This window comes from Microbacterium commune (assembly GCF_014836945.1).
Taxonomy (GTDB): Bacteria; Actinomycetota; Actinomycetes; order Actinomycetales; family Microbacteriaceae; genus Microbacterium; species Microbacterium commune.
In genome coordinates this window covers 1,907,382-1,962,601 of the sequence record NZ_JACSPX010000001.1, presented here as the reverse complement: position 1 = coordinate 1,962,601, position 55,220 = coordinate 1,907,382, and the positions used below count along the sequence as shown (strand labels likewise).

The 55,220-nt window shown below is 69.9% G+C and carries 57 protein-coding genes and 3 tRNA genes (1 of these 60 only partly in view); 25 read left to right on the top strand and 35 right to left on the bottom strand.

What is annotated here, in order from left to right; genetic code table 11:
* The 4 genes from groL to H9633_RS09170 all read right to left on the bottom strand — a co-directional run.
* Positions 1-932: the 5' portion of a chaperonin GroEL gene (gene groL / locus H9633_RS09185; protein ID WP_071640560.1), read on the bottom strand. 685 nt of this gene lie to the left of the window's left edge; 932 of the gene's 1,617 nt are visible here — the first part of the coding sequence; the start codon lies at positions 930-932; the stop codon falls past the left edge of the window.
* 126 nt (positions 933-1,058) lie between these two features.
* Positions 1,059-1,634: a LytR C-terminal domain-containing protein gene (locus tag H9633_RS09180; RefSeq protein WP_318247242.1), complete on the bottom strand. Its 576-nt coding sequence runs from the start codon at positions 1,632-1,634 to the stop codon at positions 1,059-1,061.
* Positions 1,635-1,710: 76 nt separating this feature from the next.
* Positions 1,711-1,968 (bottom strand): DUF3263 domain-containing protein, encoded by a 258-nt coding sequence (locus tag H9633_RS09175; protein ID WP_071640558.1) that lies wholly within the window; start codon positions 1,966-1,968, stop codon positions 1,711-1,713.
* Positions 1,969-1,977: 9 nt separating this feature from the next.
* Positions 1,978-2,970 (bottom strand): DUF2332 domain-containing protein, encoded by a 993-nt coding sequence (locus H9633_RS09170; RefSeq protein WP_191712856.1) that lies wholly within the window; start codon positions 2,968-2,970, stop codon positions 1,978-1,980.
* An 82-nt stretch (positions 2,971-3,052) separates the two neighbouring features.
* On the opposite strand from H9633_RS09170, the gene msrB reads away from it, so the two are divergent.
* On the top strand, positions 3,053-3,457 hold the full coding sequence (gene msrB / locus H9633_RS09165; protein ID WP_071640554.1) for a peptide-methionine (R)-S-oxide reductase MsrB: 405 nt from the start codon (positions 3,053-3,055) through the stop codon (positions 3,455-3,457).
* Positions 3,454-4,095, top strand: a complete 642-nt coding sequence (locus H9633_RS09160) for a nitroreductase family protein (RefSeq protein ID WP_191712855.1) — start codon at positions 3,454-3,456, stop codon at positions 4,093-4,095. Before msrB ends, H9633_RS09160 begins: the two co-directional genes overlap by 4 nt.
* Before the next feature lies 1 nt (position 4,096).
* On the opposite strand, the gene H9633_RS09155 is transcribed toward H9633_RS09160, so the two are convergent.
* Positions 4,097-5,002, bottom strand: a complete 906-nt coding sequence (locus H9633_RS09155) for a DMT family transporter (RefSeq protein ID WP_071640587.1) — start codon at positions 5,000-5,002, stop codon at positions 4,097-4,099.
* 114 nt (positions 5,003-5,116) lie between these two features.
* Here H9633_RS09155 and H9633_RS09150 point away from each other — a divergent pair, with 114 nt between their 5' ends.
* The gene (locus H9633_RS09150) at positions 5,117-5,770 is read left to right on the top strand and encodes an SOS response-associated peptidase family protein (RefSeq protein ID WP_191712854.1); all 654 of its coding nucleotides are present in this window, start codon (positions 5,117-5,119) and stop codon (positions 5,768-5,770) included.
* Between the two features lie 45 nt (positions 5,771-5,815).
* Here the strand turns inward: H9633_RS09150 and H9633_RS09145 are convergent.
* Both H9633_RS09145 and H9633_RS09140 read right to left on the bottom strand, forming a co-directional pair.
* A tRNA-Thr gene (locus tag H9633_RS09145) sits at positions 5,816-5,891 on the bottom strand.
* A 54-nt stretch (positions 5,892-5,945) separates the two neighbouring features.
* Positions 5,946-6,905, bottom strand: a complete 960-nt coding sequence (locus tag H9633_RS09140) for a DsbA family protein (RefSeq protein WP_071640552.1) — start codon at positions 6,903-6,905, stop codon at positions 5,946-5,948.
* 212 nt (positions 6,906-7,117) lie between these two features.
* Here H9633_RS09140 and H9633_RS09135 point away from each other — a divergent pair, with 212 nt between their 5' ends.
* Positions 7,118-8,221, top strand: a complete 1,104-nt coding sequence (locus H9633_RS09135; protein ID WP_071640550.1) for an ABC transporter ATP-binding protein — start codon at positions 7,118-7,120, stop codon at positions 8,219-8,221.
* 67 nt (positions 8,222-8,288) lie between these two features.
* The gene (locus H9633_RS09130) at positions 8,289-9,593 is read left to right on the top strand and encodes a DUF4032 domain-containing protein (protein ID WP_191712853.1); all 1,305 of its coding nucleotides are present in this window, start codon (positions 8,289-8,291) and stop codon (positions 9,591-9,593) included.
* Between the two features lie 2 nt (positions 9,594-9,595).
* On the opposite strand, the gene H9633_RS09125 is transcribed toward H9633_RS09130, so the two are convergent.
* The 5 genes from H9633_RS09125 to H9633_RS09105 form a co-directional block, all read right to left on the bottom strand.
* A complete protein-coding gene (locus tag H9633_RS09125) occupies positions 9,596-10,234 on the bottom strand; it encodes an NAD(P)-dependent oxidoreductase (protein WP_191712852.1) in 639 nt (212 codons plus the stop codon).
* A gap of 59 nt (positions 10,235-10,293) precedes the next feature.
* On the bottom strand, positions 10,294-11,298 hold the full coding sequence (gene rlmB, locus H9633_RS09120; RefSeq protein ID WP_071640544.1) for a 23S rRNA (guanosine(2251)-2'-O)-methyltransferase RlmB: 1,005 nt from the start codon (positions 11,296-11,298) through the stop codon (positions 10,294-10,296).
* On the bottom strand, positions 11,291-12,727 hold the full coding sequence (gene cysS, locus H9633_RS09115; RefSeq protein ID WP_191712851.1) for a cysteine--tRNA ligase: 1,437 nt from the start codon (positions 12,725-12,727) through the stop codon (positions 11,291-11,293). Before cysS ends, rlmB begins: the two co-directional genes overlap by 8 nt.
* 51 nt (positions 12,728-12,778) lie before the next feature.
* On the bottom strand, positions 12,779-13,966 hold the full coding sequence (ispD, locus tag H9633_RS09110) for a 2-C-methyl-D-erythritol 4-phosphate cytidylyltransferase (RefSeq protein WP_191712850.1): 1,188 nt from the start codon (positions 13,964-13,966) through the stop codon (positions 12,779-12,781).
* A gap of 87 nt (positions 13,967-14,053) precedes the next feature.
* The gene (locus H9633_RS09105) at positions 14,054-14,536 is read right to left on the bottom strand and encodes a CarD family transcriptional regulator (protein ID WP_071640539.1); all 483 of its coding nucleotides are present in this window, start codon (positions 14,534-14,536) and stop codon (positions 14,054-14,056) included.
* A 150-nt stretch (positions 14,537-14,686) separates the two neighbouring features.
* On the opposite strand from H9633_RS09105, the gene H9633_RS09100 reads away from it, so the two are divergent.
* Positions 14,687-15,199 carry a hypothetical protein gene (locus H9633_RS09100; protein ID WP_083428563.1) on the top strand — a complete coding sequence of 171 codons (513 nt, stop codon included), beginning with the start codon at positions 14,687-14,689 and terminating at the stop codon, positions 15,197-15,199.
* Between the two features lie 75 nt (positions 15,200-15,274).
* Here H9633_RS09100 and H9633_RS09095 read toward each other — a convergent pair whose 3' ends face one another.
* Complete coding sequence (locus H9633_RS09095) at positions 15,275-15,958, bottom strand: response regulator transcription factor (RefSeq protein WP_191712849.1); 684 nt, start codon at positions 15,956-15,958, stop codon at positions 15,275-15,277.
* Positions 15,955-17,175, bottom strand: a complete 1,221-nt coding sequence (locus H9633_RS09090) for a sensor histidine kinase (RefSeq protein WP_191712848.1) — start codon at positions 17,173-17,175, stop codon at positions 15,955-15,957. Before H9633_RS09090 ends, H9633_RS09095 begins: the two co-directional genes overlap by 4 nt.
* Positions 17,176-17,358: 183 nt before the next feature.
* Between H9633_RS09090 and phoU the strand changes: the two genes are divergently transcribed.
* Positions 17,359-18,072: a phosphate signaling complex protein PhoU gene (gene phoU, locus H9633_RS09085; protein ID WP_191712847.1), complete on the top strand. Its 714-nt coding sequence runs from the start codon at positions 17,359-17,361 to the stop codon at positions 18,070-18,072.
* A 95-nt stretch (positions 18,073-18,167) separates the two neighbouring features.
* Here phoU and H9633_RS09080 read toward each other — a convergent pair whose 3' ends face one another.
* Positions 18,168-18,911, bottom strand: a complete 744-nt coding sequence (locus H9633_RS09080) for a phosphoglyceromutase (RefSeq protein WP_191712846.1) — start codon at positions 18,909-18,911, stop codon at positions 18,168-18,170.
* A gap of 179 nt (positions 18,912-19,090) precedes the next feature.
* Between H9633_RS09080 and H9633_RS09075 the strand changes: the two genes are divergently transcribed.
* The gene (locus tag H9633_RS09075; protein ID WP_191712845.1) at positions 19,091-19,912 is read left to right on the top strand and encodes a class I SAM-dependent methyltransferase; all 822 of its coding nucleotides are present in this window, start codon (positions 19,091-19,093) and stop codon (positions 19,910-19,912) included.
* A gap of 13 nt (positions 19,913-19,925) precedes the next feature.
* On the opposite strand, the gene ygfZ is transcribed toward H9633_RS09075, so the two are convergent.
* The 3 genes from ygfZ to H9633_RS09060 form a co-directional block, all read right to left on the bottom strand.
* Positions 19,926-21,020 carry a CAF17-like 4Fe-4S cluster assembly/insertion protein YgfZ gene (ygfZ, locus tag H9633_RS09070; RefSeq protein ID WP_191712844.1) on the bottom strand — a complete coding sequence of 365 codons (1,095 nt, stop codon included), beginning with the start codon at positions 21,018-21,020 and terminating at the stop codon, positions 19,926-19,928.
* A 1-nt stretch (position 21,021) separates the two neighbouring features.
* Positions 21,022-21,624, bottom strand: a complete 603-nt coding sequence (locus H9633_RS09065; protein ID WP_191712843.1) for an FABP family protein — start codon at positions 21,622-21,624, stop codon at positions 21,022-21,024.
* Positions 21,625-21,793: 169 nt separating this feature from the next.
* Positions 21,794-22,087, bottom strand: a complete 294-nt coding sequence (locus H9633_RS09060) for a hypothetical protein (RefSeq protein WP_071642668.1) — start codon at positions 22,085-22,087, stop codon at positions 21,794-21,796.
* Positions 22,088-22,179: 92 nt separating this feature from the next.
* On the opposite strand from H9633_RS09060, the gene H9633_RS09055 reads away from it, so the two are divergent.
* From H9633_RS09055 to pstB, 7 genes are all read left to right on the top strand, one after another.
* Positions 22,180-22,857 carry a winged helix-turn-helix transcriptional regulator gene (locus H9633_RS09055; RefSeq protein WP_143187177.1) on the top strand — a complete coding sequence of 226 codons (678 nt, stop codon included), beginning with the start codon at positions 22,180-22,182 and terminating at the stop codon, positions 22,855-22,857.
* A gap of 40 nt (positions 22,858-22,897) precedes the next feature.
* Positions 22,898-25,066, top strand: coding sequence for an RNA degradosome polyphosphate kinase (locus H9633_RS09050; protein WP_071642690.1), 2,169 nt, complete (start codon positions 22,898-22,900; stop codon positions 25,064-25,066).
* A complete protein-coding gene (locus H9633_RS09045) occupies positions 25,063-26,001 on the top strand; it encodes an NUDIX hydrolase (RefSeq protein WP_071642669.1) in 939 nt (312 codons plus the stop codon). Before H9633_RS09050 ends, H9633_RS09045 begins: the two co-directional genes overlap by 4 nt.
* A gap of 148 nt (positions 26,002-26,149) precedes the next feature.
* The gene (locus H9633_RS09040; RefSeq protein ID WP_191712842.1) at positions 26,150-27,250 is read left to right on the top strand and encodes a phosphate ABC transporter substrate-binding protein PstS; all 1,101 of its coding nucleotides are present in this window, start codon (positions 26,150-26,152) and stop codon (positions 27,248-27,250) included.
* A 99-nt stretch (positions 27,251-27,349) separates the two neighbouring features.
* Positions 27,350-28,306: a phosphate ABC transporter permease subunit PstC gene (pstC, locus tag H9633_RS09035; protein WP_191712841.1), complete on the top strand. Its 957-nt coding sequence runs from the start codon at positions 27,350-27,352 to the stop codon at positions 28,304-28,306.
* A gap of 1 nt (position 28,307) precedes the next feature.
* The gene (gene pstA, locus H9633_RS09030; protein ID WP_071642675.1) at positions 28,308-29,417 is read left to right on the top strand and encodes a phosphate ABC transporter permease PstA; all 1,110 of its coding nucleotides are present in this window, start codon (positions 28,308-28,310) and stop codon (positions 29,415-29,417) included.
* A 28-nt stretch (positions 29,418-29,445) separates the two neighbouring features.
* Positions 29,446-30,225 carry a phosphate ABC transporter ATP-binding protein PstB gene (gene pstB / locus H9633_RS09025; RefSeq protein WP_071642677.1) on the top strand — a complete coding sequence of 260 codons (780 nt, stop codon included), beginning with the start codon at positions 29,446-29,448 and terminating at the stop codon, positions 30,223-30,225.
* 45 nt (positions 30,226-30,270) lie between these two features.
* On the opposite strand, the gene H9633_RS09020 is transcribed toward pstB, so the two are convergent.
* From H9633_RS09020 to sigK, 4 genes are all read right to left on the bottom strand, one after another.
* The gene (locus H9633_RS09020; protein ID WP_191712840.1) at positions 30,271-31,152 is read right to left on the bottom strand and encodes an aminodeoxychorismate lyase; all 882 of its coding nucleotides are present in this window, start codon (positions 31,150-31,152) and stop codon (positions 30,271-30,273) included.
* Between the two features lie 146 nt (positions 31,153-31,298).
* Positions 31,299-31,928, bottom strand: coding sequence for a DNA-directed RNA polymerase subunit beta (locus H9633_RS09015; protein WP_071642681.1), 630 nt, complete (start codon positions 31,926-31,928; stop codon positions 31,299-31,301).
* A 61-nt stretch (positions 31,929-31,989) separates the two neighbouring features.
* Positions 31,990-32,766 carry an anti-sigma factor gene (locus tag H9633_RS09010; protein ID WP_191712839.1) on the bottom strand — a complete coding sequence of 259 codons (777 nt, stop codon included), beginning with the start codon at positions 32,764-32,766 and terminating at the stop codon, positions 31,990-31,992.
* A complete protein-coding gene (sigK, locus tag H9633_RS09005; protein ID WP_225211069.1) occupies positions 32,763-33,353 on the bottom strand; it encodes an ECF RNA polymerase sigma factor SigK in 591 nt (196 codons plus the stop codon). Before sigK ends, H9633_RS09010 begins: the two co-directional genes overlap by 4 nt.
* Before the next feature lie 171 nt (positions 33,354-33,524).
* Between sigK and H9633_RS09000 the strand changes: the two genes are divergently transcribed.
* From H9633_RS09000 to H9633_RS08990, 3 genes are all read left to right on the top strand, one after another.
* Positions 33,525-34,187: a fasciclin domain-containing protein gene (locus tag H9633_RS09000; RefSeq protein WP_191712837.1), complete on the top strand. Its 663-nt coding sequence runs from the start codon at positions 33,525-33,527 to the stop codon at positions 34,185-34,187.
* Positions 34,188-34,346: 159 nt separating this feature from the next.
* Positions 34,347-34,422 (top strand) — tRNA-Lys (locus H9633_RS08995).
* A 322-nt stretch (positions 34,423-34,744) separates the two neighbouring features.
* The gene (locus H9633_RS08990) at positions 34,745-35,572 is read left to right on the top strand and encodes a serine hydrolase domain-containing protein (protein WP_191712836.1); all 828 of its coding nucleotides are present in this window, start codon (positions 34,745-34,747) and stop codon (positions 35,570-35,572) included.
* Between the two features lie 15 nt (positions 35,573-35,587).
* Here H9633_RS08990 and H9633_RS08985 read toward each other — a convergent pair whose 3' ends face one another.
* The gene (locus tag H9633_RS08985; protein WP_191712835.1) at positions 35,588-36,247 is read right to left on the bottom strand and encodes an IMPACT family protein; all 660 of its coding nucleotides are present in this window, start codon (positions 36,245-36,247) and stop codon (positions 35,588-35,590) included.
* A 118-nt stretch (positions 36,248-36,365) separates the two neighbouring features.
* Between H9633_RS08985 and H9633_RS08980 the strand changes: the two genes are divergently transcribed.
* Genes H9633_RS08980 through H9633_RS08965 form a run of 4 tightly spaced genes read left to right on the top strand, consistent with a single transcriptional unit; the run spans position 36,366 to position 39,885 of the window.
* Positions 36,366-36,914, top strand: a complete 549-nt coding sequence (locus H9633_RS08980; protein ID WP_071643854.1) for a type 1 glutamine amidotransferase domain-containing protein — start codon at positions 36,366-36,368, stop codon at positions 36,912-36,914.
* Between the two features lie 54 nt (positions 36,915-36,968).
* Positions 36,969-37,652, top strand: coding sequence for a response regulator transcription factor (locus H9633_RS08975; protein WP_071643718.1), 684 nt, complete (start codon positions 36,969-36,971; stop codon positions 37,650-37,652).
* The gene (locus H9633_RS08970) at positions 37,649-38,995 is read left to right on the top strand and encodes a sensor histidine kinase (protein WP_191712834.1); all 1,347 of its coding nucleotides are present in this window, start codon (positions 37,649-37,651) and stop codon (positions 38,993-38,995) included. The genes H9633_RS08975 and H9633_RS08970 overlap by 4 nt, the downstream gene beginning before the upstream one ends.
* Positions 38,996-39,051: 56 nt before the next feature.
* On the top strand, positions 39,052-39,885 hold the full coding sequence (locus H9633_RS08965; RefSeq protein WP_191712833.1) for a hypothetical protein: 834 nt from the start codon (positions 39,052-39,054) through the stop codon (positions 39,883-39,885).
* A 48-nt stretch (positions 39,886-39,933) separates the two neighbouring features.
* On the opposite strand, the gene H9633_RS08960 is transcribed toward H9633_RS08965, so the two are convergent.
* Both H9633_RS08960 and H9633_RS08955 read right to left on the bottom strand, forming a co-directional pair.
* Entirely contained in the window at positions 39,934-40,488 is a 555-nt protein-coding gene (locus H9633_RS08960; protein ID WP_191712832.1) for a DUF1697 domain-containing protein, read from the bottom strand.
* Positions 40,485-41,063, bottom strand: a complete 579-nt coding sequence (locus H9633_RS08955) for an isochorismatase family protein (RefSeq protein WP_191712831.1) — start codon at positions 41,061-41,063, stop codon at positions 40,485-40,487. The genes H9633_RS08960 and H9633_RS08955 overlap by 4 nt, the downstream gene beginning before the upstream one ends.
* Positions 41,064-41,564: 501 nt before the next feature.
* Between H9633_RS08955 and H9633_RS08950 the strand changes: the two genes are divergently transcribed.
* Complete coding sequence (locus H9633_RS08950; RefSeq protein WP_071643856.1) at positions 41,565-43,232, top strand: sodium:solute symporter family protein; 1,668 nt, start codon at positions 41,565-41,567, stop codon at positions 43,230-43,232.
* The gene (locus tag H9633_RS08945) at positions 43,232-43,369 is read left to right on the top strand and encodes a putative transporter small subunit (protein ID WP_177243842.1); all 138 of its coding nucleotides are present in this window, start codon (positions 43,232-43,234) and stop codon (positions 43,367-43,369) included. Before H9633_RS08950 ends, H9633_RS08945 begins: the two co-directional genes overlap by 1 nt.
* A 61-nt stretch (positions 43,370-43,430) precedes the next feature.
* On the opposite strand, the gene H9633_RS08940 is transcribed toward H9633_RS08945, so the two are convergent.
* From H9633_RS08940 to H9633_RS08895, 10 genes are all read right to left on the bottom strand, one after another.
* Positions 43,431-43,502, bottom strand: a tRNA-Thr gene (locus tag H9633_RS08940).
* Positions 43,503-43,584: 82 nt separating this feature from the next.
* Complete coding sequence (locus H9633_RS08935; protein ID WP_191712830.1) at positions 43,585-45,147, bottom strand: alpha/beta hydrolase; 1,563 nt, start codon at positions 45,145-45,147, stop codon at positions 43,585-43,587.
* Positions 45,144-46,301 (bottom strand): DNA polymerase III subunit delta', encoded by a 1,158-nt coding sequence (locus H9633_RS08930; RefSeq protein ID WP_071643730.1) that lies wholly within the window; start codon positions 46,299-46,301, stop codon positions 45,144-45,146. The genes H9633_RS08935 and H9633_RS08930 overlap by 4 nt, the downstream gene beginning before the upstream one ends.
* Before the next feature lie 48 nt (positions 46,302-46,349).
* Positions 46,350-46,979 carry a dTMP kinase gene (gene tmk / locus H9633_RS08925; RefSeq protein WP_191712829.1) on the bottom strand — a complete coding sequence of 210 codons (630 nt, stop codon included), beginning with the start codon at positions 46,977-46,979 and terminating at the stop codon, positions 46,350-46,352.
* Complete coding sequence (gene topA, locus H9633_RS08920) at positions 46,976-49,837, bottom strand: type I DNA topoisomerase (RefSeq protein WP_191712828.1); 2,862 nt, start codon at positions 49,835-49,837, stop codon at positions 46,976-46,978. Before topA ends, tmk begins: the two co-directional genes overlap by 4 nt.
* A 109-nt stretch (positions 49,838-49,946) precedes the next feature.
* Entirely contained in the window at positions 49,947-50,273 is a 327-nt protein-coding gene (locus H9633_RS08915; RefSeq protein ID WP_191712827.1) for an Rv3654c family TadE-like protein, read from the bottom strand.
* A 43-nt stretch (positions 50,274-50,316) separates the two neighbouring features.
* The gene (locus tag H9633_RS08910) at positions 50,317-50,670 is read right to left on the bottom strand and encodes a TadE family type IV pilus minor pilin (protein ID WP_191712826.1); all 354 of its coding nucleotides are present in this window, start codon (positions 50,668-50,670) and stop codon (positions 50,317-50,319) included.
* On the bottom strand, positions 50,670-50,882 hold the full coding sequence (locus tag H9633_RS08905) for a DUF4244 domain-containing protein (RefSeq protein WP_071643739.1): 213 nt from the start codon (positions 50,880-50,882) through the stop codon (positions 50,670-50,672). Before H9633_RS08905 ends, H9633_RS08910 begins: the two co-directional genes overlap by 1 nt.
* A 45-nt stretch (positions 50,883-50,927) precedes the next feature.
* Entirely contained in the window at positions 50,928-51,827 is a 900-nt protein-coding gene (locus tag H9633_RS08900) for a type II secretion system F family protein (RefSeq protein ID WP_318247241.1), read from the bottom strand.
* Complete coding sequence (locus H9633_RS08895) at positions 51,821-52,816, bottom strand: TadA family conjugal transfer-associated ATPase (protein ID WP_191712825.1); 996 nt, start codon at positions 52,814-52,816, stop codon at positions 51,821-51,823. The genes H9633_RS08900 and H9633_RS08895 overlap by 7 nt, the downstream gene beginning before the upstream one ends.
* A gap of 379 nt (positions 52,817-53,195) precedes the next feature.
* On the opposite strand from H9633_RS08895, the gene acs reads away from it, so the two are divergent.
* On the top strand, positions 53,196-55,166 hold the full coding sequence (acs, locus tag H9633_RS08890; protein WP_191712824.1) for an acetate--CoA ligase: 1,971 nt from the start codon (positions 53,196-53,198) through the stop codon (positions 55,164-55,166).
* The last annotated feature ends 54 nt before the right edge of the window (positions 55,167-55,220 follow it).

Below are 55,220 nucleotides of genomic sequence, written 5' to 3'. Positions count from 1 at the left end.
GTGGTGTTCTCGAGCTTGAGGCCGACCTCTTCGGTGATGACCTGGCCGCCGGTCAGGATCGCGATGTCCTGCAGCTGGGCCTTGCGACGGTCACCGAAGCCGGGCGCCTTGACGGCCACCGACTTGAAGATGCCGCGGATCTTGTTGAGCACGAGCGTCGCGAGAGCCTCGCCCTCGACGTCCTCGGCGATGATGACGAGCTCCTTGCCGTCCTGGATCACCTTGTCGACGACCGGCAGCAGGTCCTTGATGTTGCCGATCTTCTGGTTGGCGATGAGGATGTACGGGTCCTCGAAGACAGCCTCCTGGCGCTCCGGGTCCGTCACGAAGTAGGGGTTCAGGTAGCCCTTGTCGAAGCGCATGCCCTCGGTGAGCTCGAGCTCGGTGCCGAAGGTCTGCGACTCCTCGACGGTGACGACGCCCTCCTTGCCGACCTTGTCGATGGCCTCGGCGATGAGCTCGCCGATGGCGGGGTCAGCGGCCGAGATCGACGCGGTGGCGGCGATCTGCTCCTTGGACTCGATCTCCTTGGCGCTCTTCAGCAGGTCCTCGGTGATGGCGGCGACGGCCTTCTCGATGCCGCGCTTGAGCGAGATGGGGTCGGCGCCGGCTGCGACGTTGCGCAGACCCTCGCGGACCAGGGCCTGAGCGAGGACGGTCGCGGTGGTGGTTCCGTCACCGGCGACGTCGTCGGTCTTCTTGGCGACCTCCTTGACGAGCTCCGCACCGATCTTCTCGTACGGGTCGTCGAGCTCGATCTCCTTGGCGATCGACACGCCGTCGTTCGTGATCGTGGGAGCGCCCCACTTCTTCTCGAGCACGACGTTGCGACCACGCGGGCCGAGGGTCACCTTGACGGCGTCGGCCAGGGTGTTCAGGCCGCGCTCGAGGCCACGACGGGCCTCCTCATCGAAAGCGATGATCTTTGCCATGAGTCTTTCGTCCCTCCCGGACGTAGGCGATGGGGTATTAGCACTCCAACTGTTCGAGTGCTAACACCAGTCTGGCACTCGACCCATGAGAGTGCAAGCTGCGCGTCCGGACGGACGGACCGCGCGTCAGGGCGCGGGCGTCTCGGCGGCGGGGTCGGACGTCGCCTCGTCCACGCCGATCACGACCGTAAGCTGCGGTCGCTCGGAGTCGTTCATCGCGGCGTAGAAATCGCTCTGCTGCACATCGACTCCGCCCAGCACGTCGGCGAGTCCGAGGGCGGCCCCCTCGTCGGCATCCTCGACGTAGAACACGGTCGTCTTCGAGAACTCCTGCGACGCGCCGTCGCTGCCGAACACGTCGTCGGTCGACCATCCCTCGGCGAGCAGCTTCTCGCGCACCTCCGCGACCCGCCCCTTCTCCGACGTGGCGTTGAGGATCAGCACGCGATACGACGTGTCGACCTGGGCGACGACACCGGGCTGGGTCGCCACCGGGGCCGCCTCGTCTCCGCCGAACAGCGAGATGCGATCCATCATCACCAGCGACACGAAGATCCCGCAGACGATGAGCACGAGCGCGACGGCGGCCGACCACAGCAGCACGACGAGACCGTTCATCCCCGGCTGCTCGGCGCGGTGCGCGCCGACGCGTCCGGTGGCGCGCGCAACGTCGTCGAATCGATCGCGGGAGAGCTTCTGCACCCCTCGATGCTAGCGGGCGGTCGCCGAGAGTCCACACGGAGCGGAGCGCGCCGCAGGGGCCTGCAGGACGGCGTCGTCAGCCGACGAAACCGCGCATGCGCGCGGTGCGCTGCACGGCTCGCGAGTCACGCAGCCGGCGCAGTCGGCGCACGAGCAGCGGGTCGAACTCCAGCGCCGCCTCTGTCTCGATCAGCCGACCGAGGAGCTGGTAGTAGCGCGCCGGACTCATGCCCAGCTGCGCGCGGATGGTCTCCTCCTTCATGCCGCCGTGGCGCGGCCAGGCCGCCTCCAGCGTCAGAATCGCGCGATCGCGATCGGATAGTCCACCGAGCATGCGCCCAGGCTACGCGGCATCCGGTCCGATCCCCGGATGCCACTCCCACCAGCGCCCGAGCGGGTCGGCGTCAGCGACCACGCGTGCGTCGAGAGCGACCGCGAAGCCACGGAACGCGGCGGGATCGATCGCCGGCCGCCAGGCGTCGTGCAGCGCGGGGGGATCGATCGTGACCCAGTGCGCGTCCAGCGCGCGGATGCGCTCGATCAGCTCCAGACGGCGCGGTCGGGGCAGGTAGACGAGCACGCCGGGTGTGGTGATGACCAGCTTCGCTCCCGCAGGAGCTTGGGCGACCACCGCCTCGAGCTGCTCGACCGCGTCGCCGGAGCGCAGCATCGGCGGGTCGGCCGCGACGATCGCCATGGCCGCGGCGATCCGCTCGCTGCGCTCGTGCTCCCCCGGCCAGATGAGCGACTCGAGCCAGGTGCGATCGGCGGGCGAGCGCACGTCGATCGGGTCGAGGTCGATGCCCGCACGCCAGGTCACCTCCGGCACACGCAGCTCGGGCAGCCCGCCCGACACGGCGCTGCGCAGGCGCACGGCCGACGGCCCGTCCGACGGGTCGAGGAGACGTCGGGCGCGGCCGTCCGCGCCGTCGATCCGGAACGAGTACCGGTCGGGATACAGGCACAGGCCCGCCGCGGCGCCCAGCTCGAGCAGCGCGATCGGCCCTTCGATCAGGCTCAGCGCCGGCAGCAGCGCGGCCAGCCGGAGCGGCTCGTTGATCTGCACGCCGCGACGCGCGCATTCCGTCACCAGTTCGTCGGCGTGCGCGAGCACGAAGTCGCGCCATGGCCGGTAGCCGCCCACGGGCGCACCGAGCAGTCGCGACACGGCGAACACCAGCGGAGGCTGCCGCTGCTGCGGCGTCAGCCGCTCGAGCACGCCCTGCACGGCGGCATCCGTCGCGACCCCCGTCGCCCACTCGACGTACACGTCGCTGCGTCCTGGCGCCTCCGCGCGGGCGAACCGGTCGTAGCGCTCGGCGACAGCATCCGTCATTCCGCCATTGTCCCAGCGTTCAGCCCGCGCCGGTCGAGCACCCCACGGCCCGCGCGGGTCGCAGAAGCGAGAGAATGGATGCATGGGTTACAGCGTGAACAAGACGGATGCAGAGTGGCGCGCCGAGCTCGGCGACGATCAGTACGCGGTGCTGCGCACAGCGGCGACGGAACGCCCCTGGACGGGAGAGCTGCTCGATGAGGAGCGCGCCGGGCTCTACACCTGCGGCGCGTGCGATGCGGAGCTGTTCCGCAGCGGCACGAAGTTCGACTCGGGCTGCGGGTGGCCGAGCTTCTACGAGTCGGTGCGCCCCGAGGCCGTGGAGCTCATCGAGGACACCTCGCTCGGCATGGTGCGCACCGAGGTGCGCTGCGCGGCGTGCGGGTCGCACCTCGGCCACGTCTTCCCCGACGGGTTCGGAACCCCCACCGGCGACCGCTACTGCATGAACTCCGTGGCGCTGTCGTTCACCCCCGACCCCTCGTGAGCGCGCTCGACGCCGTCCGGCGCCGAGCGTCGTGGTCGCGCGTGACCGATGATGCCCCGACCCGCGAGCAGCTGCTGCCGCTGGTCGAAGCGGCAGGGCGCGTGGCGGACCACTCGTCGCTGCGCCCCTGGCGGCTGATCGAGCTGCGCGGCGATGACCGCCTGACGCTGGGCGCCGCACTGGCGAAGGCCGACGGAGACGACAAGCCCTCAACGAAGCCGATGCGCGCCCCGCTGCTGCTCGCCGTCGTCGCCTCGTACCGCAAGAGTGACAAGGTGCCGCGCTGGGAGCAGGAGGCGGTGGCCTCGGGCGTCGCGCACACCCTCAGCCTTCTGCTGGACGAGGCGGGGTGGGGCGTCATCTGGCGCACCGGAGGTCTGACCCGCACGAAGGCCGTCGCCGAGGCGCACGGCCTGAAGAAGAACGAAGAGCTGCTGGGCTGGCTCTACGTCGGCGGCAAGCCCGACGGCAAGCAGCCCGGTCGTCGCAAGCCGGTGGACGCCGACGCCCTGCTCGGGGCCATGCCGGCGGCATCGACGAAGGACGACGCCCCGGCGAAGGGCGATGCCCTGAAGAGGGCCAGCGCTCCGAAGAAGAAGAAGAAGAAGGACAGGGCGTCGAAGCGCGGGTCGCGCTGACTCAGCGCCGCCGTGGCACGGCGGCGACCACCGATGCCGCCGCGACCACGATCATCGCGGCGAGCTGCCACGTCGCCGGGCCGCGGTCGACCGGCCAGACGACATCGATCACCACCGACGTCACCAGCTGTCCGAGCACGCTGCCGAGCCCGAGCAGCAGCACGCCGGTGTACGGCACCAGCCAGGCGCCGAGCAGGATGTAGGCGAAGCCGAGCAGGCCGCCCAGGTACAGCCACGGCTCGGCCGGGAGCGCGCCGGGCATCCCCCTGGTCGAGACGCTGACCGCGGCACCCGCCAGCAGCACCACGGTGCCGGCGACGAAGCTCATCAGCGTGGCCGTGAGGGGCGACGCGACCCGGCGGGCGAGGCGACCGTTCGCCGCAGCCTGCCACGCGATGCCCGCACCGGCCGCGAACGGGAGCAGCAGCAACCACAGCGGCGCGGTCGCGAGCACGTCTCCGCCCAGCGAGATGCCGACGGCGGCGAGCGCGAGCGCACCGCCGATCACGCGCCCCGGCGTGACGGCGACGATCCCCGAGGGGCCGACGCCGATGCGGTCCAGCAGCAGGCCGTGCAGCGTCTGGCCCGCCACCACGCCGACGGTGAACAGCGACACTCCCAGCACACCGGCGACGAGTCCCTGCGTGGTGACGGTCAGAGCACCGCACGTGCCGCCGAGAAGCATCCAGAACGGGATGGTGCGGGAGCGGATGCCCGTCAGCAGCCGCCCGAGGCCCGCTCGCCCGGATGGCAGCGCGAGCACCACCACGACGAGGAGACCGAGCCCCACCGCGAAGGAGATGAGACCGGCGACGATGCCGTCGTCGATGCGCACGCCGAGGACGCCGTTGATCCGGGCCTGGATGGCGGTCATCGAGCCGATCGCGACAGCGCCGCCGAGGGCGATCCAGGCGGGCAGCGGGCGAGGGGGCGTCACTCGCTTCAGACTACCGGGCCGAGCCCAGCTCATCGCTCGCGCGGGTGTCTGCACCGCGTCGCCGCTCGCCGATACTCTGTGGGCATGTGCGCGAGCTACGGACTGGATCCCCGTTTCACCGACGCCGAGGGGCTGGCCGACGCCGACGAGGCCGTGCTCGACGGACTGCGCTCGTGGGCGCAGCACAACGCGGGCGAGACTCTGCGACCGACGGGGAGGAACCTGCGGAACCTGAATCCCGTGGTCACCGCGACCGACGGCGCAGCCGCCCTCGAAGCCGCCTGGTGGGGATTCCTCGTCGATGGACAGCCGGCGAGGTTCCCGTCGATCAACACCCGCTCCGAGCGTCTGCAGGACCGACCAGGTGCGCTGCGTACGCGCGGCCTCGTCCCGGCGACAGGCTGGTACGAGATGCAGAAGCCCGAGCGGATCTGGCACGAGTTCGGTCTGGGCCGGGGAGTGCTGTTCTCGATGGCCGCGGTCACCCAGCGCGGCCGCACCCCTGACGGCGACGGGGTGACCTGCTACTCGATCGTGATGCGTCCCGCTCCCCCGCACCTGGCGGACATCCACGACCGGATGCCGGTGCTGATCCCCACGGCGTTCGCCGACGACTGGCTGCATGGCGACCCCACCCGCGATCTCATCGACGAGGCGCTGCTCGCGGCCGCCGGTCTCGACGAGCGGGTCGCCGCCGTGCCGCGCGGCGACGACAGGGGCGCGCAGACCCTCTTCTGATGCGGACGAGGCACGCGCCCCTCGCGGGTGCACGTGCCTCGTGTGTGGAGCCGACTACGGGACTCGAACCCGTAACCCCCGTATTACAAGTACGGTGCGCTACCAATTGCGCCAAGTCGGCGAGCCGCCATCCAGCATAGCGACGGCAGGCGGGTCGCCCGCGCTGTCGAGCAGATCAGGAGGCGGGCGTCGTGGTCGGGGTGGGGGTCGGGGTCGGCTTCGTGGCGCCGAAGTACTCGTCGCTCGCGATGGTGAGCACGAACTGCGAGAACTCGGCGGGGTCGTTCAGAGCCCCGACATAGGACTTGCCGCCGACGAGGATCAGCGCCTCGTTGTTCAGCTTCATGTCGTCGGTGCCCGGCAGCGGGCCCTCGAGAGCTCGATCGGTGGCGGCCTTCGCCCACGACACGAAATCCTGCTTCTCGATGCACGAGCGCACCTTCTTGGCATCCGACACACCGACCGCGACAGCCAGGTCAGCCAGATCGGCGTCGCTGCGACCGTCGCTGTCAGGCTCCGGCTGACCGGTGAGCAGCTCGTGGTTGTAGTCGTAGAAGCTGTTCGGCGCGTAGCTGGCGACGCACGCGGCCGCGGCGGCCGCACGCAGCGAGTACTTCGTCCCGTTGGAGCTGGCGGTGAGCAGGGCGACCGGGTGGTAGGTCACGGTGACGGCCCCCTCCGAGATCCAGCCGGCGAGCTGACGCGCGTTCGCACGCTCGAACTCCGCAGCTCCCGCCGAGAGATAGTCGACGTAGATGTGGATCTCGGTGGGCTTGGCTCCCGCGGTGGCGGACGGATCCGGTGCCGGGGTCGCGCTCTCACCCGTCTCCGCCGCGCTCTCCGTCGGCGCCGGTGTCGCTCCCGGTGCGGACGGCGCCGCAGAGACCTCGGTCACCGTGACGCCGTCGTCGGACATCCCGCTGGGGCTGAGCTGCGGCTTCGAGATCGACGAGCTGACGGCGTAGGCCACGGCGGCGCCGATCGAGCCGACCGCGAGGATCGCGACGAGACCGATGATGAGCCGCCGCATCAGTCGTGCCCGAGACTGCTGGGCGTGCACCAACTGTGCCTTCTCCCGCACCGCTTCGCGCGAATGGCGAGCGACGGGGACGTTCGGCGTTTCGTCGCTCGACATCGTTCCTCTTGAAGATCGGGTGGGAAGGGTGATCCCGCGGCCGCGGAGACTGCGGCGCCGGGTTCGATGCTAACCAGGCAGCCTGAGAAATACCCAGACGCGCTCGGTCGTGCCATACTGATCCCGACCCGATGGCGGGTCACGGCGGGCAGCGTCCGCCGCTTCCATCACAACGGATCGTCCGGCACGTACCTGCCGGTGAAGGAGAAACCATGGCCACCGTTACGTTCGACGACGCCACCCGCCTGTACCCCGGCGGCACTCGCCCCGCGGTCGACAAGCTGAACATCGAGATCGCCGACGGCGAGTTCCTCGTCCTCGTCGGCCCGTCCGGCTGCGGAAAGTCGACATCGCTGCGCATGCTCGCCGGCCTCGAAGAGGTCAACGGCGGCCGCATCCTGATCGGCGACCGCGACGTCACCGACGTGCCGCCGAAGGACCGCGACATCGCGATGGTCTTCCAGAACTACGCGCTGTACCCGCACATGACCGTGGCCGAGAACATGGGCTTCGCGCTGAAGATCGCCGGCATCGGCAAGGAGGAGCGCGCGAGCCGCGTGCTCGAGGCCGCCAAGCTCCTCGACCTCGAGGAGTACCTGAACCGCAAGCCGAAGGCCCTCTCGGGTGGTCAGCGTCAGCGCGTCGCCATGGGCCGCGCGATCGTGCGCCAGCCGCAGGTGTTCCTCATGGACGAGCCGCTGTCGAACCTCGACGCCAAGCTGCGCGTGCAGACGCGCACCCAGATCGCCTCGCTGCAGCGCCGGCTCGGCGTCACCACGGTCTACGTCACGCACGACCAGACCGAGGCCCTGACGATGGGCGACCGCATCGCGGTGCTCAAGGACGGCATCCTGCAGCAGGTCGGCACCCCGCGCGACCTGTACGAGCGGCCGAACAACGTCTTCGTGGCCGGCTTCATCGGCTCGCCGGCGATGAACCTGTTCTCGGCTGACCTCGCCGAGGGCGGCGTGCGCTTCGGCACCGAGATCGTGCCGCTCGACCGCGACACCGTCGGGCGCGCCACCGGCAGCCAGGTCACCGTGGGTGTGCGCCCGGAGGACATCACCGTCGGTCCCGCCGACGGGAAGGGCCTCTCGGTCGTCGTCGACCTCGTCGAGGAGCTCGGCGCCGACGGCTACCTGTACGGCCACACCGAGATCAACGGCAAGCGCACCGACATCGTCGCCCGCGTGGACGGCCGCAGCCACCCCAACGCCGGCGAGACGGTCACGCTGGCGGCCAACGCCGGCCACGTGCACGCGTTCGACATCGAGTCGGGCGAGCGCCTCAACGACAAGCCGGTCGTCTCGGCCTGACGAATCAGCACACGCGGCGCGGGCAGACCTGTCGGTCTCCCGCGCCGCGGTGTTTTCCGGAGGAAACATGCAGGAGTCGCTGCGCATCACCGCCAGCTCGATCGATCCGGGGCTGCTGAGCCTGCCGTGGTCGACCCCGCTCGGCAAGTGGCCGTCCGAGCACATCGTGTCGCTGCCGAAGGGGCTCTCACGCCACCTCGTGCGCTTCGCGGATCTGTCGGGACGCGTCGTTGCGGTCAAGGAGACCACGGCGGAGATGGCGCAGCGCGAGTACGACATGCTCGGCAACCTCGGCCGCCTCGATGTGCCCTGTGTCAGCCGGGTCGCGGTGATCGCCGGACGCACGGATGATGACGGCAGGGCGCTGCCCGCCGCGCTCGTCACCTCGCATCTGCGCTTCTCGATGCCCTATCGCGCGCTGTTCACCCAGGTGCTGCGTCCGGACACGGCCACCCGCCTGGTCGACGCGCTCGCCCTGCTGCTCGTGCGGCTGCACAACGTGGGGTTCTACTGGGGAGACGTCTCCCTGTCGAACACCCTGTTCCGGCGCGACGCCGGCGCGTTCGCCGCATATCTGGTGGATGCCGAGACAGGTGAACTGCACGAGGAGGGACTGACCGACGGTCAGCGCGCATACGACCTCGACCTCGCGCGCACGAACATCGCCGGAGAGATCATGGACCTCGCCGCCGGCGGCCGTCTGGAGCGCGGTGTGGATGCTCTCGAGATCGCCGACGGCATTGTCTCGTCGTATCGGTCGCTGTGGGCGGCGCTCACCGACGAGGAGACGTTCTCGACCGGGGAGACCTGGCGCATCACCGAGCGCGTCGAGAAGCTCAATGCACTCGGCTTCGACATCGACGAGATGTCGATGGAGACCACCGCCGACGGCACGACCGTGCGCATCCAGCCGAAGGTTGTCGACGCCGGGCACCATCAGCGACGGCTGATCCGCCTCACCGGTCTCGACGTGGAGGAGAACCAGGCCCGTCGGCTGCTCAACGACCTCGACGAGTTCCGGGTGCGCTCGACCAAGGCATGGACCGAAGAGGAGATGTACGCGCACGAATGGCTGACCCGCGTGTTCGAGCCGGTCGTGCGCGCCATCCCCTACGACCTGCGCGCCAAGCTCGAGCCCGCCGAGGTGTATCACCAGGTGCTCGAGCACCGCTGGTACCTGTCGCAGGCGCAGTCGCGGTCGGTGCCGCTCGCCGAGGTGCTCACGAGCTACATCAACGACGTGCTGCGGCACCGTCGCGACGAAGCGACCATCATGGGACCGCCCACCGAATCGTTGGGCGTTCCGGTCGAAACCGGTTCGGTCGAGGTCTCAGACGACACCGCCGCGATCGACTGGCGCGACCTCGTCTAGCGCTAGTAGCCGACCGCGAAGCGGTCGTTGCGATGCTTGGGCTGCTCGATCTCGTCGACGACGGCGATCGCGAAGTCCGCGCCCGAGATGGTGGAGTTCCCGTCGGCATCCCGAACCAGCACGTCGCCGCCGTCCCGGTAGCGGCCGGTGCGCTCGCCTTCTACCCAGGGACCGAACACCTCGGCAGGATGGATGAAGAACCACTCCAGGTCATCGGTCTGCTGCAGCAGCTCGAGCGAGTCGATGCCCACCTGCGCCTCGTGCTTGTACTCCTCGGGGAAGCCCTGGTCGAACAGGCGCGGTCCGCCCGGGGCGACCAGGCTGCCGCCTGCTCCGCCGACGACGCCGAGGCGGCTCGGGGTGCCGGCGAGCCTCTTGATCAGGCCCCGCAGCGCCCCGATGACCTCGTTCTCCATATCGCCGCGCGGTGAGAGCGCAGAGACGACGGCGTCAGCACCGTCGAAGACATCCCCGAGGGCGTCGAGGTCGAGCACCGAGCCCTGCACGTACTGCGCGCCGTCGAGCGGGGCGTCCGGCGCCTGACGGGAGATCACCGTCACCTCGTGCCCTCGGCTCACCGCCTCGCGGGCGATGTGCGATCCGGCGTAGCCGGTTCCTCCGATGACGACGATGCGGGACATCCGTGTTCCTTCCGATGCTCGAACGGGTTCACCGAGTACAAGTCGCGCGGGTGCGCGTCCTATTCCGCGGCGGCTCGGACGGTCGACACCTGGTACAGCGCGACGGATGCCGCGATGCCGGCGTTCAGCGACTCGGTCGCCGACGAGATCGGGATCGACACGATCTGATCGCAGGTCTCGGTGACCAGGCGCGAGAGTCCCTTGCCCTCCGAGCCGACCACGATCACGACGGGACGATCGGCGAGCTCCAGCGCGGGAAGCGCGACATCTCCCCCGCCGTCGAGACCGAGCACGAACACGCCCTGCTTCTTGAACTCCTTCAGCAGCGTGGTGAGGTTCGCGGCCAGAGCGACGGGCAGGCGTGCAGCCGCCCCGGCGCTGGTCTTCCACGCCGCGCTGTTCACGCTCGCCGAGCGGCGCTGCGGCAGGATGATGCCGTGACCGCCGAACGCTGCGGTGGAGCGGATGATCGCGCCGAGATTGCGCGGATCGGTGATGCCGTCGAGGGCCACGAACAGCGGCATCTCACCGCGATCGATGACCTGCTCGAGCAGATCCTGCGGGTGCGCGTACTCGTACGGCGGCACCTTCAGTGCGACGCCCTGGTGCACTCCGTCGAACCCGGCCATGCGGTCGAGCTCCTGGCGGGTGACCTCGAGCACGGGGATCTCGCGGTTCCGCGCGATCGAGAGCATCTCCTTGACGCGATCGTCCATCTCGACGCGCTGGGCGATGTAGAACGTCGTCGCGGGGATCTTCGTCCGCAGGGCCTCGAGCACCGAGTTGCGACCGGTGACGGTCTCGGTGTCATCGGTCGCCTTGCTGCGCGACTGACGGTTCATGTCACGGCTCTGCGGCTTCTGCCCGCCCGCCTTGCCCTTGCCGCCGGCGGCGGCGAAGCGCTCCTGGGCGGCCTTGCGCTTGCCGGCGACGTGCCAGCTGCGGTCCTCGGCCTTGGGCGTGGGACCACGACCCTCGAGCGCCTTGCGGCCGAGACCGCCGGTGCCCTTGGTGGCACCCTTCTTCTTGCTGTTGCCCGCTCCGGGGCGGCCAGGCTTAGCCATCGATACTCCAATGCGTTCCGTCCGGAGTGTCCTCCAGAGTGATTCCTGCCGCGGCGATCGCATCACGGATGCGATCGGCCGAGGCCCAGTCCTTCTCCGCGCGCGCCTGCGCGCGCTGGGTGATCATCGTCTTCACGAGCGTGTCCAGGGCGGATGCCTCAGCCCGGTCCGTGGTGTCGGTGTCCCACTCTCGTGCGAGCGGGTCGACGCCGAGGATGCCCGCCATCTCGCGCACCTGCAGCGCCGCGAGCTGCGCGTCGGCGCCGCGGCCGGCATCGAGCATGCTGTTGCCCGCCCGCACGGTCTCGTGCAGCACGGCGAGCGCCTGCGGGACGCCGAGGTCGTCGTCCATCGCGGCCGCGAAGGCGGCCGGCAGGGCGGAGCTCGGCTCCGCTCCCGTCGACGGCGGTTCCGCCGTCGCGAGCCCGGCGGGCCGTCGCGCGGCGCGCTCGAGGAACGACCGGATGCGTCCGAGCGCGGAATCGGCTTCCGCGAACGACGACTCGGTCAGATCCAGGCTCGAGCGGTAGTGCGCGGCGGCGAGGGCGTAGCGCACGACGAGCGGGTGCTGAGCGGAGAGCACATCGGCGGCGAGGGTGAAGTTGCCCAGCGACTTCGACATCTTCTGACCGCCCACCGTGACGAGTCCGTTGTGCACCCAGTACCGCGCGAAGCCGTCACCGGCCGCGGTCGACTGCGCGAGCTCGTTCTCGTGGTGCGGGAAGCGCAAGTCGAGCCCACCGCCATGGATGTCGAACTCCGCGCCGAGGTAGCGCTTCGACATCGCCGAGCACTCGATGTGCCAGCCGGGGCGGCCGCGTCCCCACGGTGAATCCCACACGGCATCCGCCTGCTCGTCGCTCTTCGCGCCCTTCCACAGCGCGAAGTCCTGCGGGCTCCGCTTGCCGCGCGGGTCGGCGTCCGCCGCCGCCTCCATGGCATCCACCGACTGACGGGTGAGTGAGCCGTATTCGGACCACGAGCGCACGTCGAAGTAGACGTCGCCCGAGTCGTCCGCTGCGGCGTAGGCGTGTCCGCGCCCGATGAGGGCGGCGATCAGGTCGTGCATCTGCGGGATGAACCCCGTCGCGCGCGGCTCGTAGGTGGGCGGCAGGATGCCGACAGCGGAATACGCCTGCGAGAACTCCTGCTCCATGCGGTACGCGAGCGCCCACCACGGCTCGGTCTCGGTCGCGTTGGCGAGCACCTTGTCATCGATGTCGGTGACGTTGCGCACGAACGTCACCCGCCCGTATCGGTGCTCGAGCCAGCGACGCAGCAGGTCGAAACTCAGAGCGGCGCGCACGTGCCCGATGTGCGGGCCGGACTGCACGGTGGGACCGCAGACGTACATCGTCACGTTCGAGGCATCGAGCGGGGCGAAGTCGCGCAGCTGCTGCGCGCGAGTGTCGTACAGGCGGATCGTCACTGCACAAGACTACCGGGGCGACGCGTCGCGCACCTGGGCGTGGGCCCGCCGTCAGATCCGGTGCACGAGCGCCACTGCGGTCACGGAGATGCCCTCGCCGCGCCCGGGGAACCCGAGCCCGTCGGTGGTGGTCGCCGAGACGGTGACCGTGGCACCGCCCAGAGCTGATGAGAGCACCCGCTCGGCCTCGGCACGGCGGGTGCTGAACCGCGGCCTGTTGCCCTGGAACTGCACCGACACGTTGCCGATCGCGAAACCGGCCTCGGCGAGCATCGCCGCGGTGCGGGCGAGGAAGAAGTCGGCGTGCGCACCGGCGTACTCCGGCCGGGCGGTGCCGAAGTGCTGGCCGATGTCGCCGAGTCCGGCCGCACCGAGCAGCGCGTCGACCATGGCGTGCGCCACGGCATCCCCGTCGGAGTGACCGGACAGCGGCTGCTCGCCGGGCCACTCGAGCCCCGCCAGCCACAGGTTCCCGTCGCCGCCGAACGCGTGCACATCGGTGCCGACGCCGATGCGGGGCAGCACGGGCGCGACCGGCATCGGCCCTCCCACGAGCATCCGCGCGTGCTCCAGATCCGCCGGGGTGGTGATCTTGAACGCGCGCTCGGATCCCGGGATGCTGCGTACGGTTCCGCCTGCCGCCGCGAACAGCGCCGCATCGTCGGTGTGCTCGTCCCCCGCCCGCGCGGCCCGCTCGTAGGCGGCCAGGAGCGGCTGACGAGGGAAGCCCTGCGGGGTCTGTGCGGCTGCGAGCAGCGATCGGTCGACGGGGCCGACGACCTCGCCGCCCGACACCTGCTTGAGCGTGTCGACCACGGGGAGGGCCGGGATGACCCCGACCTCCGAATTCACCGCCCCAGCGACGGCGTCGATCTGGGAGGCGGGGGTGAGCGCACGGGCGGCGTCGTGCACGAGCACCACCTCGATCTCGGGGTGGAGGGCCGCGAGGCCCGCTGCCACCGACTCCTGGCGTGTCTCGCCGCCGACGACGACGGATGCCCGCCGGCCACGATCCCGATCCGCGTCGAGCAGCGCGTCGGCAGCTGCCTGCTCGAAACCGGCCGGGGCCACGACGACGACCTGCATCGGGGCCGCGGCGAAGACGCCGTCCAGCGCGTGCCGCAGCACGGTGCGGCCGTCGATGTCGACGAGCGCCTTGGGCGCTCCGGCGCCGAGCCTGGTGCCGGAGCCGGCGGCGACGACGATGATCGCTGTGGTGGAGGTCGGGAGCGCAGTCACCTTCTCACGCTATCGCGCACCGCAGACGCGAAGAGGGCGGATGCCTCAGCATCCGCCCTCTTCGAACTCCAGTCGTCGACGCACCGGTCAGGAGGCGAGCACCTCGTCGAGCAGGGCGCCGGCCTTGTCCTCGTCGATCTTCTCGGCCAGAGCGAGCTCCGACACGAGGATCTGACGGGCCTTGGCGAGCATGCGCTTCTCGCCCGCGGAGAGACCGCGGTCCTGATCGCGGCGCCACAGGTCGCGCACGACCTCGCTCACCTTGATCACGTCACCGGAGGCGAGCTTCTCCAGGTTCGCCTTGTAGCGGCGCGACCAGTTGGTGGGCTCTTCCGTGAACGGGGCGCGCAGCACCTCGAAGACGTTCTCGAGACCCTCCTTGCCGATCACGTCGCGAACGCCGACCAGGTCGACATTCTCGGCAGGAACCTCGATGATGAGATCACCCTGCGTGACGTTGAGCTTCAGGTACTTCTTGGTCTCCCCCTTGATCACGCGGTCCTTGACCTCGATGATCGTCGCGGCTCCGTGGTGCGGATAGACGACGGTTTCGCCAACCTCAAAAAGCATAAAAACGTGTCCTTTCGGCAATCTCCAGCATACCACAGCCGTTATGCAGTAAGGTTCGCGCCGGCCGGATCGAGAGCGGGTCCGGTCGTCGCCGCGCACGCCCGACCCACTACACTTATGCAGGACACCCGTCGCACCTCAGGAGGATCCGTGAACTCGCGCTCTGCTGCGTCCATCGCTCCGCGTCTCGTCGCCGTCATCGCCCTGGGCTCGGCGCTCGCGCTCGGCACGACCGGATGCACCTTCATCACGCACCAGGCGACCACGAACCCCTACCCCGCATCCGATGGCGTGCCCTTCGACGAAACCGGCGGCGACGTCGTCGCGCGCAACGTCTTCGTGGTCACCACCGAGGACGGCGAAGTGGGCAACCTCGTCGGGGCGTTCATCAACGAGGGCTCGAAGACCAGCACGGTCGACATCGACGTGGCGGGCGAGCAGCTCACCCTGCGCGTGCCCGGCGAGGACCTCGTCAGCCTCGGCGCCGACAAGATGCCGCTGCGCATCGAGAACCTCGACGTCAAGCCCGGCGCGACCGTCGAGGTGCTCATCGTCTCCGGCGACGGCGAGGCCACCCCGGCACAGGTGCCCGTGCTCGACGGCTCGCTGCCCCAGTACGCAGACCTCGTGCCGGCCGCGGAGCCCCTCGACGCCGCATCCTGACTCCCGCGGCGACAGCCGCGACAGAGAAGAGGTCGGTTCCGTTCGGAGCCGACCTCTTCTGCGTTCCTCGGCGGATCAGCCTTCGAAGCGATAGCCGAGGCCGCGCACGGTGACGAGCATGACCGGGTCGCCCGGGTTCTGCTCGATGCGCGAGCGGATGCGCTTGATGTGCACATCCAGGGTCTTCGTGTCGCCGAAGTAGTCGCTGCCCCAGACGCGGTCGATGAGCTGACCGCGCGTGAGCACCCGGCCCGCGTTGCGCATGAGCACCTCGAGCAGCTCGAACTCCTTCAGCGGCATGTTGATCTCCGCCCCGTCGACGGCGACCGTGTGCCTGTCGATGTCGAGCGTGACCCTGCCGCCCGCCAGCACGCGCTCGTCGAGCTCCGCCTCGACCTGCACGACGCGACGCAGCACGGCGCGCATGCGCGCCAGCAGCTCGCGTGACGAGTACGGCTTGGTGATGTAGTCGTCCGCACCGAGCTCGAGCCCCACGACGATGTCGACCTCGGAGTCCTTCGCGGTCAGCATGATGATCGGCACGCGCGAGCTCTGCCGCACCTGACGGCACACCTCGGTGCCCGCCATGCCGGGGAGCATGAGGTCGAGCAGGATGATGTCGGCGCCGCGCTCGCGGAACGCGGCGAGCGCGCCGGGGCCGTCCTCGCAGATCTCCACCTCGTAGCCCTCCCGACGCAGCAGGTAGGCGAGGGGATCGGCCAGATCGGGCTCATCCTCGACGAGCAGGATGCGGGTCATGCGAACTCTCCGTTTCGGGCGTCGCGCGTGCGGGCATCCCCGCTCGCGCGCTTCTTCTTGGTCTTCCTCTTCGACTTCTTGTCGAGGACGCTCTCCGGGGCGCTCGCGAGCGGCAGCCGCATCGTGAATGTGGACCCTCGGCCGGGTCGCGACCACACGCGCACCTCGCCGCCGTGCCGCTGGGTCGCGTGCTTGACGATCGACAGTCCGAGCCCGGTTCCGCCGGTGCGCCGCGAGCGCGCCTCGTCGGCACGGTAGAAGCGCTCGAAGATGCGCTCGCGATCGGCATCCGAGATCCCGATCCCCTGATCCGTCACCGCGATCTCGACGACGTCCGCGTCGACCTTCACGCCGACGCCGACGCGCGACCCGCGCGGCGAGTAGACGATGGCGTTGGCGACGAGGTTGCCGACCGCCTCGATCAGCACCTGCGCGTCGCCGCGCACCCACACCCCGCGCTCACCGCCTCGGCTCAGCTCGACGCCGGCGGAATCCGCCTGCACGGAGTGCGCCTCGATCGATGCCGCAACCACCTCGTCGATCGAGACCGGCTCGACCTGCGACAGGCTCTCCGCCGCCTGCAGACGCGACAGACTCAGGATGCGGCCGGTGAGCTGACCGAGACGGGATGCCTCGGCCGAGATGCGCGCGGCGAAGATACGCACCTGCTCGGCGTCGTCGGCGGCCGATTCGATGGCCTCGGCGAGCAGACTGACCGATGCCACCGGGGTCTTCAGCTCGTGACTGGTGTTCGAGACGAAATCGGTGCGCATCTGATCGAGGCGCTCGCGCTCGGTGACGTCGCGGATGACGAGCAGGGTGAGCTGCGGGCCGACCGAGCTGGCTCGCGCTGACACCAGACGCGGATCCAGCGAGGCGCCCCCGGTGAGCCGCAGCGTCTCGGTGGCGCTGGCGCCGCTGTCGCGCACGCCGCGCACGAGCCGCCGCAGCTCGCCGTTCTCGAGCACCGCTCCATCGCGGATCCCGAAGCGCGTCGCCGCATTCGAGGTGGCGACCACGAGGCCCGAGGCGTCGAGCACACAGGCCGCGTCATCCATGCCGGCGAGCACGTCGCCGATACCTGCGGGCACGACCGACGAGGTCTCCTGCAGAGCGATGGCACGCACACGGTACGCCCAGCCGACCAGCAGCACGGTGCCCGCCCCGATCAGTGCGCCCACAGCGAGGGCGAACAGCGCAAGCTGAGCGGAATCCATGCCTCCACAGTAGAGGTCGCGGTGTCGGTCACCCGACGTACACCGCGTGGCCATGCGGAGGAGAGGCTAGTATTCACGTTCCCGGCACCGTTCGTTAACCTTCGACCCGGACAATCGTTCCTGCCGCGCGAGCGCGTGCCCCGGCATGCTGTGCCGAACCCCCCGACGAAAGGTTGCGCCGACATGCGCGAAGTGTTCCACCAGTCCCTCGAAGAGCTGCAGTCGCAGCTCACCGAGATCGCCGACATGGTCACGGTCGCGATCCAGAAGGCGACCACCGCGTTCGCCGAGAGCGACGTTGCGCTGGCCGAGGAGGTCATCGCCGACGACGCGAAGATCGATGAGCTCGCCGTCGCGCTCGACGAGCGGGCGATCGAGATCCTCGCTCGCCAGCAGCCCGTCGCCCGCGATCTGCGCATCGTGATCACCGCCCTGCGCGTGAGCGCATCGCTCGAGCGGATGGGCGACATGGCGGAGCACATCGCCCAGCTCGCGCGCCTGCGCTTCCCCGAGCGCGCGATCCCGAAGGGGCTGAAAGGCACCTTCCGCCGGATGGGAGAGCTCGACGTGCAGATCGCCGGCACGCTGGCCGACCTGCTGCGCACCCAGGATCTCCGCTTCGCCGATGAGATCCGCAACGCCGATGACGACGTCGACGAGCTGCACGCGAGCGTGTTCGAGAAGGTGCTCAGCGACAATTGGAAGGGCGAGGCGACCGCGACGGTCGACGCGACGCTCGCCAGCCGGTACCACGAGCGCTTCGCCGACCACGCCGTCGCGGTCGCGAAGAAGGTCGTGTACCTCGCGACCGGCGACTGGGCTGTTCAGGAGGAGGACATCGCGCTGGCGGCCGAGGCGCAGTCGACGCAGATCGCTCCAGGACCGTCCGCGTCCTGACATCCGCCGCGATCATCGGCCCCCGCTGACCGTCGAGGCCCCCTCCGATCCACGTGGATCGGAGGGGGCCTCGACGATGTGCGGGCCCGCGCAGGCTACTTCTTGCCCTGCGCGGCGACCGCGGCCGCTCCGGCTGCGGCGGCCTCGGGATCGAGGTAGCGGCTCGGACCGGTGGGCACGTTGTCGTCGTCGAGCTCGTAGACCAGCGGGATGCCGGTGGGGATGTTGAGCTCGGCGATGTCGTCGTCGCTGATGCCCTCGAGGTGCTTGACCAGGCCGCGCAGCGAATTGCCGTGCGCAGTGACGAGGACCGTCTTGCCGGCCTCGAGGTCGGGGACGATCGCATCGTTCCAGTACGGCAGCAGACGATCGATGACGAGCTTGAGCGACTCGGTGCGCGGCACCTCGCCGTCGATGTCCGCGTAGCGGGCGTCGTGCACCTGGCTGAACTCGCTGTCGTCCGCCAGCGCGGGCGGCGGCACGTCGAACGAGCGGCGCCACAGCTGGAACTGCTCGGGCCCGAACTCCTCGAGCGTCTGCGCCTTGTCCTTGCCCTGCAGCGCACCGTAGTGGCGCTCGTTGAGGCGCCACGAGCGCGTCACCGGGATCCACAGACGGTCGGCCGCATCGAGCGCGATGTTCGCGGTCTGGATCGCGCGGCTCAGCAGCGACGTGTGCAGCACATCGGGCAGCAGCCCGGATTCGGCAAGCAGCTCGCCGCCGCGCCTGGCCTCGGCTTTGCCCTGCTCGGTCAGGCGGACATCCACCCATCCCGTGAAGAGGTTGAGCTGGTTCCATTCGCTCTGGCCGTGACGCAGAAGAATCAGAGTGCGGGTCATGGGTCCAGACTATCTTTTCTGCTTGCGGGGGCGGGCTGCGTGACATTCCCCGCGCTCGCAGAACGGGTGCCCCTCCCGCTTCGCGGGTCCCTCCCCGATGCTCGCGCCGGGAACGTCACTCCGCCCTCGACTGCACGTGTGGAGTGCGAGCGAGGTGGAAGTAGGGGGAGGATAGGAGGATGAGCGCACCTCTCGGGCAGCCGACACGAGGGACGACGGGCACGAATCGGCTGCGGCGCAACGACCGGTGGATCGCAGCGTCGGAGGCGCTGCGCAGAGCATCCGATCCTCTCGTCGTCGACCTGGGCTACGGCGCCAGCGGGGTCACCGCGTTCGAGCTCGCGACCAGGCTGCGGCAGGCGCGAGCGGATGCCGAGGTGCTGGGCCTCGAGATCGACCCCGACCGGGTCGCCACGGCCCGCGCACAGCTCGACGAGGTGCGGGCAGGGCGCACCCCGTTCGCGGCCGACCTTCCCGTGTCGTTCGCGCGCGGCGGCTTCGAGGTGCCGGTGCCGGACGGCCGGCGCCCCGCGGTGATCAGGGCCATGAACGTGCTGCGGCAGTACGACGAGGCCGAGGTGGCCGACGCGTGGCAGCGCGTCGCGTCCCGGCTCGCTCCGGGCGGCATGCTCGTCGAGGGCACCTGCGACGAGATCGGTCGCATCGCCAGCTGGGTCGATGTGACCGGCCGGGGCCGGCCGGTCAGGTTCACGATCTCACTCCGGCTGGCGCAGCTCGAGCATCCGGGAGTCGTCGCCGAGCGGCTGCCGAAGGCGCTCATCCATCGCAACGTGCGCGGCGAGCGCATCCACGACCTGCTCACCGCGCTGGATCGCGAATGGGAGCGCGCGGCTCCCCTGTCGACCTTCGGCCCCGTGCAGCGCTGGCTCGCGGCCGTGTCGGCTCTGAAGGCGCAGGGCATCGCGATCCAGGGCACGAAGTCGCGCTGGCGTCTCGGAGAGCTCACCGTGCCGTGGGCGAGCGTCGCCCCGAGCGACTGACCGGACGTCGGACTCAGCGCGCGTGCCGGGGGTCCTCGCCGGCGGGGCGGCGGGACAGACGCGTCAGACGCGGCACGTCGGCGGTGGCGCCCGCGTCGGCGGGAACGATCACCTGCTGCGCTGCGGCGATCAGCGTCTCCCCCGCGCGCACGACCAGCTCGCCCACCGGCGCGCGGCGCGACAGCATCGCCAGGGCGATCGGGCCGTCTTCGTGATGCGTCGCGACCGACGTGATGTGGCCGACCTCGGCATCCCCCGCCAGCACCGCGTCGCCCGGCGACGGCATCACGACGTCGCTGCCGTCGAGCAGCAGCGCTGCCAGACGGCGCGGCGGGTGCCCCAGGTTGTGCACCTTCGCGACCGTCTCCTGCCCGCGGTAGCAGCCCTTGTTCAGATGCACGGCGCTGCGGATCCAGTCGGCCTCGTGCGGGATGCTGCGGTCGTCGACCTCACGCGCCCAGCGCGGCCGCCACGCCGCGATACGCAGCGCCTCGGCGGCGAGCGCCCCCGCGAACGGGCCGGCGAGGGAGCCCGCGTCGTCGACGACGGCGATGCTCCAGGAGTAGTCCGCGGCGGGATGACCGGCTTCGGCCGCGTACTGGTGACCGCCGGGCTGCACGTGAGCCCACGGATCGCGCCAGATCAGCGGGACGCCGTTCGGGGCGGATGCCGTGGTGCGCGACTCGGCGGCGCCGCCGGCGAAGAAGCCGACGAGCGCGGCATCCGGTCGCGGCGTGACCGTGACCCGGGAGCGGAAGACCATCCGCTGCAGCCAGGCCGCCAGCTTCTCGGCGTCCCCGTCGTCGACGATCAGCCAGACCGACGAGCCGTCCTCGAGCACGCCCGCCGCGTGCTCCACCCGACCCTGCGGGTCGAGCACGAGCAGCTCGGTGCTGTCGCCGGCTCGCAGCCGAGCCACCGACTGCGAGGTGATCGAGTCCAACCAGGTCAGCCGGTCCTCGCCGGCGACCTCGATGAGCACCCGGTCGGTGAGCGGCGCGAGCGCCTCACCGGACGCCAGACGTCGCTGCTCGATGAGCGGGTTGCCGAAGTGCGCGATGAGATCGCCCTCGCGCACGGCGCCGATGATGCCGTCGAACGTCGCCACGTCAGACCTTCGCCAGGCGAGCCGACGCGTGCGACTTGAGCGTCTCACCGAGGGCCGTGATGTCCCACGCCCAGAGGAGGTGCGAATCCACCAGCCCGTACATGCGCGTGGCGGCCGAGTACGCCTTCGCGCCGGCCGGACGCACGACGGCGTCCGTCGCGATGTCGATGCGGGGACCGGCGATGCGGCCGAGATACAGCTCCAGCGTTCCGTCGGAGTGCGTCACCGAGACCTGGAGCGGGAACCCGTCGTCGGTGCGCAGCGCCTCGACGTCGTCGACGGTCCGCGGCGTCGGCGCGGCGGTGGGCGGCAGAAGTGCGGGTCCGGGGTCGGCATCCGTGCGCGGACGCTCGAGGCGCCAGAACCCCGTCTCGGCGAGGAGGGCGACGGGCTCGTCAGTGCCCTCGGCGCCGAGGAACGTCGCGGATGCGGCGTAGTTCAGGAAGGGACCGCTGTCGTGGCTGAAGCTCACGCGATGCGAGAACTCACCCTGGTAGCGCCGCTCACCCGCGGTGTATTCGATGACGCCGGTGCCCTCCCAGACCCCGAGCAGCCACGACAGCGGCGCGAGATCAGCCGGAAGGCCGGTGGGCAGCTCGATCACGACGGCGTCTGATCAGCGCTGGCCGCGGAACAGGTTGACGAGCACGACGCCGGAGACAAAGGCGATCGCGAGGCTCGCCAGCCCCAGCAGGCCGAGGAAGAAGAATTCGAGCGCGACGAGGTCCATGCCCTTACTCTACCCCTCCCTCCGGAGCCGGGGAGGGGGCAGGTCAGAGCGCGGACGCGAGCGCGGCGAGACCGAACACCCCGGAGACCGCGCCCATGATCATCAGCGCGCCGACCACACTGCCGGCCATCCGGACGATGAAGCCCTGAGCGCGACCGTGAGCGAGCTGAACGGCGAACGAGACGAGCACGATCGCGCCGAAGGCGATCAGCAGCCAGCCGACCCTGTCCTCCTCGGGGAGCACGAAGCCGAGGGCGACCGCGACCACGAGGGACGCGATCCAGACCGCGACCATGCCGCGGAAGGCGCTGCGCGGGGCGAGGGCCGGTTCAGACATGGTGACATCGTAATGGCCGCACCTGCGGGTATCCGGGATGCCCGCCTCGGGCAGCCCGTCATCTGAGAAGCACTCGCCACTAGCATTGACGCGTGGTCCTCGTGCTGGCACTCACCTCCGCTCCCCCAGGGGATCCGGCACTGCCCGCGCTCGAACTGCTGTCGCACAGCATCCGGCACCACCCGCTCGACACCACCCGCCTGCTGGACCTGCCCGAGAGCGACGTCGTGATCGTCGACGCGCGCATCGATCTCGTCGCGGCGCGCACGACCTGCCGGCTGCTGCGCACCGCGGGCTCCGACATCCCCGTCCTGTTGGTGGTCACCGAGGGCGGCCTGAGCGCGATCGCGTCGGACTGGGGGTTCGACGACGTCCTGCTGTGCACGGCGGGCCCCGCCGAGATCGACGCCAGACTGCGGCTGGCGCTCGCGCGCGCCGACGCATCGGAACCCGCCCACGTGCAGGCCTCGGGCATCACGATCGACGAGCAGTCGTATTCCGCCAAGCTGCACGGCAAGCCGTTGGATCTCACCTACAAGGAGTTCCAGCTGCTGCACTTCCTGGCGACGCACCCGTCGCGGGTCTTCACCCGCGAGCAGCTGCTGAGCGACGTGTGGGGATACGACTACTTCGGCGGCACGCGCACAGTCGATGTGCACGTGCGGCGTCTGCGGGCGAAGCTCGGCGACGCCGAGCAGGTCATCGGCACCGTCCGGAACGTGGGCTACCGCTTCAATCTGCACGACGACGCCCCGACCGCGCCCGTCTGAGTTCGCTCTTCGGGCACCCGCGGATGCAAAGATGTACCCCATGATGGAACCCGCCCTTGTCGACACCGGCCTCGGGGATGCCGAAGACGACGATTTCGATGCGCACGAGGCTCCGGACGCGGTGCTGCCCGACCACCGCTACCACGACCGGGAACTGAGCTGGCTGGCCTTCAACCGGCGCGTGCTCGAGCTGGCCGAGGATCCGTCGCTGCCCGAGCTGGAACGGGCGAACTTCCTCGCGATCTTCGCCAGCAACCTCGACGAGTTCTTCATGGTGCGGGTGGCCGGGCTCAAGCGCCGCATCCTCACCGGGCTCGCCGTGCCGACGAACGTCGGCCGGTCACCCAGCGACGTGCTCAGCGACATCTCGCGGGACGCGTACGCTCTGCAGCTGCGCCACGCCGCTGTGTGGAACGACCTCGTGCGCCCGGCGCTCGCTGACGCCGGCATCGAGATCACCGACTGGGACGACCTCACCGACGCCGAACGCGGCGCCCTCGGCGAGTACTTCCAGGCGCAGGTCTTCCCCGTGCTCATGCCGCTCGCCGTCGACCCCGCGCACCCGTTCCCGTACATCTCGGGGCTGTCGCTGAACCTTGCGATCCGCATCCGCAACGCCCGCACCGGGCGGCAGGACTTCGCTCGCCTCAAGGTGCCCACCATGCTGCCGCGCTTCGTCGAGGTGCCAGGGAGGAGTCCGATCACCCGGTTCATCCGCCTCGAGGAGCTCATCGCCAACCACCTCGGCGACCTCTTCCCCGGCATGGAGGTGCTCGACCACCACGCCTTCCGCCTCACCCGCAACGAGGACGTCGAGATCGAGGAGGACGAGAGCGAGAACCTCATCCAGGCGCTCGAGGCGGAGTTGCTGCGACGCCGCTTCGGCCCGCCGATCCGCCTCGAGATCACCGAGGACATGGATGACATCACCCTCGAGCTGCTGATCAGGGAGCTCGACATCACCGACCAGGAGGTCTACCGGCTGCCCGGTCCGCTCGACCTTCGCGGGCTGTTCGATCTGGGGCGCCTCGACCGACCCGATCTGCGGTACCCGCCGCATCTGCCCACCACGGCCGTGGCGTTCCAGCCGGGTGACAGCAACGAGCGCTCCGACATCTTCCGCGCGATCCGCAAGGCCGACGTGCTCGTGCACCACCCGTACGAGTCATTCGCGACGAGCGTGCAGGCGTTCCTCGAGCAGGCGGCCCGCGACCCGCATGTGCTCGCCATCAAGCAGACCCTGTACCGCACCTCGGGAGACAGCCCGATCGTGCAGGCCCTGATCGACGCGGCCGAATCCGGCAAGCAGGTGCTCGCCCTCGTCGAGGTCAAGGCGCGCTTCGACGAGGCGAACAACATCGTCTGGGCGCGCAAGCTCGAGAAGGCCGGCGTGCACGTGGTGTACGGCCTGGTGGGGCTGAAGACGCACTGCAAGCTCGCGCTGATCATCCGCCAGGAAGAGGGCGCGCTGCGCCACTACTCGCACATCGGCACGGGCAACTACAACCCGAAGACCAGCCGCATCTACGAGGACTTCGGCCTGTTCACCGCCGACCCGCAGGTGGGCAAGGACCTGACCAGGCTGTTCAACGAGCTCAGCGGCTACGCGATCGAGAAGAAGTTCAAGCACCTGCTCGTCGCCCCCCGCCATCTGCGGAAGGGCCTGATGCGGCACATCGACGCGGAGCGCGCGAACGCCGAGGCCGGCAAGCCCGCCCGCATCCGCATCAAGGTCAACTCGATGGTCGACGAGGAGATCATCGACGGCCTGTACCGGGCCAGCATGGCCGGGGTGAAGATCGATGTCTGGGTGCGCGGCATCTGCAGCCTGCGCGTCGATCTGCCTGGCGTGAGCGACAACATCACCGTGCGCAGCATCCTGGGCCGCTACCTGGAGCACTCCCGGCTGTTCATGTTCGAGAACGACGGAGCCCCGATCGTCTACATCGGCAGCGCCGACATGATGCACCGCAACCTCGACCGTCGCGTCGAGGCGCTGGTGCGCCTGCGCGACCCCGCGCACCTGCAGGAGCTGCACGACCTGTTCGACCTCGCGATGGACCCGCGCACCAACTCCTGGCATCTGGGCGAGGGCGGTGAATGGAAGCGGGTCGCCGAGGCCGACGGACAGCCCCTGCTCGACCTGCAGGATCTGACGATGGCGAGCGTGCAGGGCCGCCGGCGACGCAGCAAGCGCGCGATCCGATGAGCGACTCGGCGGTCTACGCGGCGGGCGCGATCGTCTGGCGGATGGTCGACGACAAGCTCAAGGTGCTGCTGATCCATCGCACGAAGTACCGCGATGTGACGCTGCCGAAGGGCAAGGTCGACCCGGGCGAGATGCTCGCCGAGACCGCCGTGCGCGAGGTGCGCGAGGAGACCGGGATCCAGGTGTCGCTGGGGGTGCCCGTCGGCGTCAGCAGGTACTGGATGCGTCCGAAGCGGCAGAAGGTCGTGCACTACTGGGCTGCGGAGGCGACCGACGCCGCGATCCGCGCCTCGTCGTTCGTGCCGAACGGGGAGATCTCCGGCGTCGAGTGGGTGAGCCTGAAGAAGGCGCGCAAGCACCTGAGCTATCCGGTCGATGTCGAGATCCTCGACAACTTCATCCGGCTCGTCGACGACGGCGTGCTGCGCACCTTCCCCATCATCGCCCTGCGGCACGCCAAGGCGGTCGCCCGCGCGGACTGGCACGAGGCGGACGCCGCTCGGCCGCTCACCGACAGGGGACTGCGGCAGGCGAAGGCGATCGTCGGCCCGCTGCGCGCGTTCGGGGTGCGTCGCATCGTCACGAGCGACGCCGTGCGGTGCACGCAGACGGTCGCGCCCCTCGAGCGCAAGCTGGGGCGGATGGCCCGCCTGACCCCGAAGCTCAGTCAGGATGCGTGGGATGCCGACACCGCGGATGTGCGCTCGGTGATCGGACGACGCGTGCGCTCGCGCAAGGCGACGGTGCTGTGCAGCCACGGCCCGGTGCTTCCGGGCATCCTGTCGGAGCTCGCCCTCGCCACCGGAACCGTCCCCGGGTCCTACATCGACAGCGCCAGCGCCCTGAACGTCGCGGCGTTCTCGGTCGTGCACCTGTCCGCCACCAACCCCGGCTCCGGGATCATCTCGATCGAGACCCACGAGCCGAAGGTCTGACACTGACGCCCGAGGGTGCGGCGCGCACTGTCCGCCCCTCGTTCACCTCCCGTTCACCTCACGGGGAGAGTCTCGTTAACCGGCCCTCCTAACGTCACTGTGTGCCCTGCACCGGGCCATACACATTCCCCGATCGAACGGATCCACAGTGAAGATCACCCGCATCGCTCGTCTCAGCGCCGTCGGCGCTGTCGCCGCCCTCGCACTCGCCGGCTGCGCCGCGAACGAAGCTCCCGCCTCCGACAACGGCGACGCGCCTGCCGCGTCGAACCTCGAGGGCACCCTCAAGGCCACCGGCGCCTCGTCGCAGGGCTCGGCGCAGGAGGCCTGGGTCGCGGCATTCCAGACGGCCAACAGCGGCGTCACCATCAACTACGAGCCCACCGGATCGGGCACCGGCCGCGAGAACTTCATCGCCGGCGCGAGCGACTTCATCGGCTCCGACCGCGCCTTCAAGCTGGAGGAGTTCGGCGACGGGTTCAAGACCTGCTCGTCCGAGAACATCGTCGAGGTGCCGCTGTACATCTCGCCCGTCGCCGTCGCCTTCAACCTCGAGGGCGTCGACGAGCTCAACCTCGATGCGAAGACGATCGCGGGCATCTTCGCCGGCACGATCACCAACTGGAACGACGCGGCGATCGCCTCGCAGAACGAGGGCGTGACGCTTCCCGACCTGGCGATCTCACCCGTGCACCGCTCCGACGACTCCGGCACGACCGAGACCTTCACGGCGTACCTCAACGCGACCGCTCCCGACGTGTGGACCGACGAGGCCGACGGCGTGTGGCCGCTCCAGGGCGGCGAAGCCGCTCAGGGCACCTCGGGCGTCGTCCAGGCGATCAAGGCGGGCAACGGAGCGATCGGCTACGCCGACGCCTCGCAGACGAAGGAGCTCGGCCAGGTCAAGGTGGGCGTCGGCGGCGAGTACGTCGCGTACTCCGCCGAGGCGGCCGCTGCACTGGTCGAGGCGTCGCCGCTCGAGGAGGGTCGCGGAGACGCCGACCTCGTCTTCGACGTCGACCCCGCCGCCGCGCCTGCCGGCTCGTACCCGATCGCCCTGGTCAGCTACCTGATCGCCTGCGAGCAGTACGAGGACCAGAACACCGCTGAGCTCGTGAAGGCGTACTTCGAGTACGTCGCCAGCGAGGACGGACAGCAGGCCGCTGCGGACAACGCCGGCAGCGCCCCCATCTCTGAGGGCCTGCGCGAGAAGGTCCTCGCCGCGATCGACACGATCAAGGTCGGCTGACCCATCTTCACCAGCTGATTCCGGTGCCCCCGCGTCCGATCCGACGCGGGGGCACCGGAGGGTCAGCCCTCATACGCACTTCGACCCGAAACGGAGACCATGAGCACGACGACCAGGCAGGCGCCGCCTGCCCCGATCAGAGCCAGGCAGCGCCTCGGCGACCGGGTGTTCTCGGGCAGCGCCCTCGGCGCCGGGATCATCATCCTCGTCGTGCTCGCCGCGGTGGCCGCGTTCCTCATCATCCAGAGCCTGCCCGCCTTCGCACCCGATACGAGCGACAACCACATCCTCGAGGGGCGCTCGTTCTGGGAGTACGTCGGGCCGCTCGCCTTCGGAACCGTCTGGGCGTCGTTCCTCGCCCTGCTCATGGCGACGCCCATCGCGATCGGCATCGCGCTGTTCATCTCGCACTACGCGCCCCGCCGTCTCGCCGGGGTGCTGGGCTACATCATCGACCTTCTCGCCGCCGTGCCCTCGGTCGTCTTCGGCCTCTGGGGCGGACTGGTGCTCGCACCCCTGCTGCAGCCCGTGTACGCCTGGCTCAACGCGAACGCCGGCTGGATCCCGATCTTCGGCGGCCAGGTCTCCTCGACCGGCAAGACGATCATGACGGCCGCCGTCGTGCTCGCGGTCATGGTCATCCCGATCATGACCGCCATCTGCCGCGAGGTGTTCCTGCAGACGCCGAAGCTGCACGAAGAGGCGGCCCTCGCACTCGGCGCCACGCGCTGGGAGATGGTGCGCATGGCCGTGCTGCCGTTCGCGCGCGGCGGCATGGTCTCGGCGGTCATGCTGGCGCTGGGCCGCGCCCTCGGCGAGACGATGGCTGTGACCATGGTGCTCTCCCCCGCCGCGGTCTACAGCTTCCTCGTGCTGACCGCCACCAACCCGACGCCGATCCCCGCGAACATCGCCCTCGCCTTCCCCGAAGCGCACGACACGGGTGTCAACACCCTCATCGCCACCGGCCTCGTGCTGTTCGTCGTGACCTTCGCGGTCAACGCGCTCGCCCGTTGGATCGTGGCCCGCCGCGCCGAGTTCTCTGGAGCGAACTGACATGACCACGTCTCTGCAGCGCACCGACACGACCACGCCCGGCACCGCGCGCCCCTCCTCCTCGCTCACCGCCGGCCGGCTCGCCCCGTGGGCCCCGTGGGCTCTGCTCGGGGCATCCCTCGCCACCTCGTTCACCGTGTTCGCCCTCGGCGCGATCGGCGGCGACCCTGCGGACTTCAACATCGCCGGCGCGGCCATCGTCGGCGTGCTGATCTACATGGTGCTCATCACCGTCGTCTCCTCGATCGCGGAGAGCCGTCGCAAAGCCGTCGACCGGCTGATGACGGCGCTGGTGAGCGCCGCGTTCGTCGTCGCCCTGCTGCCCCTGATCTCCCTGCTGTGGACGGTCGTCACCAACGGCGTCAGCCGCTTCGACGCCGAGTTCTTCAGCTACTCGATGCGCAACATCGTCGGGGAGGGCGGCGGAATCGTGCACGCCATCTGGGGCACGGTGCTCGTCACGCTCACCGCGACCGTGATCGCCGTGCCGGTGGGTCTGATGACCTCGATCTACCTCGTGGAGTACGGCCGCGGCCGCATCGCCAAGGGCATCACCTTCCTCGTCGACGTGATGACGGGCATCCCGTCGATCGTGGCCGGTCTGTTCATCTACTCCGTGTTCGCCCTGCTCGTGCGGCCCGGGATCTCGATGGGCCTCATGGGCGCCCTGGCCCTCGCCGTGCTCATGGTTCCGGTGGTCGTCCGCGGCAGCGAGGAGCTGCTGCGCATCGTCCCGAACGAGCTGCGCGAGGCGTCGTACGCGCTCGGCGTGCCGAAGTGGCTCACGATCCTGAAGATCGTGCTGCCCACCTCGATCGCCGGCATCACGACCTCGGTCATGCTCGCCATCTCGCGCGTCATCGGCGAGACCGCCCCGCTGCTGCTCACCGCAGGCTTCACCGCCAGCCTCAACACGAACCTCGTGAACTCTCAGATGATGACGCTGCCGGTGTTCGTCTACAACTCGTACATGAACCAGGGCACCGCGGCCGACGCCTCGGTGGCCCGCGCCTGGGCGGGCGCGCTCACCCTCATCCTCATCGTCATGCTGCTGAACCTGCTCGCGCGCCTGATCGCCAAGTGGTTCGCCCCGAAGACCGCCGGCCGCTGAGTCGCACCCGAATCCCAAGGAACCCGATATGTCCAAGAGCATCGAAGTCAACGACCTCAACGTCTACTACGGCGACTTCCTCGCCGTGGAGGGCGTCTCCCTCGAGATCCAGCCGCGCAGCGTGACGGCGTTCATCGGCCCGTCCGGCTGCGGCAAGTCCACGTTCCTGCGCACGCTGAACCGCATGCACGAAGTCATCCCCGGCGCGCGCGTCGAGGGCGAGGTGCTGCTCGACGGCAAGGACCTCTACGGCGCGGGCGTCGACCCGGTGCTCGTGCGCCGTCAGGTGGGCATGGTGTTCCAGCGTCCGAACCCGTTCCCGACGATGTCGATCAAGGAGAACGTGCTCGCCGGCGTGAAGCTCAACAACGGCAAGATGTCGAAGAGCGACCAGGATGCGCTCGTCGAGAAGTCGCTGATGGGCGCGAACCTCTGGAACGAGGTCAAGGACCGCCTCGACAAGCCCGGTTCGGGCCTGTCGGGCGGTCAGCAGCAGCGACTGTGCATCGCGCGTGCGATCGCCGTCTCGCCCGAGGTGCTGCTGATGGACGAGCCGTGCTCGGCCCTCGACCCGATCTCGACCTTCGCGATCGAAGAGCTCATCCAGGACCTCAAGAACGAGTACACGATCGTGATCGTGACCCACAACATGCAGCAGGCCAGCCGGGTGTCGGACAAGACGGCGTTCTTCAACATCGCCGGCACCGGCCAGCCCGGCAAGCTGATCGAGTTCGACGACACCGCCACGATCTTCACCACGCCCGCCGCGCAGGCCACCGAGGACTACGTCTCAGGTCGATTCGGGTGACCGAGGCCGCTGTCGCGTCTTCGGATCCGTCGCTCACGACGGGCGTCAGCGCGGCGAGAGCAGGAACGTGTTCAGCTCGGCGGTCAGGTCGGGGTCGGATGCCAGGGGCGCGCCGTCGACAGCCGTGATCGGCGCAGCGAGGCGGATGCTCGACACGAGCCATGCCGCATCGGCCTTCGTCAGGTCGGAGGCGGTCAGGGTCTCATAGCGGGTGGTGCGCCCGTGGGACTCGAGGTACTCGAACACGCTGAGCTGGGTGGTCCCGTGCAGGATGCCGCCCGCCGGCGCCGGCGTGAGGAAATCCCCGCCCGCGCGGATGATCAGCGACGCGGTCGGCGCCTCGAGCACGTACCCGTCGCGGGTGACGAAGATCGCGTCGTCGGCGCCGCGCCGCCTGGCTTCGCGCAGCGCAGCCATGTTCACCGCGTACGACAGCGTCTTCGCGCCGAGCAGCAGCCATGGCGCGCGCTCCCCCGCACCGAGGTCATAGCCCCGATCGAGGGTGACGACCGTGATTCCGTTGCGCCGCACAGCCCGGAAATCGGGGGCCGCCGCCACGGTCGCCCACGCCGTCGGTGCCGGCCCGTGCTCGACGCCCCGGCTGAGGATGAGCTTGACCACGGCCTCGCCCGCCGGAGCCTGGGCCGCGACGACCTCGATCGCCTGACGCCACTGCGCCAGGTTCGGTGCAGGCAGATCGCACAGGCGGGCGGAGTGCGCGAGGCGCTGCACGTGCGCCTCGACCTCGTTCGCATGCCCGTCGACGACCCCGATCGACTCGAACACGCCGTCGCCGCGCTGCGTGCTGAGCTCGCCCACGCTGAGCGCGGGCGCGGTGACATCCATCGGCGTGAACGTGTCGCGGAAGTCCGCACGGTCGTCAGCTGCGTCGGCGGGGGCGATCATGAGGGCGAAGCGCTGGGCCATGTGCACAGCCTACGGCGACGGGAATACCCGTGCCGCTGACGCGTTACACTTGATCGGCCGGGCCGCATAACCCCGGGCTCCAATATTCGCCGCTGCGAGCGGCCTTCCGCCGAGAGGCGTTCTTGCGGTCCGGCTTTTCTTCTGCGTCAGGTCAGCATGCCGCGACGCCATGCGGCGGCGGAGGCCGCCAGATCCTCGGCGTAGGCGGTCAACCGCAGCGCCCGCCGCGTGAGATCGCTCGACCGCTGCGGCTCGGTCGGCTCGTAGTCGTCTGCCGCGTGGGTCGCACCGGATGCCTGCACCCGGCAGTACGCGGCGGCGCGCTCGAGTGCGACCGAGAAGTCGCCTCGGAACACGCCCCGCAGGATCGCGTCGACGAGATCGACCAGCTCACCCGGATCGGCGGGAGCCGGAGCACCGGCGATGGCCGCATCGGCGGTGTGCAGTTCGACGCGCCCGCGCTCGTAGAGCAGCGCGGTCAGCGGTGCGTCGGAGCGGACAGCGATCTGCAGCAGGTACAGCCGCCACAGGGCTCCGGGCAGCGAGCGCGCGGGAGCGTGCGACCAGAGCTCGGCGATCTCGTCGATGCCGTTCTCGGCCGCGAACGCGAGCAGCCGTGAGGTGACGGCACCCGATTCGTCGCTGCGCGCGCGCTCGAGCAGAGCGGATGCGGTGGCGTGGGCGACGCGCGACTGCTCGGCCGGGTCGGCTTCGCCGACGATGTTGTCGAAGGCCGCGGGCGGCCTGCGGACGGGGCGGTGGAACTGCTCGGGCATCCGTCAAGGCTACGCCCGCCATGCGGCGGCCGGGCCATCGAAACCCGGATGCCCGGTCGGATCAGGCGGTCGGGATGACGATGATCGGATCGGTCGTCGGCAGGCCGGACGGCGACCCACCGGCCTGCTCCACCGTCACCGCGATGACATCGCCCGCATGCATGGGCACATCGAGCAGAGCAGTGGCCGTGCCGCCGTCTGCGTCGAAGACGCCGGCCGCGATGGGCTGCTCGCCGCGGACGAACCACAGCTCGTAGCTCTTGTCCGCACCGAGATCGTCGAGGCCGGATGCCACCAGCACCGCCTTGCCGACCGCGCCGGACCAGTGCGCGGTCGCCGTGCCGCCGGATTCGAGCTGCACCTCCACCTGCTCAGCATCCGGGGCCGAGCGGATCTCGTCCAGCGCGACCACGGATGCCGGCCGCTGCAGCCGAGAGACCACGGTCGTGGTCGCCACACCGGCGCCGACGATCAGCGCGAGCCCCGCGGCGAGCGCGAAGATCCTGCGCCGCCACGGCGCTCCCGCGGGGGCCGACGCACCGGTCGCCCTGGATCCCGCGTCGTCGCCGACAGCAGCATCATCCGGATGTGTCGGAGTCGTCCCGCCGTCCTGCGGCAGCGAGGCGATCTGCTGCAGCAGCGTCGAGCGCAGCGCCTGCGGCGGTGCGACCGGAGCAAGCCCGCCGGCGAGGATCGCGACCGTGTCGTGGTCGTCGTCGGCGATGGCCTGCCACTCGGGATGCTCGGCGAGCGCCTCAGCGAATCGCCGTTCGTCGGTCTCGCCCAGGGCCCCGAGGGCGTGGGCGGCCGCGAGCTCCGCGAATTCCTGCTCATTCATGCTCCTGACACCCCCATCTCCCCGCGCAACCGCGTCAGTCCGTCCCGCATTCTCGTTTTGATCGTTCCCAGCGCCACTCCGGTGAGTGCCGCGATCTCGCTCTGGCTGTAGCCGCCGTAGTAGGCCAGGATCAGCGCCTCCTGCTGGGCCTCGGGCAGCGCCGAGAGAGCGGCGACCACGCGCTCGCCCTCCAGCTTCGATTCGACCGCCTCCTGCACCACGTCCCGTTCACCGCCGAGGTCGCGAACGCCGACGCGCATGTCGCGATCGGTGCTGGACTGCGACGATCGCACCCGGTCGACGGCCCGGCGGTGTGCGATCGTGAAGATCCAGGAACGGCCCTGACCTCTGTTCGGAGCGAACTTCGAAGCGGATTGCCAGATCTCGAGGAAGACCTCCTGCAGCACTTCCTCGCTCTGCGATCGGTTCACCACGACCTTGAGGATGAGAGCGAACACCCGCGGGGAGAGCAGATCGTAGAGCTCCGCGAAGGCGCGCTGGTCACCGTCGGCGACGCGAATGATGAGGTCGGCGGCAAGATCGCCGGACGACCCGTCCTCGACCACCTCGACGCCATCGATAACCATCTCGACAAGCATGCCCCATCCCTCCTCTCGCGCGTGAGTGTGACCCGCCATCCGTCACAGATTCTTCGGGTCTGAGAATCGAATCGGATTGATTCCCATCCGATCTCGGAGGGGTTCCGAACAACCGTCGACGCCGCGGGAGGTCCGCGGCACCGAACTCCGGAGGTTGAAATGCTCAGCACCAAGAAGAAGATCACCGCCGCTCTCTCGCTCGGTTTCGTCGGCGCCCTCGTCCTGTCGGGCTGCACGATGGGAGGCGAGTCGGACATGGAATCGTCGGAGCCGATGCCGGCCGAGACGTCCGAGACGTCCGACGCTCCTGAGACCATGGACCCCGCGGCGAATCTCGTCGGCCCCGGCTGTGAGGCCTACGCCGAGCAGGTTCCGGACGGCGGCGGCTCGATCGAGGGCATGTCGCAGGACCCGGTCGCCGTCGCGGCGTCGAACAACCCGCTGCTCACGACCCTCGTCTCGGCTGTGAGCGGACAGCTGAACCCCGACGTCAACCTCGTCGACACGCTCAACGGCGACGAGTTCACCGTCTTCGCGCCGGTTGACGACGCCTTCGCCAAGATCGACGCAGCGACGATCGAGAGCCTGAAGACCGACGCCGACACGCTCACGTCGATCCTGACCTACCACGTCGTCCCCGGCCAGATCGCGCCGTCCGACATCGAGGGCATGCACACGACCGTTCAGGGCGCCGACCTCGAGGTCACCGGCTCGGGCGACGAGTGGATGGTGAACGACGCGAACGTCATCTGCGGCGGCGTGCAGACCGCCAACGCCACCGTGTACCTCATCGACTCGGTCCTGATGCCGCCAGCTCAGTGACCGACCGGACACCGTGCAGGAGTGACGCGGTGAGATCAGCCCGGTAGGGATCCGCAGGCTGATCAGAGGCGCCCGTCGACCATGAGTCGACGGGCGCCTCTTCGTGCGTACGAACCGGGCGGTCAGGACCCGGTTCGACGGCCTCTAGACTTGAGGCACGGGCCTCTAGCTCAGTTGGCAGAGCATCGGACTTTTAATCCGCGGGTCGTGGGTTCGAGCCCCACGGGGCCCACCAGTCAGGCACTGGGATCGCGTGATTCCGCCGGGATACCGAAGACGGAGATCCCGGCGGAAACCTGTCCTCGGCTCACGCGGTGCGACAGTCGTTCGCGCCGCATAGCTCAGTCAGACTCGATGAAGCCCGCAAATTGCGCGTACTTGCGGAGCGTCCCCCGAACTGCATCTCGGATCGAGGAAGGCCTCGTGTTCTCCGTTGAGAACGCCTTCAGTTCCAGGCATACCTTCGACTGCACCGGCGGCGAACGGAGCCGGTGTGGGAGGATGCCATCGCGCTCTCCATGCGAGAGACGCACAGTGCACGACATCCGGGAGGGCGCATGACAGCCATCGACGACGCGCTGATCCAGGTCGACAGCTGGCCCGTCGACCACGCGGCGGTTGCCGTGATCGGCGCCGACGGCGACGTCGTCGGATCGCGCGGCGACCTCGATCGGGTCTACCGTCTGGCATCCGTCACCAAGCCGCTCACCGCATACGCCGCGCTGGTCGCCGTCGAGGAGGGCGTCTTCGACCTCGATGACCCGGCGGGCCCTCCCGGATCGACCGTGCGCCACCTGCTCGCCCACACCTCCGGACTCGATTTCTCCGAAGACCGGGTGCGAGCCGAGCCGGGAACCCGCCGGATCTACTCCAACCGCGGCTTCGACGTGCTCGCTCAGACGCTCGAGGAGCGCGCCGAGATCCCGTTCGCCACCTACATCCACGAAGCGGTGTTCGCGCCGCTCGGCATGACGTCGACAAGGCTGACCGGGTCAGCCGGCGCGGGTGCCGAATCCACCGCGGCCGACCTCGCGCGCTTCGCCGCCGAACTGCAGCGTCCCGCCTTGCTCGCCCCGCAGACGCTGGCACTCGCGACGACCGTCGCGTTCCCCGGACTCGACGGGGTGCTGCCCGGCTACGGGGTGCAGCGGCCGAACGACTGGGGGCTCGGGTTCGAACTGCGCGACGGCAAATCGCCGCATTGGACGTCGACGGCCAACTCCGCTGAGACGTTCGGCCACTTCGGGCAGAGCGGCACGTTCCTGTGGGTGGACCCGCGGGCGCAGGCGGCCTGCGTCGCGCTCGCCGATCGGGACTTCGGGCCATGGGCGTCCGAGGCCTGGCCGCCGCTGTCGGAGGCCGTGCTCACCGCCCTCCGCGGCTGATTCGGCCCGCGTCGCTCAGCGCGGCACGTCGATCACCCGCTGCACGCCGGTCCCGACCGCCGCCACCGCTCCCGCGGACAGCGCGGCGACCTCCGCCTGCAGAGCCGGCACCGCCGATGCCGGCGCCCACACCTCGAACTCCGCCGACGCCGCATAGGTGGTCTCCCCGAGCACGGCACCACTGCGTGCCGCCCAGTCGCGGAGCAGGTTGTCGAAACGTCCGGCATCCGCGTGCGCAGCAGCCAGGCGCACCTGATCCAGCACCCGCCGGTCGACCAGGGCCGCGAGATCGAGCGTCTCGGAGACCGCAGACGAGTAGGCGCGCACGAGACCGCCTGCCCCCAGCTTGATGCCGCCGAAATAGCGCGTCACCACGGCGACGACATCGGTCAGCTCCCGACGCCGCAGCACCTCCAGCATCGGGATCCCCGCCGTCCCCGACGGCTCTCCGTCATCGGACGACCGTGCGCGATCGCCGTGCAGCCCGGTCACCTGCGCACTGCAGTTGTGCCTGGCATCCCAGTACCGCCTTCTCACATCGGCGATCACCGCGTCAGCCGCCTCGGGCGCGTCCACCGGAGCCACCAGGGTCAGGAACCGCGACTTGCGGATCATGAGCTCATGCTCAACGGCATGGGCGATCGTCGCGGGCAGCGGATGCGACGACACGGACATCCGTCCAGCGTAGGCACCTGCGGGCGTATCACGCGTCGCCGCGCCTCGCCATCCCCTGCCGAGGATGCGCCGCCCCGTCGCAGAGTGGCACCACCATCCCCGATCGAAAGGACGCATGATGACGAGCATCTCCGACGCGAAGGTCGCCTTCCTCGCAACCGACGGCTTCGAAGACAGCGAACTGACCGAGCCGTGGCGGGCGGTGACCGACGCCGGCGGCACGGCGACCATGGTGTCGCCCGAGTCCGGCGAGATCACCGGCAAGAACGGTCATGCCCAGCCGGTCGACCTCGCCGCGGGCGCCGCATCGGCCGACGACTTCGACGCCCTGGTGCTGCCCGGCGGCGTCGTGAACGCCGACCACCTGCGCATGGATCGCGCCTCCATCGATCTCGCCCGCGCATTCTTCGAGCAGCACAAGCCGGTCGGCGTGATCTGCCACGGCGCGTGGATCCTCATCGAGGCTGACGTCGTCGACGGCCGCACCCTCACCAGCTACCCCAGTCTCGCGACCGACCTGCGCAACGCCGGGGCGACGTGGGTCGACGAGGAGGTCGTGGTCGACGCGGGTCTGGTCTCCAGTCGCACCCCCGATGACCTGCCCGCGTTCTGCGCGAAGGTCGTCGAGGAGATCGGCGAGGGCACGCACCGCGAGCAGCACGCCTGATTCCCGGCTGCGCGCTTCAGCCGCGCTTCAGGATCCAGCCGCCAGACTGTGAGCATGCGGATCCTGATCGTCGATGACGAAGTGCGCCTCGCCGACGGCGTCCGTCGTGGGCTGGAGGCCGAGGGCATGGTCGTCGACGTCGCGCACAACGGCGTCGACGGCCTCGCCAGGGCACGTGACGACGACTACGACGCGATCGTGCTCGATGTGATGATGCCGGGGATGAGCGGATACCGGGTGTGCCAGGCGCTGCGCGCCGAGGGCGATTGGACGCCGGTGCTCTTCCTCACGGCGAAGGACGGCGAGTGGGATGAGGTCGAGGGGCTCGACACCGGCGGCGACGACTGGCTCACCAAGCCCTTCTCGTACCCCGTGCTCGTCGCCCGGCTGCGGGCGCTGGTCCGCCGCGGAGTGCGCGAGCGTCCCGCCGTGCTGGAGGCGAGCGACCTGCGTCTCGACCCTGCCGCTCGCCGGGTCTTCCGCGGCGAGACCGAGGTCACCCTCACCGCCCGGGAACTCGCGGTGCTCGACTTCCTGATGCGCCGCCGTGACGAGGTGGTGACGAAGGCCGAGATCATCACGAACGTGTGGGGTGCCGATTTCGACGGGGATGCGAACATCGTCGAGGTCTACATCGGGCATCTGCGCGCGAAGGTCGACCGCCCGTTCGGCCGGGAGAGCATCCAGACCGTCCGTGGCGCGGGCTATCGCCTGACGGGGCGGGATGCCAGGGCATGACCTCCCCGCTGCGCTCCATCCGCTCTCGCCTCACCATCGGCGCGCTGCTGGTCGTCGCCGTCGCGCTGATCGCCGGCTCGTTCGCGGCCGTGCAGGTGCTGCGGGCCACGTTGACGGACAGCGTCGCAGCGTCCGTCCGACAGGACGTCGACACGATCTCCGCGCAGCTCGAGCGCGGCCCCGGGCGCGTGGATGCCATCGACGACGATGTCCTCGTGCGGCTGCAGGACGTCGGCGATGACCACGGCGGCGAGCGCGACGAGGACGACACCGCAGGGCCGGCCCCGGATCAGACGAACGACGACGACGCCCGCGCCCTGCCCGTCGTGCGAGATGACCGCGCCCAGCGCATCGAGGTCGACGGAGATCCCTACCTCGCCGTCAGCGAGCAGACCGATCGCGGCACGCTCACCGTGGCGCGACCGCTCGACGGCGTCGAGGAGGCGGTGTCGGCGTCTGCCGTGCTGCTGGCGGTCGCCGTGCCGCTCGTGCTGGGCCTCGTCGGGCTGGTGATGTGGGTGGTGGCGACCCGCGCGCTCGCTCCCGTCGAGCGGCTGCGCCGGCAGGTGGATGCCATCGACGCGGCAGGCCTCGACCGACGGGTGGACGCCGCGCGAGACGACGAGCTGGGTGCGCTGGCCCGGACGATGAATCGGATGCTGGACCGTCTGGAGCACTCGCAGATCACGCAGCGCCGGTTCGTCAGCGACGCGTCGCACGAGCTGCGCTCGCCCCTGGCGACGATCCGCCAGCACGCGGAGCTGGCGGCAGCGCATCCGGAGGCGAGTTCTCTGCCTGCCCTGAGTCGCGTCGTGCTCGACGAAGGTGGGCGGATGCAGGAGCTCGTCGAAGGACTGCTGCTGCTGGCCCGGCTCGACGAGGGCCGCGACGCCCCCGTGGCGCCGACCGATGTCGACGACATCGCCCTGGCCGAGGTGCAGCGGCTGCGTGGCATGGGAATCGCCGTCGACGCCAGCGGGATCGGGCCCGGCCGCGTCGTCGGGAACGCAGCGCTGCTGGCTCGTGCGGCGCGCAACCTCGCCGACAACGCGGCTCGGCATGCCCGCGAGCGGGTGTCCATCCGCGTGGTCGAGCAGGGCGAGAGAGTGCTGCTGCAGGTCGAGGATGACGGGACGGGGATCCCGGTCGAGCAGCGCGAGCACATCTTCGACCGCTTCGTGCGGCTCGACGAGGCGCGAGCGAGGGATGCCGGCGGCAGCGGCCTCGGACTCGCCATCGTGCGGGAGATCGCTCTGGCGCACGGCGGCGAGGTCACCGCATCCGACGCCCCCTCCGGAGGGGCGCTGATGACTCTGGCCCTCCCCCGGTCCGCCGAAGCCTGAACGCGTCTTCAGGCGGCTTCAGGAGCGCTTCACCGCCCGCAGAGCACAGTGGAGACATGGACAACGACGAGAAGACCCCTGCCCCCTCCGACGACCCAGCAGGCCGCGACGCGGACCACCCGGCCGGCGCGGCTGTCGAGGCTCCCACCGAGCGCCTCGACGACGCCGTCGCGCCCGCGCCCGCAGGCTCGCCGGCCGCCGACGCCCCGTCCGAGGTGAAGAGCCCCGCACGCAGCCGCAATCGCCGGATCCTGATCGGTGCCGGTGCCGCCCTCGCACTGCTCGCCTTCGGCGGCGGCGCCTTCGCCATCGGCGCCGCCGTGGCCGATGACGACGACGACCGGCCCGGCATCCATGCACCCGGCTCCCGCGACGCGGACGAGCGCGGGGGCCGGCCCGGGAATGGCTCTGACGATGACCGCCGAGACGATGACGCTCAGCCCGGTGACGCCGGCGCGGTGTCCGTCCCCGTGAATGCTGCGGCGCTGCGCACGGCCGCGGAGACCGCGATCGAGCACGCGTCCGCCGAGGGCATCACCTCGATCGAGGTCGAGCGCGGCGGGTACGACATCGACGCCCGCCTGGCCGACGGCACTGGCGTCGACCTGTTCGTCACCGCCGAGGGCGCCGTGCGCGAGCGCGGGAGGGACGACGCGAGCGACGACGACGGTGACGATCCGCTGATCGACCTCGCTCAGCTCGGCGACATCCTCGCCGCTGCCCAGTCGGCCGCCCGCGATGAGGGCGCGACCGAGACGGCCTTCCACGCGCTGTCGACCAGCTCCTCCGGGGCCGTCTACGAGGTCGAGCTGCTCGGTGGCGACCGCACCGACGTCGAGGTCGAGCTCGACGCCGAACTCGGCGTGGTTCGGGTCGACGTCGACAGCTGAATCAGGCAGCTCGCAGAGCCGGGGGCGGTGCATCCGTCCCCGGCTCTGTCATGCGCTGACGGTGGGCGCGGTCAGCTGCACCAGCGTGCGCACCGTATTGCGGTTGCGGGCCGTGCCCGCGGTGCCCAGGGCACGATCGAGCACCGCCCGCGTGAGCTTGCTCGACGCGACGCCGCCCTGACCGTAGTCGATCCACAGCTCACGCCCGACGAGCGCGATGCGCTCACCCTGCTGCAGCCGGTCGGTGAGCTGCGCGACGGCTCCGGGAGCGGCATCGCCCTCGAGGAACATCGCGTGGACCATCCTGTCGAGCGCGGCGTCGGGGAACGGATCGTCGCGCTCGGCCCGTACGAGCTGATCGTGCGTGCGGGCGATCACCGGGGTGTCGACGCCGAATTCATCGGCGACGAGCGCCCGCACACTCGCGCACGCGACGGCCAGGTCGTCGGGCGCATCGCAGATGATGTTGCCGCTCGCGATGTAGGTCGCCACGTTCCGCAGGCCGCCGCGCCCAGACAGCAGCGCTCTCAGCTCGGCCATCGGCACCCGGTTCGCCCCCGAGACGTTCACCGCCCGCAGCAGCAGTGCGCAGCGCTCGGTCATCGTCCGGTGGGGGCGAGTTCGGCGCCGGCGTGCGCGAGCTCGGCCAGGGCGGCCGCGCTCGACTCCTCCGCGACGCCCGCGACAAGATCGGTGAGCACCCGCACCCGGATGCCGTGCGCGATCGCGTCCAGCGCGGAGGCTCGGACGCAGTGGTCTGTGGCGATGCCGACCACGTCGGCGTCGGTCACGCCGTGCGCGGTGAGGATCTCGGCCATGCGCTCCCCGCCGTCGGTCACGCCCTCGAACATCGAGTAGGCCGGGAGGCCCTGGCCCTTGCGCACATGGTGGGTGATGGCCGCAGTGTCGAGCAGGGGGTCGTATTGGGCACCCTGCGTTCCGGCGATGCAGTGCGTCGGCCAGGTGCCGACGTAGTCGGGCTGCGTCGAGATGTGCCCGCCGTTGTCGCTGTCGGGATCGTGCCAGTCGCGTGACGCGACGATGACGTCGTAGTCGGCGGCGTGCTCGGCCAGCAGCGCTGACACCGCCGCGGCCACCGCGTCGCCACCTGCGACGGCGAGCGCACCGCCCTCGGTGAAATCGTTCTGCACATCCACGATGAGAAGAGCCCTGGTCATGCACCGAGCGTACGCGTCGGACAGGCGCTGCGGCGTCCGTACCGTGATGCGCTGGGACCCGCATTTGACTTGCCCCGGGCGATTGCTACCGTGGAGAAGCGGGCCGGACACGCTCGCAGCGCTGCCGCCCGGTGACGAGCGCCCGCCCGCCGAGGACCCGAGGTCCGCTCGCGGGCGCGCCACGACGAACCGCCTGCGTCGTGAGCAGCGCCCGTTCTCTCCGGCTCGCGGGAGGCTTCGGCCTTCCGCGCACGCGCGCGTCGCTCCTCGGCGGGGGCGACATCCGCGCGCGTGCTCCCCGAGAGAAGAAACCGTATGCCGGCCAGTATCCGTTTCGCCCCCGTTCCGTCCGTCCGTCTGCTCACCGGCCCTCTGAAGGCCACCCTCCCGTCCCGTTAGCGCTCTCTTCTCCCGCCCCCCGGCAGTGCCGCCGGCCCTTCGACAAGAGAGAGAAACGTGGAAAACCTGCAAACCCTCGCCGGACCCGTCGTGGTCCTGCTCATGCTGCTGTTCTTCGGCGGCAGCCTGTACATGTCACTGCGCATCCGCAAGCGCACCGAGAACGCCGACGGCTACATGACCGGCGGCGGGAGGATCGGATTCGGCATCTCAGCCGCATCGATGACCGCCACCTGGATCTGGGCGGCGTCGATGTACGCCTCAGCCACTTCCGGCTACACCTACGGCATCTCCGGCCCCATCCACTACGGGCTCTGGGGCGCTCTGATGATCTTGCTCATCTACCCGTTCGGCAGGCGCATCCGGCGGGTGGCGCCCAAGGCGCACACCATCGCCGAGGTGATGTTCGCCCGCCACGGCCGCTCCAGTCAGCTCATGCTCGCCGGCTCCAACGTGCTCGGCAGCATCATCAGCCTCACCTCGAACCTCATCGCCGGCGGCGCGCTGATCTCGATGCTCTCGCCGTTCACGTTCGGGCAGGGCATCCTGGCCATCGGTGCGGGGGTGCTGCTCTACACGCTGTGGTCGGGATTCCGCGCGTCGGTGCTCACCGACTTCGCGCAGGTGTGCGCGATGCTGGGCGCCGTGATCGTGATCATCCCGGTCATCTTCTTCGCGGCCGGCGGACCGAGTCTGTTCGAGACGGGCGCGTCGAACCTCACCCCTCAGCAGGCGGACTTCTTCTCGTCCGACGCGTTCTTCAACCAGGGTGCGCCCTACATCGCCGCCGTGCTGGCATACGCGATCGGCAACCAGACCATCGCGCAGCGTCTGTTCGCCGTGCGCGAGGACCTGATCAAGAAGACGTTCGTCACCGCGACCTTCGGCTACGGAGCCACGATCATCGGCATCGGCATGCTGGGCGTCATCGCCCTCTACGCCGGGATCACGCCGGTGGGCGGCGACGTGAACAACCTGATCCCGCAGATGGCCGCCACCTACCTGTCGCCCCTGCTGCTGTGCGTCTTCTTCGTGATGATCATCGGTTCGCTCTCCTCGACGGCCGACGCCGACCTCACCGCCCTGTCGTCGATCGTGATGGCCGACATCTACGGCCAGAACGTCGCAGGCAAGAAGCGGGCGAACCCGCGGACCATGGTGCTGATCGGCCGCATCACGATGATCGTCGCGATGGTAGCCGGCCTGTTCTTCGCCGGAAGCCAGCTCAACATCCTCGACCTGCTCGTGTTCGTCGGCGCGCTCTGGGGTGCCCTGGTGTTCCCCGTGATCGCCAGCTTCTACTGGAACCGCGTCACGAACCTCGCGTTCTCCGTCTCGGTGGTGGTGGCCCTCGCCGCCTTCCTGCCCGTGCGCTTCGAGTGGGTCGAGCTGGCCGGGCCCGTCGCAGTCGTCTCCGACGTGCTCTCGACGATCGGCATCGGCGTGGTGCTGGGCCTGATGGCCTTCGGCTTCTTCGGCAAGCGCGTGGCGCTGATCGTCGCGACGGTGGCGACGCTGGCATCCGCTCCGTTCACCATCGGCTTCCTGCACACCTACCCGGTGCTGTCGGGCTCGCTGATCGCCTACGCGGTGTCGACGATCGTGTGCGTCGGGCTGACCCTGCCCAGCAGGAAGGCGGACTTCGACTTCGACCTGATCAAGCAGCGCACCGGCGATTTCGACTCCGTCGACACCGACGAGCTCAACACGGAGCTGCTGCAGCTCACCGAGACCGAGAAGCGGCTGTCGGCCGAGAACGAGAGGAACTGATGGAGATGTCCCCCATCGCATTGACCGCCTACCTCCTGGTGTGGCCCGTGATCGTGACGGGAACGCTCACCGTGATCGTGCGCGCCTTCGTCAAGGAGGCGAAGCAGGCCAAATCCGAGGGCCGTTCGATCATCTGATCGCTGGCTCCCACGGAGACGACTGCGGGCCCGGGATGCTGTGCATCCCGGGCCCGACCTGAGCCACCTGTCAGGATCGAACTGACGGCCTTCCCATTACGAGTGGGATGCTCTACCACTGAGCTAAGGTGGCGTGCGCAGCTGACTGCGGCACAGGAAACGATCCTACTACGACGATCGGGCGCGCGCGAAACCGGGCAGGCGCCGCCCGATGCTCACTCGCAGCGCAGGCCGTCGTCGGGAACCGTCCCGTCGATGAGGAAGCTCTCCACCGCGTCGTCGACACAGCTGCTGCCCTTGTTGTAGCCGGTGTGCCCCTCCCCCACTCGGGTGACGAGCACCCCGTTCTCGAGCTGCTGCGCGAGAGACTCCGACCACTCGTAGGGCGTCGCCGGGTCGTTGGTCGTCCCGACCACGACGATCGGCCCCGAGCCTGTCGCGGCGATCGGCTCACGCACGCCGACCGGCGGGTACGGCCACACCTCGCACGGGTCGGGGCCCTGCCAGTACGGGGCGAACGTCGGCGCGAGCTTCTCGATCTTCGCGATCGCCGCAGCCTCCGCGGCCGGGTCGTCCTCGACGGGGTAGTCCATGCAGTTGTAGGCCCGGAACGCCTCGGAGGAGTTGTCGGCGTAGGTGCCGTCGGGCTCGCGCCCGTTGTAGCTGTCGGCGAGCGCGAAGAGCACCGACGGGTCACCCTGCAGCACGGCGGTGAGACCCTGAGTGAGATACGGCCAGCTCTGCTCGCTGTACATCGCCGTGATCACGCCGGTGATCATCGTGTCGACGGTCAGCATCCGCCCGTCGCCGTTCTCGATCGGCGTCCGAGCCACCGTCGCCAGCAGCGCCTGGAAGTCGGCGATGCCCTCATCGACCGAGCCGTTGAACGGGCACTCGGCGGTCGAGACGCAGTCGGAGAGGTAGGCGCGCAGCGCCGACTCGAAGCCGACAGCCTGCGTCGTGCCGACGTCCAGCCCCGGCACGGACGGGTCGATCGCCCCGTCGAGCACCAACCGCTGTGCGCGTTCGGGGAACAGCTTCGCGTAGGTGGCGCCGAGGAAGGTGCCGTACGAGTAGCCGAGGTAGTTCAGCGTCTTGTCGCCGAGCACCGCTCGGATCAGATCCATGTCGCGCGCCGAGTTCACCGTCGTGATGTGGGGCAGCAGCCCGTCGCTGTTCGCCTTGCACGCGTCGGCGTACTGCTGGTTGCGCGCGGTGATCTCCGCCTCCCACTCGGGGGTGTCTCGCGGAGCGTCGAGCACCCCGTAGTTGTACTCGTCCATCTGCTCGGCGTCGAGACAGGCGACCGCGCTCGAGCGGCCGACGCCGCGCGGGTCGAAGCCGATCACGTCGAAGCGCTCGATCAGGGCGGGGCCGACGGCGTACTCCAGACTCTGTGCCACGAAGTCGTAGGCGCTCGAGCCGGGGCCGCCCGGGTTGATCAGAAGCGACCCCTGGAACTCTCCGGTCGCCTGGTGGCGGATCAGCGCGAGCGTGAGGTCGCCCGCCGTCGGATCCTCCCAGTCGCGCGGGGCCGTGACCTCGGTGCAGTCGAACCGAGCTCCGCATGCCTCCCACTCGAGTGCCTGCGAGTAGTACGGCTCCAGCTCGGCCGGCACGCCGGATGCGTCGGGGTCTCGGGAGATGGAGGTCGGTGCGTCCGGGATCTGCGCGTAGAGGCATCCGGAGAGCACGAGCGACGCAGCGGCGAGACCCGCCAGCACAGCGGCCGCGCGCCGCAGCGGGCGCAGGGATCGAGACCTGACGATTCGGTTCACGGGGTCCTTCCGCTGGAGACCGTCACGAGAAGACTCTCGACGGCGAGGAGGGGTGCGACGTTGCGCTCGAGGGATTCGCGGGTGGCGGCCACCGCATCCAGCACGATGATGGTGCGCTCGACCGACCACGCGTCTGCGATGCGGTCGAGCTCATCGCGCAGTTCGCGGTTGATCAGCTCGTCACCGCGCCCGAACTGCAGCATGACGACGTCACGGTACAGCGACTGGAGGTCGGTGAGCACCCGGTCGATCCCGTCGCGCAGGCTGCGCGTCGCGCGCTTGCGCTGATCGTCTTCGAGGGCGCTGATCTGCGCGCGCAGCGCGGTCGGAACGGCCTGCCCTTCGGCGATGCCCACGGTGCGCAGCAGTGCGGCCCGCTCGGCGGCGTCGCGCTCGGCGGTGAGCGCCTTCGCGTCGTCGGTCGCGGCCTGGATGATCCGCCCGGCCACCTCGACGGCCGTGCTGACTCCGCGAACGCCGAGCACGGCGCGCAGCGTCTCGTCACGTCGTCGGCGTGCGTCATCGTCGGTCGCCAGCCGCTGCGCCATTCCAATGTGGCGCTGCGCGTGTCTGGCGGCCTGCTCGGCGACTGCGGGGTCGACCCCGGTGCGTGCGGCGACGAGCCGGGCGACATCGTCGACGTCGGGCTCGCGCAGCCGCAGGGCCCGCACGCGCGAGCGGATGGTGGGCAGCAGGTCTGCCTCGCTGGGCGCGCACAGCACCCACACCGTCTTCTCCGGCGGTTCTTCGAGGGCTTTCAGCAGCACGTTGGACGTGCGCTCGACCATGCGGTCGGCGTCTTCGACGATGATCACCCGATAGCGTCCGGCGGACGGCGCGAAGTACGACCGCTCGACCAGTGCGCGGGCCTCGGCGATGGTGATGATCACCTTGTCGGTGCGCAGAGCCGTGACATCGGGATGGGTTCGCGCGAGCACCTGACGCATCGTGGCCTCATCGCTCGGATCCTCAGCGATCAGCGCGGCGGCGAACGCGTAGGCCAGCGTGGAGCGCCCTGAGCCCGGGGGGCCGGTGATCAGCCAGGCGTGCGAGAGCGAAGCCGGATCGGCTGCGGCCTGGCGGAGGGTCTGCACGGCGGCATCCTGCCCCCATACGTCCGTCCAGGGGAACGGCGCGGTGGCGAGGGCGGTCATGCTCTCCAGCCTATCCGCGGGGCCGACATCGGCCGATGCCCTGCGTGCTCAGACGATCACCGACATGCGCGCCCGGATCAGCACGGCGATGTCGTCGGGGTCGAGCGAGGCGTCGACGACCAGGAACCGCTGCGGCTCGGCTGCGGCGAGCGCGAGATAGGCCGATCGCACGCGGGCGTGGAAGTCCTCCCTCTCCGCCTCGAGGCGGTCGAACGGCTTGTCCTCGGCGTCCAGCCGGCGCCGCGCCGTCGACGGATCGAGGTCGAGAAGCACCGTCAGATCCGGCAGCGCGCCTTCGGTCGCCCACAGCGAGAGGTCGCGCACCTCGATCGCGTCGAGCACACGTCCGGCACCCTGATAGGCGACGGACGAGTCGAGATAGCGATCCTGGATGACGATCTCTCCGCGCGCCAGCGCAGGTCGCACGACCGTCGCGACATGGTGCGCGCGGTCGGCGGCGTACAGCAGAGCCTCTGCCCGGGGCGCGATGTCGCCGCGGTGGTGCAGCACGATGTCGCGGATCAGGACGCCGACCTCGGAGCCACCGGGCTCGCGCGTGCGCAGCACGGTGCGGCCGCGCTGCTGCATCCACTCAGCGAGCAGGCCCGCCTGGGTGGTCTTGCCCGAGCCGTCGCCGCCCTCCAGCGTGATCCACAGTCCCGGCCGTTCCGAGGTCACGAGCCTGCCCGGGCCGCTGCGCGCGCCGCATCCGCCTTCGCGATCGCGTTCGCCTTGCGCGTGGCCGCGGCCTTCTTCGCGGCCTCGGAACGCGCAGCCGCCTTCTCGGCATCCGACGTCGCGGGTGCCTTGTCGGCCGCCGGCTTCTTCGCGGCCGACTTCTTGGCGGGTGCCTTCTTGGCAGGTGCCTTCTTGGCAGGTGCCTTCTTGGCGCCCCGCTTGGCCGCAGGTCCCTTCGCGCGCTTGTCGGCGAGCATCTGCACCGCGATCTCGAACGTCACGTCATCGGGCGTCTGACCCCGCGGGATCGTGACGTTGGTCTCGCCGTCGGTGACGTAGGCGCCGAAGCGGCCGTCACGGATGCGGATCGGCTTGCCGCTGACCGGATCGGCCTCGAACTCCTTCAGCGCGCTGGATGCCTTGCGCCCGCCGTACTTCGGCTGCGCGTACAGCTCGAGCGCCTGCTCGAGCGTGACGTCGAAGATCTGCGACTCGCTCTCCAGCGAGCGCGAGTCCGTCCCCTTCTTCAGGTAGGGCCCGAATCGACCGTTCTGCGCGGTGATCTCCTCACCGGTGGCAGGGTCGGCACCGACCACACGGGGCAGGCTGAGCAGCTGCAGCGCGGTGTCGAGGTCGATCGTGTCGACCGACATCGACCGGAACAGCGACGCGGTGCGCGGCTTCGGAGCTGCGTCCTTCTTGGTCTTCTTCTTCGGCTTGTCGACGACCTCGCCGGTCGCCTCGTCGACGGAGTCGTCGTCGGAGACCGGATCGTTCTCCTGCACGTACGGACCGAAGCGGCCGTCCTTGACGACGATGATCTTGCCGTTCTCGGGGTTCTCGCCGAGCACGCGGTCGCCGGCCACGGGTGCGTCGATCAGCTCGCGCGCCTTGTCGGCGGTGAGCTCGTCGGGCGCCAGGTCCTCGGGCACGTTGACGATGCGCGGCTTGGCCTCGGGGTTCGCCGGGTCCACGACCTCGAGGTAGGGACCGTATTTGCCGAACCGCAGGGTCGCATCATCGGTGATCCGCGTCGAGTTCAGCGCTCGCGCGTCGATCTCGCCGAGGTTGTCGACGACCTGTCGCAGGCCCACCTGATTCTCGGAGCCGTAGTAGAAGGACTTCAGCCATTCGACGCGGTTCTGCTCGCCGCGGGCGATGGCGTCGAGGTCGTCTTCGAGGGCCGCGGTGAAGTCGTAGTCGATGAGGTCGGCGAAGTGCTGCTCCAGCAGCCGGACCACGCTGAACGCCAGCCACGTGGGCACGAGCGCCTGGCCGCGCTTGGTCGCATATCCGCGATCGATGACGGTGCCGATGATGCTGGCGAAGGTCGAGGGCCGGCCGATGCCGTGCTCTTCGAGGGCCTTCACGAGCGACGCCTCGGTGTAGCGCGGCTTCGGTGTGGTGCGGTGGCCCTTCGCGACGGATTCGCCGATGGCCAGTTCGTCGCCGACGGCGACCGCCGGCAGCGACTGGTCGGCTGACGAGTCCTGCGCGTTGCGCTTCTCGTCGCGGCCCTCTTCGTACGCCTCGAGGAAGCCCTTGAACGTGTAGACCGTTCCGGATGCGGTGAACTCGACCCGCTTGCCGGCAGCCTCGGTCTCGAGGGTGATCGTGGTCGTCTCGTACTTGGCATCCGACATCTGGCTGGCGACGGTGCGCTTCCAGATCAGGTCGTACAGGCGCTGCTCTTCGCGGTCGAGCCCCGAGGACACCGACGCCGGGGTGCGAAACGTCTCACCCGACGGACGGATCGCCTCGTGCGCCTCCTGGGCGTTCTTGCTCTTCGACTTGTACACGCGAGGCTTCAGCGGCACCGCCGAGTCGCCGTACAGCGCGACCGCCTGGCTGCGCGCGGCCTGGATCGCCTGCGTGCTCAGCGCGACCGAGTCGGTGCGCATATAGGTGATGTACCCCTTCTCGTAGAGTCGCTGGGCGACGCTCATCGCCTGCTTGGCACTCATCGAGAGCTTTCGTCCGGCCTCCTGCTGAAGCGTGGACGTGGTGAAGGGCGCGTAGGGGCTGCGGGTGCCGGGTTTCGCCTCGACCTTGGCGACGGTCGCGGTGCCCGCGGCGTCGACGGCGGCGGCGAGCGCCTCGGCGTCGGCCTCGGAGAGCACGACGACGGCCTTCTTGAGCTTTCCGGTGTCGTCGAAGTCGGTTCCGCGGGCCAGCTGCCCGCCGTCGACGCGCACGAGACGCACGCCGAACGCGGCGCCGGTCGACGACGCCTGCGCCTCGACGTCCCAGTACTCGGCCGAGACGAAAGCCATCCGCTCGCGCTCGCGCTCGACGACCATGCGCGTGGCGGCCGATTGCACCCGCCCGGCAGAGAGACCCGACTTGACCTTGTACCAGAGCACCGGCGAGACGTCCCACCCGTACAGGCGGTCAAGGATGCGACGGGTCTCCTGTGCGTCGACGAGGGCCAGGTCGAGCTCGCGCGTGTTGCCCACGGCGGCCTGGATGGCGTCCTTGGTGATCTCGTGGAAGACCATGCGCTTGACCGGCACCTTCGGCTTGAGCGTCTCGAGCAGATGCCAGGCGATGGCCTCGCCTTCGCGGTCCTCATCCGTGGCGAGCAGCACCTCGTCGGCGCTCTTCAGCGCGCGACGCAGCTCGGCGACCGTCTTCGTCTTCCGATCGGACACCACGTAGTAGGGGTCGAAGCCGTTCTCGACGTCGATCGAGTACTTGCCGTACGCCTTCTTGTCCTCGGCGGGGATGTCCTTCTTGTCGGCGAGGTCGCGGATGTGGCCCACAGAGCTGAGCACTTCGTAGTCGTCGCCGAGGTATCCCTGGATCGACCTCATCTTCGTCGGGGACTCGACGATGACGAGCTTCTTGCCTTGTGCCAAGGGGCGTCCTTTCTTCGAAGCACACCATACACACCGCGATCCCGGCGTGAGCCGAGAGCTCGTCAGACGAGTGGGCTGACGCGCGGGCGGTGCGAGGGGCGTCGCACGTTCAGCTTTTCGGCGGCCCCGCTCGGGCGCGGGCGACGGCGACCAGTCCAGAGTACGCGGAACTGACCTCCACCGTCGCCGTGAGGGCGTCGACCGCGCACGAGACGAGTCGCGATCCGGATGCTTCCGCAACCCGCGCCGCGAGAGCACAGGCGTCCTCCCCGGTGATGACGGCCCCGGAGACGACGTCGGCTGCGGCGAGCGCTGCGGCGTCGGCCGCTCCGGCCGTGCGCTGCGCGGTGACGGCGGCGCCGCCCACCGCAGCCAGTCCGAGCGATAGGGCGGCCGCGACCGTGACCACGCCGGCGGCGAGCGCGGTCCCGCTCATGCCGCACACCGTTCCCGCCCCGGGGCGGAGGGCTGCGCGGAGGTCACAGCCCACCGGCCAGGGCACAGCTCGATGCGCTCAGCGGCACCGAGATCAGCCGACCGATGCGCATGTCGAGGGATGCCGTCACGCAGACGAGGTCACCCGCCGACCGGGATGCCGATGACGCGCCGTCCACGGCATCCCGGATCACCGCGGCTGCTCGAGCAGACGTCTCGCCCCGCCCCAGCAGACGGGCAGCGTCCGCTGCGGCATCCTGCAGCGAGACCTGCGTCGCGGCGGCGGCGAGCGCCCCGACACCGAACGCGATGGCGATGAGCGCCGCCGGCAGCGCGACCGCGCGCTCGGCGGCGACCGACCCGCGGGCGCCGCCGAGCTCGCGAGAAGAGCGTGGCATCAGGCGACCGTGAGCGCCCGTCGGACGAGGTCGGTGAGGATGCCCCTCACCTCGTCGGAGCGCATGATCACCACGAGCAGACCGGCGAAGGCCACGGCGGCCATCGTCGTGATCGCGTATTCGGCGGTGGCGGCTCCTGTCTCGTCGGTGAACAGCTCGGCCGCTCGGCTTCTGGTGAGCGGGGGCAGCGGGTCGGTGCAGGGTGCGGTCATGGTGTTCCTTCTCTCTTGTGCGGGGCGACTCTCGCCCTCGACGTGTCAGATGTGCAGGGGCGTGGAGGCGAGCACGCTGAGCATGAGCGGCGCGACCCCGAGCAGGAGGAATGCGGGCAGCGTGCATGCACCCAGGGGCAGCAGCAGCTGCGAAGAGAGCCTGGCCGCGCGCACGCGCCCTCGTACACGCGACTCGTGGCGCTGCTGCGCGGCGCTCGCGCGCAGCAGCTCGCCGGCCGGAACTCCGGCGGAGCGCGACAGCTCGAGCACCGCGTCCGTGGTGCTGCGATCGTCCGACAGCGCGGCCGGGCTGTGCTCGACGAGCCGCAGCGCCCGCGGGATGCCGACGCCGCCGGCGAGCGCCACCGCGACCAGTTCGGCGTGCATGCCCGGGGTGCCGCTCTCGGGCTGCGCGGCCCGGACCATGCGTCCGGTCCACCAGCGCGCAACGAGAACCAGAGCGGTGCCGAGCACGACGCAGGCAATGCCGAACGGGTTGCTCACCAGCACGCCGACCGTGTCGAAGCCGAGCGCGAACCCCAGCAGCAGTCCGGCGAACGGCAGCCAGAGCAGCAGTCGCGCGGTCCCGGTCGGCTCGGCAAGCGCGACCCGCACGTCGTCGGCGGCGGAGGCGGCATCCTGCAGAGACTCCGACAGCGCCCGCAGCACGTCGGCCAGCGGAGCACCGACGGTGGTCGCGATCTCCCAGGCGGCGGCGACGTCCGACCACACCCCGTTCTCCGCGTCGATCGCGCCGACGAGCTCGGCCCCGGCGTCCACCCGCGCGACGATCCGACCCGCGACGGCGTCGCCGGTGTCTGCGAGATGGCGCCACGCGGTGTGCGGGCGGGTTCCCGCCTGCAGCAGCACGGCCAGCGTGCGCACCGCGGCAGCGGCCCGCTGCGGGTCGTTCTGGTGCAGGCGCTGACGCCCCCACCTCACCACGGCTGCACCTCCTCCATCGCCAGGCGATCGCCGCGCAGCGCGAATCTGCCGGCGTGCGCGATGCGCCGCCGCCCGTCCGTGCCGCGCTCCAGATGCAGCACCACCGTGAATGCGCTGACCACCTGTCGAGCCAGGGCCGTGGCGTCCATCCCGGCGAGGGCGCCGAGTGCCTCCATGCGTGCCGGCACGTCGGCCAGCCCTGAGGCGTGCAGCGTTCCCGCGCCGCCGTCGTGGCCGGTGTTCAGCGCGGTCAGCAGCTCGCGCACCTCCTCGCCACGACACTCCCCGACGACGAGCCGGTCGGGCCGCATGCGCAGCGACTCACGAACGAGCATCGCGAGCGTGATGCGGCCGGCGCCTTCGAGGTTCGCCTGGCGCGCTTCGAGCGAGATGTGATGCGGATGCCGGGGGCGCAGCTCCGCGACGTCCTCGATGGTGACGATCCGCTCCCCCTCGCCCACCTCGGACAGCAGTGCGGCGAGCAGCGTGGTCTTGCCCGTGCCGGTTCCGCCGGTGATCAGCACATTGGCCCGCTCGCGCACCAGCCGCGCCAGCCAGACGCGCTGCACGTCGCCGAATGTTCCGGAGGCGGCGAGCGCGGCGAGGTCGGCGCCGAGCACGCGGGGGATGCGCACCGACAGCGCCGTGCCGGTGACCGAGACCGGAGCGAGGACGGCATGCACGCGGATGCCGGAGGGGAGCCGCACGTCGACGCAGGGCGACTGATCGTCGAGGTGGCGCCCACCGGCGGCGACGAGGGCGACCGCGAGGTCGCGCACCTCGCGCTCCGACGCGCGCCACGTCGGCACTCGCTCGGCACCGCGGCCTCGATCGACGTAGAGACCGTCCGCGCCGTTGACGAAGATGTCCGTCACGGCGGCGTCGCGCACATGCTCGGCGAGCGCACCCAGGGCAGGATCCACGTCGACGACGGCGTGCTCGGCGTGCGCGTCGGGCTGTCGGGCTCGGAAGACGAACGGTTCGGGCATGCGACGACGTTAGGCGGGCGTCCGCGTCCGGCGCGGCCGGATTCCCACGTGATGTGCACAACTGCGTCGTGGCCTGCCCTGTGCAGACGGACCGGCCCTGCAGACGACTGCGCGGCAGAGCGTCCGCAGACGGACGGGCGGCACCTCACGGGGGGAATGAGGTGCCGCCCACGCGCGGCCCGGAGATGAGGGGGGCACCCGGGCGCGCTGAAGCCGTATACGAATCGGCTGAGGTCAGTGTACGCACCGCTCGCGAGATGCGGCAAACCCCCGCCACTACCGACTTTCGACAGTAGGCCGCGCCCTGCGCCGGGACTAGATTCGCCGTGTCACGGTCGTGTCTCGGCACGATCACCCGACCGCGCAAAGGAGCGAGTGCATGAGCAGCCAGATCGACCACCTCCTCGACGAGGCCCGCAGATTCCCGCCGTCAGAGGAGTTCGTCGCTCAGTCAATCGACGACCCCGCCCTCTACGAGCGGGCCGCCGCTGACCGCGAGGGCTTCTGGGGCGAGCAGGCCAGGGAGAGTGTCCACTGGCACAAGCCGTTCACGCGCGTGCTCGACTGGTCGAACCCGCCGTTCGCGAAGTGGTTCGACGACGGCGAGCTCAACGTGGCATACAACTGCCTCGACCGGCACGTGGAAGCAGGTCACGGCGACCGGGTGGCCATCCTCTGGGAGGGAGAGCCCGGCGACGAGCGCCGCATCACGTACGCCGAGCTCACCGATGAGGTGAAACGTGCCGCCAACGTGCTGCAGGACCTCGGCGTCGGTCAGGGCGACCGCGTCGCCATCTACCTGCCGATGATCCCCGAGGCCGTCATCTCGATGCTCGCCGTGGCTCGCCTCGGCGCCATCCACTCGGTCGTGTTCGGCGGCTTCAGCGCCGACAGCCTGCGATCGCGGATCGACGACGCCGGAGCCAAGCTCGTGATCACCGCCGACGGCGGCTACCGCAAGGGAAAGGTGTCGGCCCTCAAGCCCGCCGTCGATCAGGCACTCAGCGACCGCAATGGCGAAGGCGAGCAGCAGACCGTCGAGCACGTGCTCGTCGTCAGGCGCGGGGGCAACGAGGTCGACTGGGATGACGAGCGCGACGTCTGGTGGCACGATGTCGTGCCGCAGGCATCCGGTGAGCACGAGGCTCAGGCCTTCCCCGCCGAGAACCCGCTGTTCATCCTGTACACGTCGGGCACGACCGGAAAGCCGAAGGGCATCCTGCACACGTCCGGTGGGTATCTGGTGCAGGCCGCCTACACGCACAAGTACGTCTTCGACCTGCACCCTGAGAGCGACGTCTTCTGGTGCACGGCTGACATCGGCTGGGTCACCGGGCACAGCTACGTGGCGTACGGCCCGCTGGCCAACGGCGCCACCCAGGTTCTCTTCGAGGGCACGCCGGACTCGCCGCACCCCGGCCGGTGGTGGGAGCTGATCGAGAAGTACGGCGTGACGATCTTCTACACCGCGCCGACGGCGATCCGCTCGTTCATGAAGCTCGGTCGTCAGATCCCGCAGAAGTTCGACCTGTCGAGCCTGCGCCTGCTCGGCTCGGTGGGCGAGCCGATCAACCCCGAGGCATGGATGTGGTACCGCGAGGTCATCGGCGCGGACAGGACCCCCATCGTCGACACGTGGTGGCAGACCGAGACGGGTGCGATCATGGTCTCCCCTCTTCCCGGCATCACCGCGGCCAAGCCCGGTTCCGCCCAGGTGCCCATCCCCGGCATCTCCATCGACGTCACCGACGACGACGGCAACGAGGTGGGCAACGGCAACGGCGGACTGCTCGTCATCACCGAGCCATGGCCGTCGATGCTGCGCGGCATCTGGGGCGACCCGGAGCGATTCAAGGAGACCTACTGGGACAAGTTCAAGGACAAGGGGTACTACTTCGCCGGTGACGGCGCACGTCTGGACGAGGACGGCGATCTGTGGCTGCTCGGCCGCGTCGACGATGTGATGAACGTGTCAGGTCATCGCCTGTCGACGACCGAGATCGAGTCGTCGCTGGTCGCTCATGAGGCCACCGCCGAGGCCGCCGTCGTGGGGGCGTCGGATGAGACCACCGGCCAGGCGGTGGTCGCCTTCGTGATCATCAAGCAGAGCTATCTCGAGGCGCATTCGCCGGAGGGCCTGGCGACTCTGCTGCGCGGCTGGGTCGGCGAGCAGATCGGCCCGATCGCCCGTCCGCGCGATGTGTACGTCGTGAACGAGCTGCCGAAGACCCGATCGGGCAAGATCATGCGGCGTCTGCTGCGCGACGTCGCCGAGGGCCGCGAGGTCGGCGACACGACGACGCTCGCCGACACCATGGTGATGAGCACCATCACCAGCCAGGTCAAGTAGTTCCTGAGGATCGCCGAGGCGCCATCACCGTCGAGGCCCCCGGCGGCAGCCGCT

Bases quoted from the DNA above. Each gene is read 5' to 3' on its own strand.
- phoU (WP_191712847.1), top strand. From the start codon at position 17,359: ATGCGCGAAGTGTTCCACCAGTCCCTCGAAGAGCTGCAGTCGCAGCTC.
- msrB (WP_071640554.1), top strand. From the start codon at position 3,053: ATGGGTTACAGCGTGAACAAGACGGATGCAGAGTGGCGCGCCGAGCTC.
- pstC (WP_191712841.1), top strand. From the start codon at position 27,350: ATGAGCACGACGACCAGGCAGGCGCCGCCTGCCCCGATCAGAGCCAGG.
- H9633_RS09175 (WP_071640558.1), bottom strand. From the start codon at position 1,968: ATGCTCGGTGGACTATCCGATCGCGATCGCGCGATTCTGACGCTGGAG.
- H9633_RS09105 (WP_071640539.1), bottom strand. From the start codon at position 14,536: ATGCTTTTTGAGGTTGGCGAAACCGTCGTCTATCCGCACCACGGAGCC.
- H9633_RS08980 (WP_071643854.1), top strand. From the start codon at position 36,366: ATGACGAGCATCTCCGACGCGAAGGTCGCCTTCCTCGCAACCGACGGC.
- H9633_RS09045 (WP_071642669.1), top strand. From the start codon at position 25,063: ATGAGCGACTCGGCGGTCTACGCGGCGGGCGCGATCGTCTGGCGGATG.
- H9633_RS08960 (WP_191712832.1), bottom strand. From the start codon at position 40,488: ATGACCGAGCGCTGCGCACTGCTGCTGCGGGCGGTGAACGTCTCGGGG.
- H9633_RS08975 (WP_071643718.1), top strand. From the start codon at position 36,969: ATGCGGATCCTGATCGTCGATGACGAAGTGCGCCTCGCCGACGGCGTC.
- H9633_RS08945 (WP_177243842.1), top strand. From the start codon at position 43,232: ATGGAGATGTCCCCCATCGCATTGACCGCCTACCTCCTGGTGTGGCCC.
- rlmB (WP_071640544.1), bottom strand. From the start codon at position 11,298: ATGGCTAAGCCTGGCCGCCCCGGAGCGGGCAACAGCAAGAAGAAGGGT.
- H9633_RS09015 (WP_071642681.1), bottom strand. From the start codon at position 31,928: ATGCCCGAGCAGTTCCACCGCCCCGTCCGCAGGCCGCCCGCGGCCTTC.
- H9633_RS09020 (WP_191712840.1), bottom strand. From the start codon at position 31,152: ATGGCCCAGCGCTTCGCCCTCATGATCGCCCCCGCCGACGCAGCTGAC.
- H9633_RS09000 (WP_191712837.1), top strand. From the start codon at position 33,525: ATGCTCAGCACCAAGAAGAAGATCACCGCCGCTCTCTCGCTCGGTTTC.
- sigK (WP_225211069.1), bottom strand. From the start codon at position 33,353: ATGGTTATCGATGGCGTCGAGGTGGTCGAGGACGGGTCGTCCGGCGAT.
- H9633_RS08905 (WP_071643739.1), bottom strand. From the start codon at position 50,882: ATGACCGCACCCTGCACCGACCCGCTGCCCCCGCTCACCAGAAGCCGA.
- H9633_RS08970 (WP_191712834.1), top strand. From the start codon at position 37,649: ATGACCTCCCCGCTGCGCTCCATCCGCTCTCGCCTCACCATCGGCGCG.
- H9633_RS08985 (WP_191712835.1), bottom strand. From the start codon at position 36,247: ATGTCCGTGTCGTCGCATCCGCTGCCCGCGACGATCGCCCATGCCGTT.
- pstB (WP_071642677.1), top strand. From the start codon at position 29,446: ATGTCCAAGAGCATCGAAGTCAACGACCTCAACGTCTACTACGGCGAC.
- H9633_RS08895 (WP_191712825.1), bottom strand. From the start codon at position 52,816: ATGCCCGAACCGTTCGTCTTCCGAGCCCGACAGCCCGACGCGCACGCC.
- H9633_RS08965 (WP_191712833.1), top strand. From the start codon at position 39,052: ATGGACAACGACGAGAAGACCCCTGCCCCCTCCGACGACCCAGCAGGC.
- H9633_RS09130 (WP_191712853.1), top strand. From the start codon at position 8,289: ATGCAGGAGTCGCTGCGCATCACCGCCAGCTCGATCGATCCGGGGCTG.
- H9633_RS09060 (WP_071642668.1), bottom strand. From the start codon at position 22,087: ATGTCTGAACCGGCCCTCGCCCCGCGCAGCGCCTTCCGCGGCATGGTC.
- H9633_RS09125 (WP_191712852.1), bottom strand. From the start codon at position 10,234: ATGTCCCGCATCGTCGTCATCGGAGGAACCGGCTACGCCGGATCGCAC.
- H9633_RS09135 (WP_071640550.1), top strand. From the start codon at position 7,118: ATGGCCACCGTTACGTTCGACGACGCCACCCGCCTGTACCCCGGCGGC.
- H9633_RS09010 (WP_191712839.1), bottom strand. From the start codon at position 32,766: ATGAATGAGCAGGAATTCGCGGAGCTCGCGGCCGCCCACGCCCTCGGG.
- H9633_RS08990 (WP_191712836.1), top strand. From the start codon at position 34,745: ATGACAGCCATCGACGACGCGCTGATCCAGGTCGACAGCTGGCCCGTC.
- H9633_RS09140 (WP_071640552.1), bottom strand. From the start codon at position 6,905: ATGTCGAGCGACGAAACGCCGAACGTCCCCGTCGCTCGCCATTCGCGC.
- H9633_RS09050 (WP_071642690.1), top strand. From the start codon at position 22,898: ATGATGGAACCCGCCCTTGTCGACACCGGCCTCGGGGATGCCGAAGAC.
- H9633_RS09075 (WP_191712845.1), top strand. From the start codon at position 19,091: ATGAGCGCACCTCTCGGGCAGCCGACACGAGGGACGACGGGCACGAAT.
- H9633_RS09090 (WP_191712848.1), bottom strand. From the start codon at position 17,175: ATGGATTCCGCTCAGCTTGCGCTGTTCGCCCTCGCTGTGGGCGCACTG.
- H9633_RS08915 (WP_191712827.1), bottom strand. From the start codon at position 50,273: ATGAGCGGGACCGCGCTCGCCGCCGGCGTGGTCACGGTCGCGGCCGCC.
- H9633_RS08955 (WP_191712831.1), bottom strand. From the start codon at position 41,063: ATGACCAGGGCTCTTCTCATCGTGGATGTGCAGAACGATTTCACCGAG.
- acs (WP_191712824.1), top strand. From the start codon at position 53,196: ATGAGCAGCCAGATCGACCACCTCCTCGACGAGGCCCGCAGATTCCCG.
- H9633_RS08950 (WP_071643856.1), top strand. From the start codon at position 41,565: ATGCTGCTGTTCTTCGGCGGCAGCCTGTACATGTCACTGCGCATCCGC.
- H9633_RS09150 (WP_191712854.1), top strand. From the start codon at position 5,117: ATGTGCGCGAGCTACGGACTGGATCCCCGTTTCACCGACGCCGAGGGG.
- pstA (WP_071642675.1), top strand. From the start codon at position 28,308: ATGACCACGTCTCTGCAGCGCACCGACACGACCACGCCCGGCACCGCG.
- H9633_RS08930 (WP_071643730.1), bottom strand. From the start codon at position 46,301: ATGACCGCCCTCGCCACCGCGCCGTTCCCCTGGACGGACGTATGGGGG.
- H9633_RS09170 (WP_191712856.1), bottom strand. From the start codon at position 2,970: ATGACGGATGCTGTCGCCGAGCGCTACGACCGGTTCGCCCGCGCGGAG.
- H9633_RS09080 (WP_191712846.1), bottom strand. From the start codon at position 18,911: ATGACCCGCACTCTGATTCTTCTGCGTCACGGCCAGAGCGAATGGAAC.
- H9633_RS08910 (WP_191712826.1), bottom strand. From the start codon at position 50,670: ATGCCACGCTCTTCTCGCGAGCTCGGCGGCGCCCGCGGGTCGGTCGCC.
- H9633_RS09095 (WP_191712849.1), bottom strand. From the start codon at position 15,958: ATGACCCGCATCCTGCTCGTCGAGGATGAGCCCGATCTGGCCGATCCC.